This is a genomic window from Bacillus sp. JJ664 (assembly GCF_036962205.1).
In the GTDB taxonomy this organism is placed as follows: Bacteria; Bacillota; Bacilli; order Bacillales; family Bacillaceae_G; genus Gottfriedia.
In genome coordinates, this window is sequence record NZ_JBALMS010000019.1 from 1 (window position 1) to 57,671 (window position 57,671).

A 57,671-nucleotide genomic window follows, 5' to 3' on the forward strand; every position below is an offset into this window, starting at 1 on the left:
CATTATTTATTTCTATATTACCTTCATACAGTCATAGTAAAATTGGACATTCTGAAGTAATGAATTTATACCATTATCAAAAAAATACTTTTTATGAAGAGCTATATGTATTTGTGGATATGTTGGGAAGTGAGTTAGGTTTTACATTACATATGAATAATGAATTTATTATTTCATTACAAAAGCAATTTAAGGATTTTACACTACTTATAAACTCTATAGAAGTGAATAAACCTTCTAACACGATCATCCAATATGTTGAAACTAATTATCGGGATTTATATCAAACTGTTAAACTAGTAATGAACAATTGGACTAGAAAATATTCCTATTTTGAAGCGACTAATGATGTTGTCGCAAAGGTTACATTAACGATTCAAGCGTCTGTACTTAGGCAAAATCTCAACAAGAATAGAGTATTACTATTAACAAGTGAGGGATATGGTTTACAACAATACCTAATGTCTAGACTTGAACAAGCATTCAGTAACAAAATTCAATTTGTAGAACTTAGACAAGGAGGATTTACACAAGAAAATCTAATTTCTTTGAATTTAGATTTAATCATATCTGATTTTCAACTTAATCTTGAAGGGTTTCCAATCGCATATATTCAATCAACATTGACCCAAAGAAATATTAGTCAAATTTCCAAGTTCATAAAATGATAATCACTTGATTCATCCAACTATATAATAATGATCACCTATTTATTAATGACAAATATTGTTATTCCTTGATTAAACTAGACCTTTCGATTGAAAACATGTTATAGTTTCATTAAATTCATAATCAATTCACTCGTATAATCGTGAGGATATGGCTCACAAGTTTCTACCGGTTAACCGTAAATATACCGACTATGAGTGGTAACACAGCTGGTAGTTTATTATTTCATGTGACTTTTTAAAACTCAAAATGTGTTACTTCACTCATTCTAAACAGTGGAGTAATATGTTTTGAGTTTTTTTGTATAGGTCTAAATATTTAATCGGAAGCTTTGTAAAAATAAGGGGGATAAATAAATGAAGTTATTAATAGATAAAATTGAAAAAGAAGGAACTGTTCTAGCAAATGATGTATTAAAGGTTGATGCATTTTTAAATCATCAAATGGATCCTTTTTTAATGAAAGAGATTGGAGAAGAATTTGCGCGCTTATTTTCTTCTGAAAATATTACGAAGGTAGTTACAATTGAATCTTCTGGAATTGGTCCTGGATTAATGACAGCTTTGGCATTACAAGTTCCACTTGTATTTGCACGTAAGAAAAAATCAATTACAATGCAGCAAGACGTTTACACAGCTAAAGTATATTCATTTACGAAAAGAGAAGAAAATGAAATTTCAATTTCACATAAATGGTTAGAGGCAGGAGACAGAGTTCTCATTATTGATGACTTTTTAGCAAATGGTCAGGCTGCACTTGGCTTGCTTTCAATCGTAGAAGAAGCTAAAGCCGAAGCAGTTGGTTTCGGAATTGTAATTGAAAAATCATTCCAAGAAGGCGGTAATCTTCTGCGCGAACGAGGATATCGCGTTGAATCATTAGCAAGAATTCAATCATTAAAAGACAATAAAGTGACTTTTGTCGAAGAGACATTGCATATTTAAATTTTAGACTCTATTAAGTATTAATAAATAGCCATTAAAAAAGAGGCATTGCTTGTAACATAAAACAATGTCTCTTTTGGGAAATGGATCATCTTTTTAAACATATTACCACCAGTTACTACTGTGTGGTTTTTTCGTGTTAATATTTGCATATTTGCAACATCGGAACTCCTATTCATATGTGTCTCATGCTTTATTATCGAACTAGCAGTATCCGGAACATCACATCTATCAACTTTCAATCTACTACCAGCTACCTGAAACTCGGCTAGACTCATCATTCGATTGATCAGAATCAGTTTCAGAAATGCACCTCTTCGATGATCATGACCTATTAACCAGTCTTACAACCTGAAAGTTTCTTATTTTACACTTTATATGAAAAAACTGTAAAAATGATTGTATACTTGTCCTATTTTCATATTTAGCATTAAAAAAACTAACACTTTGTTTACGATCATCTAACACAAGCTTTCTTCGCCTGCCTACCTGTGTGCTCATTTTTAATTAAGATAACGCTTCTGTCGTTTGACTTTTTGTCTCAATAGACAAGAGCTTTCAATCATTCCAAAGACTTTCCACTTACTTCTACACAAAAAAACCATGAACTTTTTTGTTCATGGTTAATGTGATTATGATTTTTTTAAGATTAAATAAACAAAATAAGGTCCACCAATTAATGCAACGACGATCCCAGCAGGAATACCTTCTGGTTCAACTAAATTACGGCCAACTGTGTCCGCTACTAATAGCAATAGTCCACCTATTAAGATTGCAATTGGAAGAAATAGTTGATTCCTTGGACCAATTAAACTTTTAGCCATGTGTGGAGCCATTAAGCCAATAAATGCAATACCACCAGTTATCGAAACTGCTGATGCTGCTAAAGCTACTGCAGATAAGAGTAATATTACACGTTCCTTTTCTAGTGATATCCCTACTCCGATCGCAACCGGCTCATTTAAGCTAAGTATATTTAGTGTATTCGCTTTATATAAAGTAAATGGAATTAGGATAATTAGCCATGGAAGGAAAGCCCATATAAACGGCCAATCAGTACCCCAAATACTTCCTGCTAACCATTTTGCAATGAAATCAACTTTTACACGTTCTGCAGATGAAATCAGTACAATCATAATACCAGATAATGCCATAGAGAATCCGATCCCAACTAGTACTAATCGTACCGGTTGAAGACCAGTATTTTTTTTATATGAAAATAAATAAATAATTCCTGCTGTTAATAATGCACCAAAGAACCCTACAATTGGAATGACATAAACGAATGATCCCGCTTCTATTGGCATGTATAAAAAGAATATTGTAATGGCTACACCTGCTCCAGCATTGAAGCCTAAAATCCCTGGCTCAGCCATATCATTTCGTGTGATTCCTTGTAAAATTGCACCAGATAAAGCTAGTGCCATTCCAGCTAGAAAAGTGATAATCATTCGTGGCAATCTTATAGAAAATATAATAAATTCTTCTTTAAATGTACCATCACCTAAAAATGTTGGTAGTAATCTACTATATGGAATTGCAGAATAACCCATTCCCATTCCAATGACCATTGTAATGAATATCAGTAGAGCAAGTGCGATCAAAATGATTCGTTGTTTTCGAATAACTGCAGGTTGGATCATGAGAATTCCTTACCTCCTTTATGAACAATGATTAGGAAGAAAGGTAGACCGATCATCGCAACGATTGCAGCTACCGGTGTTTCATATGGTATATTGATCGTTCTTCCAAGCGTATCCGCGAAAAGTAAAAATGTAGCTCCAAAAATAGCTGACATAGGCAAAATAAATCGATAATCTGTACCAACGAATGCACGTACAATATGTGGTACCATTAATCCAAGAAATGCCATATTTCCAACTAAGGCAACTGAAGCACCTGCAAGTAAAATAATAATGACGAACAGTAGTGCTTTGATTTTATTAATGTTTTGACCTAAACCAATAGCTACTTCTTCATTTAGGCTAAGGATTGTCAATTGTCTAGATAGGAATAGTGAAACGATAATTCCTATGACAATAAATGGAACGACGATCTTAATCTGTCCCCATGATGTACCGATTAATCCTCCAGACGTCCACATTGAGATGTTCTGAGAGATTTTAAAATAGATTCCTATTCCGTCTGAAATCGCATATAAAAACCCTGAAACAGCCGCCCCAGCTAGAACGATACGAAAAGGTGAAAAACCTCCCTTTTTCATCGAACCAATACCAAAAACGATTAGCGAACCAACTGCGGCTCCTATAAAACAAGCAATCATAATGCCAAAATAATTAAGCGTTGGGAAAAAGGCAATTGTAATGGCAAGTGCTGCGTTGGCACCTGCAGTTAATCCAAGTAAACCTGGATCAGCCAGAGGATTTCTCGTCATCCCTTGCATGATTGCACCAGCAACAGCCAATGCCGCTCCAACAAAAATCGCTGCAACCTCACGTGGTAAACGAATTTCTTGAATGATTGATATTTGCTGACTTTTTGCATTCGTAAAAATAGCTTTCCATACATCACTTACAGTTGTATCTGCAGCCCCGTATATAATCGATATTACAAACATACTTAAAAAAATTAGTAATCCTAAAATGAGTTTAAAAAAGAATGGAATTGAACCTTTATTTTTTTTTGTCATTAATCTCTCATCTTTTCTCTAATAGAATGAAAGAGTAGGAATTCTTTAAATTAGAATCCCTACTCTTTTTAGTTAGTTAGCTAGAAATTTCTCTTTAAAGAAATCTAATTGCATATCTAGAGTAAGTGGATCATTGAAGTAGAATTCACTTCCATTTACTTCATATACATGTTGATTTTTTACAGCTGGAATATTCTTATAAGTTTCCGTAGTTTCTACTGAAGTATCTGTTTGATCAAATTTACTAAAGATTACATAATCTCCCATAAATTCGGGAAGTACTTCTAATGAAATCGCAAAATATCCTGGTTTTAAAGCATTTTCTTCAACCTTTTTAGGCATTTTTAATTTCATTTCTTGATAAAGAATTTCTGTACCGCGTCCCCAGTTATTTCCATAAACATAAAGTTGCTTATCGAATTTTTCAATTACAGAAACAGTTGTGTCAGCACCAATTTTTGCTTTGATGTCTTCACCAGCTTGTGCAGCACGTTCTTTAAAATCATCTACCCATGCTTGAGCTTCTTTTTCTTTATTTAATAGTTTGCCAATTTCAATATGTTGAGTTAAGTAATCTACTTTTCCATAAGTATAAACGACTGTAGGAGCAATTTCTTTTAATTTATCAATGTTTTTAACATTATCTAATCCAATAATTAAATCTGGATTTAATTCGATAATTTTTTCTAAACTTTCGTCTGTTACTTCTTCCGCACCTTTTAATTTATCAGTCCAGCGTGGATTAGCTTTTGACCAAGCATCAACACCCACAATATTTACATCTAATGCCATTACATTACCTGCAAATGATGAAAGTACAACTACACGCTTTGGATCAGCTGGTACTTTAACTGGACCATTCTGAGATTCATATGTAATTGTTCCAGATTTTTTCTCTTTTTTATCTTTGTCTGTTGAACCATTACTACAAGCACTAATAATCAGTACGAAAACTAGTAGAAATGGTACCAAAAATTTCTTCATCAATCTATCTCCTTATAATAAATTATATGTTATACACATAGGTTTGTTTGTCCTAGGATCTCTTCCTATTTCTGTATCGATTTGGAATACTTCTTTCAGTACTTCATGATTTATGACTTCTTCACAATTTCCTGCTTTTACGATTTCACCGTCTTTTAAAGCGATAATATAATCAGCAAAACGAGCAGCTTGATTTAAATCATGTAACACCATTACAATAGTACGTTCTTGTTCTCGGTTTAATCTTTGTAGTAGTTCTAGAATCTCAAGTTGATGAGCCATATCTAAATATGTAGTCGGTTCATCAAGGAAAATAATTTCCGTTTCTTGAGCAAGTGCCATTGCAATCCAGACACGTTGACGTTGACCTCCAGAAAGAGAATCAACCGGTTGATATTTATAGTCTTGTGTACCAGTCACTTCAAGTGCCCAGTCAATCACTTCAATATCCTTTTTTGTTAAACGTCCGAAACCACTTTGGTATGGGAAACGGCCATATGATACTAATTCACCAACTGTTAATCCACTTGCACTCTCAGGTGTTTGAGGCAATATCGCCATTTTCTTAGCTAGTAATTTTGTATTTTCTGATGAAATGTTTTCACCATCTAATATAATAGTTCCAGATTGGTGAGAAATAATACGTGTAATCGCCTTCAAAAGTGTCGATTTCCCACATCCATTTGAACCTATAATAGTTGTTATCTGCTTATCAGGTATTTTTATATTAAGGTCTTTTATAATCAAACGCTCTCCATAGCCAATGGTTAAATCATCAGTATACAGACGTACCATAAATTGACCTCCATTCATTGAATATTATGAATCTGTTGATAATGATTATCAATTTCGTATCACTTTGTAAATATAATCTGATTCTAATCTATTGTCAATATAGTTTGTAAATTAATATTGAAAAAAATGTGAGAATAGTTTATATTTATTGAGAATGATAATCAATAACGGAAACTTACTGGAGTGAAACGGTAATGACAATGGAAGCGCTTTTTGATGTAACAGTAATTGGCGGTGGTCCAGCTGGACTATATTCTGCTTTCTATAGTGGTTTAAGAGAAATGAAAACAAAAATAATTGAGTTCCAACCACAATTAGGTGGTAAGGTTCATGTTTATCCAGAAAAAATGATTTGGGATGTTGGCGGTCAGCCACCTATTCCTGGTGAAAAATTTATAAAGCAAATTGTCCAACAAGGATTAACGTTTGATCCGACTGTTGTTTTAAATGAAAAAGTAGAAACAATTAATAAAAATGAGGATGGCTATTTTGTATTAGAAACGTCTTCAGGACAAAAACACTTTTCAAAAACAGTTATTGTAGCTGTTGGTAGTGGGATTCTAAATCCTCAAAAGCTTGAAATTGAGGGTGCGGAGCGATTTGAAGTTTCAAATTTAAACTACACTGTAAAATCATTAAAACGCTTTAAAGATAAAACAGTTATCATATCTGGCGGAGGAAATACAGCAATTGACTGGGCTAATGAATTAGAGCCGATTGCTAAAAAAGTCTTTTTAACATATCGTAAAGAGGCTTTAAAGGGTCATGAAGCTGGTGTATCCCAATTAATGAATAGTTCGGTTGACTGTCTATTTAATACTTCTATTACTAAATTAATTGCCGGTATGAATAATGAAGAAATTGATCAAGTTGAACTTACTAATAATGAAACAAATGAAATATCACATTTACAAATTGACGAAGTAATCATTAACCATGGTTACGAACAAGATACTTCATTATTAAATAATAGTGAAATTCAAATTGAAATGATTCAGAACTACTACATTAAAGGGAATACTACAAGTGAAACATCCATTGAAGGACTGTTTGCTGCTGGGGATATTTTAATGCATGATGGTAAATTACAATTGATTGCAGGTGCTTTTCAAGATGCTGCAAACGCAGTGAACAAAGCAAAACAATTTATTCAACCTGATGCAAGTAGTGCTGCCATGGTTTCATCACATAATGATGTGTTTAAACAACGTAATCGTGCCTTAATTAAACAAATGATGAGTTAATTACAAACTAAGAATATAGAATAAATAAAATAAACGCATCTTCTTTTTTTGGAGGATGCGTTTTAAGTTTATAGACAAAGTACTAATACTCAGAAATTCAGATTGACTGAAACGAATCCATTTTTATTAGAGGATTCCTTTTTTCTATAAAATGACTTATTTCCATACTGTCTTATACTTTTTTTGATATTTAAGATCTTCTTCCTTTTCAATTAACTCTAATGCAAGATATTTAATCTCGTCAATTCCTACTTCATCATGTAAGTTCTTTAAGCACTGAATGATATCGAAGCGAATTAAAGTACAGTTTTTCTCTTCTTTGCAATTTAGAAATCGGTCTGATAAATGATGAATGACCATCTCTCTTTGTTCAGGACCAGCTAATCCTACTCTCCAAATCGCTTGCAAGGTATGCCTTGCTGTTACGAATTTTGGATCGTAAGTTACTTTCCAAATGTCAGGGAAATCATTTACGATTCTTTTTTTTGGATCACTAATTGCCAGGTTAGAAAGAAACTGTGCTGCTCTGGATCTTTGGTGGTTACCTTTATGCGTTAAATCTGCTTTTAACTTGTCCCACACATCGTACGACCAATCTACCTTTTCTTTAGTAACTGAAATAATATAGTTAAATGCCTCATATTGTAGATTCTTATCAGTAGAATCAAGATTCTCAAAATATGTTTGAATAGTTGAATCCATCGACTTCACCCCATGCGAAACTTTATGATCATGATTTTTGCAACCTCGTAAGAGATCCTGCGTATCTAAGTAGCTATTATCTTACCAAATAGTTAGGTCTGAAGAAAGATTTCACGAATTTTATTTTTCCCATCAGTTGATTTCGTCAATATGCTACCTGAAATTAGTTATTTTCTTATTAAATACTCACCAACAAAAATGTTAATTGAGCATAAAAAAAGACATAAGAATCAAAATGACCCTATGTCTTAAAGTTTTTCCCTATAGATCTAACCCTATAGAAATATATTTAACTTCTAAAAACTCTTCTATTCCAAAATGGCCACCCTCTCTTCCAAGTCCACTTTCTTTATAGCCTCCGAAAGGAACTTGAACAGCTGAAGGCAATGCATCATTTAACCCGATAATTCCGTATTCCAATGCTTCTGTTATTCTAAATGAACGGCTTAGGTTCTCCGTATACACATAAGCAGCAAGCCCGTATACTGAATTATTAGCTCTTTCGATTACTTCTTCTTCAGTTTTAAACGTAGATATTGGTGCAATTGGACCAAATATTTCTTCCTTCATACATGCCATATCATCTGTGATACCTGACAAAATTGTTGGTGCGTAATAAAAGCCTTCTAATTCAGTTGGTTGTTCACCACTAAATACAACTTTACCTCCGTTTTTAGTCGCATCATCAACCAACATTTTTACTTTTTCTAATGCATCGCGATCAATTAATGGTCCGATATCGATACCTTCATCTAATCCATTGCCCACCTTTAACTTTTCTAGCTCTTTTTTAAAAAGCATCGTAAATTCTTCAGCTACTTTTTCATGAACATAAATTCTGTTCGTACAGATGCAAGTTTGACCTGCATTTCGAAATTTTGACTGAACTAGACCTACTGCTGCTTTTTGCAAATTTGCGTCGTCCATGACAATAAAAGGTGCATTTCCACCAAGCTCCAATGAAACTTTTTTAACATTCTCCGCTGCGTTCCTCATGAGCGTTTTACCGACTTCAGTTGATCCAGTAAATGTAATCTTCGTTACTCTAGGATCTTTTAACCATGCTTCACCAATTTCTGAAGATTTACCAGTAACGACATTCAGTACACCTTTTGGGATCCCCGCTTCATGTGCTAATTCAGCTAGCTTTAATGCTGTTAGCGGCGTTTGCGTCGCTGGTTTAATAACTGTTGTACACCCTGCAGCAAGGGCGGGTGCTACTTTTCTTGTAATCATTGCAGCTGGAAAATTCCATGGCGTAATTGCGGCTACAACTCCAACTGGTTCTTTTCTTACCAAGATTCGCTTATTAGGCTGAGAGGCTGGAATCGTTTCACCATAAATTCTCTTTCCTTCCTCTGCATACCAAGATATAAATCCATTAGCATAAGCCATCTCTCCAAGTGCTTCCTTTAAAGGCTTTCCTTGTTCAAGTGTCATTAACTTAGCTAACTCTTCTTTGTTCTCATCAATTAGACGATGCCATTTCATCAGTAAATGAGATCGTTCTTCAGCTGTCTTTTTCGACCAAATTTTAAAAGCTCTATGAGCAGCATCTACTGCTTGTTTTGCTTCAGTCGTACCACCAGTTGGAATTGCACCTATCACCATTCCAGTTGCCGGATTTGTTACTTTTGTAAATGAACCTTTATCATTTCCAACCCAGTTCCCATCTATATACATTGGATAGATTTCATGTTTTTCTTTTATTTGGCTCATAAGTTTACCTCCAATTGTAATTCTGATGATAACACTGCTTCAATTGACTCTCCTAAAATATCAAGACCTTCTTCGAGTTGTTCATCAGTAATCGTTAATGGCATTAATAAACGAATGACATTCCCAAATATTCCAGCACTTAATAGCATTAATCCTCTACTATTTGCTTCCTTTACAATTTTCCCAACAGCTACTTTGTCAGGTGTTTTATCAGTTTTATTTGTAACAATTTCCATTGCACACATTGCACCAATGCCTCTAATATCACCAATTTGATCAAAACGCTTTGCCCATTGATGCATTCTTCTATTTACTTTATCTCCGATGATAACAGCTCGTTCGTTTAAACCTTCATCTTCAATTATATCTAGTACAGCTAATGCAGCCTGACAACCAAGTGGACTGCCTGCGTATGTGCCACCTAATTCCCCGCTTTCAGAAACATCCATTATCTCTTTTCTACCGATTACACCACTAATTGGTACGCCAGCACCCATAGACTTTGAGATGGTAATCAAGTCTGGCTCAATTCCAAAATGTTCGATTGCAAAGTATTTACCTGTTCTTGCGAAGCCCGTTTGTATTTCATCTGCAACAAATAAAATGCCATATTCTGAGCAAATCTCTCTTACTCTTTTCACAAAGTTAAGATCTGGAACAATAAAACCACCTTCGCCTTGGATTGGTTCCATTACTACAGCTGCAATGGTTTCAGGCGCAACTTCAGAAATAAGAAACTGTTCAAATTGTTCAATCATGAATTGACTATATTCCATTTCGTTCAACTGATCTGGACGGCGATAAACGTATGGATAAGGAGCCTTATAAACTTCAGGTGCAAATGGACCAAAACCAAACTTATAAGGTTTGACCTTACTTGTCATCGTCATTGTCATCAACGTTCTTCCATGAAACCCTCTAGTAAATGAAATGATTCCTTGACGTTTTGTATACTTTCTCGCAATCTTCACTGCATTTTCGACAGCTTCTGCTCCACTATTAAAAAAAGCAACTTGTTTTTCAAAACTTCCAGGCGAAACCTTAGCTAGACGTTCAGCTAGTTGAATATACGATTCATACATCATGACATTAAAACCAGTATGAATAAAATTCTCTGCCTGCTTTTGAAGCGCTCTAACTACTCTAGGATGAGAGTGCCCCACATTTAAAGTGCCAATTGCACCAGCAAAATCAATGAATGTATTACCATCAATATCTTCAACAAGCGCACCACTTGCACTCTTTACAAAGGTTTCACAATTATTACTAATCCCTTTTGGCACTGCTTTTTTTCTTCTCTCAAAGAGATCCATAGATTTTGGTCCAGGAATTGATGTTTGGATTTTAACGAATTTTCTTTTACTCATTCTTACACCATCCTATAATATAGTCGGGGAATCAAAACATATTAGTCATTTATTCTTCTTTTTTTAGTTATTATTTAAGTCACACTCTTTGATCGGAACGATTTTAGTTCTTTTTATCAGTTTGTAACCAATCCAAAGTGCTAGAAAAAGTGGTAACCCGATATATGAAACAAGAACGCCATTCCAGTCGATGGATTCTCCTGTAAATGCAGCATAGTTTTGTCCAAGAATGACAACGCCACATAGCGCAAATGCAAACAATGGTCCAAACGGATACCATTTAGCCTTATACGGTAATTCGTTTAAGTCTCTCCCTTGCGCTAAAAATGCTTTTCTAAATCGATAGTGACAGATTGCAATCCCGATCCACGCAATAAATCCAGACATTCCAGATGCATTTAATAGCCAAACATATACGACACCGTCACCATATAAAGAAGCTAAAAATGCAATTGTTCCGACTGCAGAAGTTGCAATCAAAGCATTTACTGGAATCCCGCGCTTGTTTAATTTACCAAGAAATTTTGGTGCTTTATCTTGTCGAGCAAGGTCCCATAGCATTCTTGCCGAAGCATACATACCTGAGTTTCCTGCCGACAATACAGCAGTTAAGATAACAGCATTCATAATTGATGCTGCAAAAGCAATTCCAGCTTTATCAAATACTAAAGTGAAAGGACTAACTGCAACATCACCACTTGCTAGATTTTCATTTGTATAGGGAATTAATAGTCCAATTACAATAATCGATAAAACATAAAATAAAAGAATGCGCCAAAATATTTGTCGTGCTGCACGAGGTATATTCTTATTTGGTTCTTCACTTTCACCTGCTGCAACACCTAATAGTTCTGTTCCTTGAAATGAAAAACCTGCTGCCATAAAAATTCCAAGTGTTGTCATAAATCCACCATGAAAAGGTGCATCACCAATCGTAAAATTTTTGAATCCGACTGCTTCTCCACCAATGATTCCAAAAATCATTAAGAAGCCCGCAATTAAAAAAATAATGACTGTTACAACCTTTATTAATGAAAACCAGTATTCTGATTCGCCAAATCCTTTAACAGAGAGATAGTTTAGTAGAAATATGATTGCTAAAAACAATGCACTCCATAGAATTGAAGACGTTTCTGGGAGCCAAAATTTCATAATCATTGTTACTGCCGCTAATTCGGCAGCGATTGTAATTGCCCAGTTATACCAATAATTCCAACCAAGAGCAAAGCCTAGTGCAGGGTCTACAAATTTAGTTGCATAAGTGCTAAACGATCCTGCGACTGGCATATATGTAGCCATTTCTGCAAGGCTTGTCATTAAAAAATACACCATTATTCCAATTGCGATATAAGATACGAGAACACCGCCGGGTCCAGCATTGTGAATGGCACCACCACTTGCTAAAAACAAACCAGTTCCGATTGTTCCACCGAGTGAAATCATTGTTAAATGTCGAGGCTTTAATCCTCGTTTTAACTCACCTGTCACCGATGATAATTGATTCTTAGATTCAAGGACTGTTAATGTACTAACTGAATTTTTCATTACAATACCCCTTTTTCAGTCAACTTTTGAAACATAAGATTGAAATCGTTTCTTTTCATAACATCAATTATTCGTATATATTAGGATTCTTTTATTCAATGACTTATGAAATCTATTATTTTCATTTATTCACCCGCGTATAAAACGCTTACAATATTTATTCCTAGCGCTCATTGATTATTATTCTATCCAGCTATCATCTGATTAGAGAAAAATCGGAAGCAGTTTGTCGCTTCCGATCCCCTATTTGGAGAAATCAAAATAATTTCTTTTTAATAATCTTGGTTGCTGTAATAATTCTGTAAATCGTAGTGTCTTCTCAAGCAACTTTGTATTAATTAGAAATAGTTGTTCCTCAATTACGTTCACTGTTTCATCTGTTTGATACGTTATATGACATTCGTGACATTCAATACATGGTGTTTCCCTAATCTCAATCGCTTTTGTTCCGTCTGGAAGTTCCCAATATACTGTGTTAGTTGTCTCTTCTATTTTGACAGACTCACACCATTGACACGTCTTCATTCAGCATCACCTTTAGCGTTTGCACTTCCGACTAGTTCTTCTGTACTATGCACCTTTGTTATTTGTGCTTGGAATTTCTTTTCTTTTAATTCATCACGTTTTTCACGTTTATCCTTTAATGAAGCGTGTTCTGGATTCGTTGCATATGTTTTTCGAAGATCCATACGCTGCAGCCCTTCAGGTACCAGATTGAATTTTGTTTCATTCATTAATCCTGCAATTCCCGCATTAGAGCGTTTTTCATCCATGTCAGGATAAATTTCTTTAAAATAAGCATCCGCTCTTCCTGGAACATAATTCTGTGGTTCTGGATACGTTGTGATAACACCTTCAAAGTTACGAAGAACAACCTTATCTGCACTTTGTGAAATCATATAATTTGGCTGTAGAGAAATCTTTCCTCCACCACCAGGTGCATCAACTACGAATGTTGGAACAGCATAACCAGATGTATGGCCACGTAGACCTTCCATAATTTCTAATCCTTTAGAAACAGGAGCACGGAAATGACCAATTCCCTCTGATAAATCGCACTGATAAATATAGTATGGGCGAACACGAATTTTAACTAGATCGTGCATTAGCTTTTTCATGATTGGTACACTATCGTTAATTCCTGCTAAGATAACCGCTTGATTACCTAAAGGAACACCAGCATTTGCAAGCATTTCACATGCACGTTTTGATTCTTCTGTGATTTCAATCGATGTATTAAAGTGCGTATTTAGCCAAACTGGATGATATTTTTTTAAGATATTACAAAGATTTTCTGTAATACGTTGTGGGAACACAACAGGCGCTCTTGTACCGATACGAATGATTTCTACATGTGGGATTTCTCTTAAATTTTTCAAAATATATTCTAAGATATTATCATTAATTAATAAGCCGTCACCACCTGAGATTAATACATCTCGAACTTGTGGCGTCTTACTAATATAATTAATAGCTGCATCAAGCTGCTTTTTTGGTACACCCATTCCGATTTGGCCAGAGAATCGGCGTCTTGTACAATAACGGCAATACATTGAGCATTGGTTTGTTACTAAAAATAACACGCGATCTGGATACCTGTGAGTTAATCCTGGTACAGGAGAATCCTCATCTTCATGTAATGGATCCTCTAAATCAAATCTTGTTTTGTTAATCTCTGAAGAAATAGGTACTGATTGCATACGAACCGGACAACGCGGATCATCTGGATTCATTAGAGAAGCATAGTATGGTGTAATGTTTAACGGAATCGTTTTTGTAGCAATTTTTACGCCATCTTCTTCTTCTGGTGTAATATTGATTACCTTTTTTAAGTCATCTAATGTCTTAATTGTGTTTGTTAGTTGCCAAACCCAATCATTCCACTGTTCTTCTGTTACGTCTTTCCACAAATCGATTTCTTTCCAATGTCTATTTGGAGCGTAAACTGCATTTACCATACGTACATCCCCCTTCGAATATTATATTTTTTATAAAGCAAGAGTCGTGCCAAAGTTTAACAAACTTTACATAAAGAAAATAATAAACCCACGTTAACATTGAAAATTCTAACTATTCAAACGTTTTATTTTTTTTACACATACGCAAATCTGATAGAAACTTTAGTAAATTAATAATTTATATTCAACTAAACATAAAAAACCGCCTAAATTTAGGCGGCTTATTTTATCGTTAAAGTATAAAAAATGATGTTGAGATTGATTGAGGATACCTTCCTTTAGATGTGCAAAACCTGATATAGCATGGCTTTACCACTAATTGTAAGAGCACCGAGAGCAGGTTAAGCAACAAGGAAAGTGACCATTTTTCCAACAGTCTAAACCGCCTACATTTTGGCAGCTTATACAGTTATATTTAGTTTTTGTATCTTATACTGAAGCGTTTGACGCGGTATTTCAAGCAGTGATGCAGCCTGCTGAATATTACCTTTCGTTTGAAGCAATGCTTGTTTAATGAGCGAAGCCTCCATTTCTTGCATCGCCATTCGCAATGCTTGTACTCCCTTTGTGTCAGTACTTTTTTTAATCTGTTGAAGTTGAATTGGTAGATGTTTGACCGTAAGCGTATGGCCTTCTGCCATAATCATCGCGTGCTCAATTGTATGCTTTAATTCGCGTACATTACCTGGCCATTTATATTGATGAAATAACTCAAATACAGTATGTTCCACGTTTCTTATATTTTTTGAGAAGCGTTCATTAAACAACTCGACAAAGTGAGATGTTAATAACTCAATATCAAAATTTCGCTCTCGTAATGGTGGAATGAACAATGAAAAAACATTTAAACGATAATATAAGTCTGGTCGCATTGTTCCATTTTGGACACAATCTAAAGGAGATTCGTTAATCGCAGCAATTACCCGAACATTAACTTTTCGAGTATTTTGATCACCAATTCGTCGAACGACTCCATCCTCTAATACTCTTAATAACTTGGCTTGAAGCTCTAACGGCATAGAATTAAGCTCATCTAAAAATAATGTTCCTTCATCAGCCAACTCAAATAATCCCGCCCGATCTAACGCCCCTGTATAACTACCTTTTGTAGTCCCAAACAGTATACTTTCTAACAATGATTCGGGTAAGGCTGCACAGTTTTGAGCAATAAAAGGATTATGACAACGAATTGAACAATGATGAATCGACTGTACAAATAGTTCTTTTCCAGTTCCAGTTTCGCCAACGACAAGTACTGCTGAATCAGCATTAGCTACTTTCTCAACTTGCATTTTAACCTCTAATAAAGCGGCGTCGTTAGTCAATATATCTGAAATGGTATAAGAATGAGCTTGTTTCGTTTTACCCTGCTTAGTTTGTGATTTCATACGAGCTTGTAAATCTAAAACCTTTTCTCCAAGCTTTTTAATCGTCGAATAGTCTTTTGCAATTTCAACAGCTCCAATGAGATTATCATCTAGCATGATCGGAATCGTTGTATTAATTGTATCAATGAACTTACCTTTTATGTTCTCATATCGCTGTGGCTGTTGTATAATTGGCTGCTTTGTCTCCAAAACCTTAAGTAAGGTACTTGTTTCTTTCGTCAATGAAGGAAAAGCCTCAAGCACATGTTTCCCAAGAACATCTTCAACTGAAACGCCATCATTCTCAGCTGCAACTTGATTATAAAATATAGTCATTCCATTATTGTCGACAGCATGAATCGATTCATCGATACTGTTTAATATAGCACTAATCATTTCATTAGTTGGAATTGTTGAAATCATCATTTTCACCATCCTTTTACTGCCGAAATTCCAGCGATTTCATGCTCAATTTTCGGCAGTTATACATTAAGAGACTATTTCTGAAAGATCTTTGACCCAAATATTCATGTCTTCTAATTTATCGTAAATGTAACAATTATTTGTCATTCTACCAGTATACATATACCCCAACTGATGGAAAGCAGCGTTCATACCATATGATAACGAGCGAGCAATTGTGTAGGAACAATAAATTGATTGACTGACTAAATCCTGTTCTAACTTTTTCATTATTTCTTTCATCAAACCATGTTTTCTATGATCTACTAATGTTGCACAATTTGTAAGCTCTGCATTTCTTTGTGCCAAATCAATTTCAGCAGATGCCGCACTTACAATGCTTCCTTCTTTTTCGTAAACCCAATAAATAGTATCCTCATCCATTGTTTTCTCTACATATGCAGCCTCGTTTAATGGAGTAGGATAAACCTGAAAAACTTGACCATATAAATTCGCGAGTTTCTTTGCATCTTTTTTATCTGCTCTTCTGAGATGATAGCCCTCTGGAATGATTTTCCCTTTCAATTTATCGCTTTTTAGAACTGCCTCTAATATGTCATCACCTTGAGACCAATAAAGACTATTTCTTCTATCTAGACTATTGTACTTTGTAACAAAAAACGCATCGCTTCCCTGAAAATAACCTTTCACTAAAGCTTCAATCATATAGCCCTTCTGTAAAAAGGAATAGAGATGTTCTTTTCTTGTTTTAATGATTAATTTAGTATACTGATATTCTTTCGCTAGCTTTTCAATTCTCTCAATCAGGTTTGATTCATTCCCTAAGTAATAATCAATCCGAATTCTCTCATTGAAATGATCTAAAGCTCCCTCAAAATAAAAGTTCTCATGCTTTATTTTTATGATTTCATAATACTTCTTCGTTTTCATATACTCCCTCGCCTTCATGCTGTTCTTGTACCTCACACCAATCAATTAATGTACAGGCAATAATTTCAGCAGCTAAAAACATTTGGTCTAAATCAATGAATTCATCTGGATAATGGGCTACCTTTGTTTCTCCAGGTCCAAAGACGATCATAGGAATATCTAAAATTTGCGTAAACAGTCCTCCGTCTGTTCCCCACGGCGCTGCTTCAATGATAGGTTTTTGTTCAGTTATGTGATGATAATTATGCAATAAAGTTTTGACCAACTCATTGTCGGCCTCAACAGAACCTGGAACCCATCTTGCTCCAAACCACTCTACCTCTACTGGATGATCTAAAAACCATTCATCAAGGTTTCCGAGATTTTCTATCCATCTCTCAAACTCTTTTTTAGCATCTTCCATTTTTTCATTAGGAGCCACGCCATATCTACCTTCTAATGTGACAAGATCTGATACTGAGGATGGCCAAGTACCACCATTCATTGTACCTATGTTGATCGGAATTGGAATCGGTACGCCATCGTACAATGGGTCATCAATTCGATCATTTCGTAACTGTTCAAGTTTTTGGATTTGCTGAATTACCAGCAAGCTTTTTTCAATGGCACTTACTCCTTCATATCGAGTGCCGCCATGGGCTACTTTACCTTTTACTTTCAATCTAAACCACATGGACCCTTGCTGCTTAATGAAAAACTTCATATTTGTCGGTTCAGGAATGATTACCCCATCTGCTTCATATCCGCGTAGGATTGCAGCCAAGGTTCCTGCACCGCCACTTTCTTCCTCAATCACACTTTGAAAATGAACATCACCTTTTAGTGAAATGCCGCTTTGTTTTATTGCTTCAATTGCTAATATGAGGGCCACATTACCACCTTTCATATCAGTTGCTCCACGTCCATATAATTTATTATCTTTTACAATTGCACCATAGGGTGGATATGTCCACTGTTGAATATTCCCTTCAGGAACAACGTCAATATGTCCATTTAAAATCATAGACTTACCACCACTCGTACCCTTTAGTGTCGCTACAATATTTGGACTTCCATTGAAGTTCTCTCTTGCGGTAATAAAATATGGATGATCCTTTAACTCATCAATTGATGGTTCCCAAATATCTAAATCCAACTCAAGCTCTCTTAACTTTTCAACAACAATTGCCTGTGCTTTACTCTCATTACCAGAAATGCTGTCTTCCTTTACTAACTGTTTTAATAGTTTGATAGTCTTATCTTTATTATTATTTATATAGTCTTGAATACTTTTTTTGTAATCCTTCAATGTACTCACCCTTTTCTACATAAATATTTTTAAATCTTCACTAATCACCAAATCTGTACCGGTATTTTTTATTACATCATCTACAGTATATGGCTGCATTAATTCTTTAAGTACTAACTGCTCGTTTTTAACCTCTATAACAGCCATTTCTGTAATAATTAAGTCTACACAACGTTTAGATGTTAAAGGCAAACTACATTCTTTTACGATTTTCGGATTTCCTGCTTTATCTGTATGATTCATGACAACGATTACTCTCTTCGCCTTTTGTGCCAAGTCCATTGCTCCACCTATTCCTGGAACCCTTTTACCTGGTACAATCCAATTTGCTAAGTCACCTTTTTCACTCACCTGTAGAGCACCTAATACTGTTAAATCCAATAAACCTCTACGAATCATTCCAAATGCAGTCGCACTGTCAAAGTAACTAGCACCGTCCAAAATAGTAATTGGAAAACCACCCGCGTTACAAAGATTCTCGTCTTCAATTCCTTTATCCGGACTTGGCCCTATTCCAACTACGCCATTTTCCGCATGAAACATAACGTGAACTTCTTCTGGTAAATGATCTGGAACAAGTGAAGGGATACCGATTCCTAAATTAACAATCATGCCATTCTGAATTTCCTGTGCAGCTCGTTTTGCAATTTTTTGACGAAAATCTATTTCCACGCCCATTTCCAGTTCACTCCCTCTGATTGAATAATATAGTTTACAAATACACCAGGTGTGATGATTTCTTCTGGGTTTAATGAGCCAAGTGGAACAATTTCTTCAGCTTCCACAATTGTTATTTCTCCTGCCGTAGCCATATGCGGGTTCATATTCCTAGCACTTTTGTCAAAAACTAGATTACCGAATGGATCAGCTTTCTTTGCAAAAATAATACTAACCTCAGCAGTTAAAGCTTCTTCAATCAGAAATTGCTTATCTTTTACAGTTACTTTTTCTTTCCCATTTTCTACAATACTGTCTAGACCAACATCCACTAAAACGCCTCCAAGACCCATTCCTCCTGCTCGAATGCGCTCTGCTAATGTGCCTTGTGGTGAAAATTCAACATCTAACTTACCTTCTGTCATCAACTTTCCGGCAAAAGGATTAGAACCAATATGTGATGTAATGAGTGATTTCACTCTTTCATTACGCACCATTCGTCCGATACCGATATCTGGAAAACCAGCATCGTTGCAAATTACATTAATGTCTTTTACTTCACTTTCTAATAATCCTTGAAGTAAGGATGGAGGTGAGCCTACTCCTCCAAATCCACCAACCATAATTGTCATATCATCATGGAAATATTGAAGGATTTGGTCAATTGTTGTGATCTTTTTATACGTATTTTCTACTAGTTTCATCTTATTCCCCCTTAGCTGCATAGGTTAAACCCGATTGTTTTGCTTCTAATTCATATAAACTCTCGGAAAGAATCTGAAGTAGTTCATCTATTTCTTCATAGGTTATGGTTAATGGTGGAGCAATCATAAAGGCTGAGTCTTCTTTTCCATTTCTTCCTGCAACCGACGGATAAAGAAGTAAACCTTTATTGCTTGCATTTTGAATGAAAGAACTAGATTTCACGTTATCTACCAATTCAACTCCAATTAATAAACCTTTACCTCGTACATCACCGATTATTGATGAATTCGCCTTTAATATTTCAAGCTTCTTTTTAAGATAATCTCCCTTTTCCTCAGCCGCTTTCACTAGATTATGTTTTTCGACATACTCGATGACAGCCAGTGAAACAGCTGCAGACAGTGGGTTTGCACTAAATGTATGCCCACTCATAACCAACTTTGAACCTTTCATAATAGGCTCTATCACTCTATCACTTGCAATTGTGGCAGCCATTGGCGTATATCCTGATGTCATTCCTTTTCCAAGTGTGACGATATCTGGTTGAACGCCCCAATGCTCCATCGCAAACATTTTTCCTGTACGACCGATTCCAGTCATCACTTCGTCAGCAATAAATAAAATATCATTTTTTTCACAAATCTCTTTTACTCTTTGATAATATCCATGTGGTGGAACTATTGCTCCTCCGGCAGCCCCAATAATTGGTTCAGCAATAAAAGCTGCAATATGCTCAGAACCAATCCTATTAATCGCTGTTTCCAACTCAGATGCACAAGCAGTATCACATGAAGGAAAAGCTAAGTTAAGAGGGCAACGATAGCAATATGGTGGTGAAACAGATGGATAATCTTCCAACATAGGAACAAATCTTTGGCGTCGTAAAGGATGCCCTGACATTGATAAAGCTCCAATCGTAATGCCATGATAGCTCATCCAGCGTGAAAGGATTTTGTTTTTCCCCTTTATACCTTTTTCTTGAAAATGTTGAATTGCAAGTTTCATAGCTGTTTCAGTTGCTTCCGTACCGCTGTTCACAAAAAAAGTCCAATTCAAGTCGCCTTGAGTGATATCACTTATTTTTTTAGCAAGCTTCTCAGCAGCTTCACTCGTAAACTGAGATCGGTAAACAAAGGATACTTGTCTTGCTTGCTCAGTCATAACGTCAATGATTTCATCGACACCGTGTCCAATACCTACTGTAATTGCACCAGACGAACCATCGATGTACCGTTTTCCCTCTTTATCAAACAAGTACACGCCCTTCCCATGAGAGATCATAGGATAATGTTGACCAAGTAATGGTTTGATTAAATAATCTCGATTCATCATTCCCCACCCTTTCACTAAATTCCCCAATATAATGAAATAAGCCAAACTAGAAAACCATAAATTTTTAAGAGAGGCTTCTTTTAATATTCTTGTTATCTAAATATCTTCCTCTATATTTTTTAAAACGCTTACAAAATCAGTTCACAAATACATAGCAAATTAATATATCGAAATAAAACTCCCTTAATTGATACGATGTGAAAATGCTATAAAAAAACAGGTAAAGATTTGGGTTCAGTACCACTTCTTTTCCTGTTAAAAATTGAAATAATATATTTTTAATAAAAGCACCTATGTTCATAATCTCAAAGAAGAAAGTATACATTTCTATTAGTCCTATTTCCCACTTTTTCATGAAATGAAAATGATAATATTTACGGATTAATATCCTTGTTATTGTTAATTTTTTTACTACAGTAAATGCTATTTCAATAAAATCATTTTTTTAACGATTATAGATCGTATAAATCTTTTCTCAAGAGTGAACCACAATCTACCTTAGCGTTAATTTTAGAAAGTCAGATTTGGCTCACTAATAAACTCGTGTACGAAGTTGTGCCAAAAAGATGACAAAACCATTAATTAGTAAGTGAACCTTTTAATCGTTTCTTTTAGTTCCTCGGCCAAATACACTAATTCTTCTGCTAAATTGTTAACATCCTGAATAAAACTTGTCTGCTCTTTTGCCGCAGCTGCAACTTCTAATGCGCCAGTTGATGTCTCTTTTGCGATCGCAGTTACTTCTTGTGATTGTCCTACAGTTTGTTCAATATGGTTAAATTGCTGTTCAACAAGTGAAACGATATATGTTACGGCTTGAACAACTTCATCGATGGAATTTGTCATCGTAAGAATCGCTGTATTTGTTTCATTCCCTTTATGAGCTTCTTCGTTTGCTAACGTTACTTGAAGAGAGATCTGTTCAACTACATTCTTTACTTCATGTTGTATATTTAAGATTAAATTTGTAATTCCTTGAACAGCGTCTGCACTTTGATCTGCTAATTTACGAACTTCCTCCGCAACGACTGCAAATCCTCGGCCATGTTCTCCAGCACGGGCAGCTTCTATTGAGGCATTTAATGCTAATAAATTGGTTTGAGCTGCGATTTCACCCACGAAACCAATGATTTTCTCAACTTCCTGCGTATGTTTTTCTAACTTTTTTACAGAGTGAAGTGATTCCTCACTGCTTTTTTCCATCTCACGTACATCACTGACAAGTGAATGTACAATTGCTTTACAATGATTTAATGTATTTACCATTTCAGTAGACAACTTTTCTGATTTGCGAGCTTTTTCCTGCACTTCGTTGGCAATTATCAAAACATCCTCTACAGAATTTGCTGTTGCTTGCATTGCATTGGCAGAGTAATCTGTTCCATTTGAAATATCAGAAATAGTAAGCGTAATATTTCTTGATTGCTCAACCGCTGTATTTGCTCCCTCTGTCATTAGTAGAACCTTTTCCTTCGTGCTTTCAAAATTCATATCGATACTACTTACAATATCTCGTATATTACGTTGCATTTCATTAAATGCTAGACTAAGAGAGCGAATTTCATCATCAGTTTTTGAAACTGGCGCGTCTTCCCCAATCTCTCCATTAGCAGCCTTAGTTACAGCTGACTCTAGTATTTGCAACGGCTTCGTGATAAATCGTGTCGCTGCAAAATAAGCTAATACACCCGACCAAAAAACCCCTAATATCAATGTTAATACCATAAAAATTTGTTCACTGACGAAACTTGAAACATATTCATATAAAAAATAAATGAAAAATCCACTTGTTGTATATGTAATAATTGCGAGAATCGTTGTAAACATAGCTAGCCTTTTATTCAAACTAAATTTGTATTTTTTTCTCTCAACCATGAAAAATCATCCCCTAATTTTAAGAAGTTCAACTACTAATGATATCAATTGAATCTAACTAAAGTTCACTTTGTCGGAAGTCAGCTATTCAAGTGGTATTGAAAAAGAAATCACTGTGCCTTGTTCAGGTGCAGAACAAACTTCGAGATAACCACCTATGCTTCTTGCACGTTCCTCCATACTAAATAAACCAACTCCAGTTCGATCCAAATGTGGTGTAAATCCTTTTCCGAAATCTGTAATACGGCCATGCAATTTTTTCTCATCTTCCCATATTTCTACAATTGCTTCAGATACATTTGCATATTTACCAATATTCGTTAACGCTTCTTGAACAATCCGATAAAGTGCCGTTTCTACACTCGATTTCAATCGTTTACGAAGTTTACACTCAAATTTCACTTGAATATCATAATACTGTTTGAAATTATCTATATATGTTCTGATGGCAGGAATAGCCCCAAAGTCATCAAGTACCGATGGACGTAAATTCCAAGCGAGTCCTCTTACTTCACCAATGATTTCAGTAACTGTATTTCTTAGGTTAATCAGTTCTGTAGGCTTCACCTCACTATTATCTATTAACCGATCTAATTGTATCGTAAGCCCAAATAAACTTTGTCCGATTCCATCGTGAATTTCACTCGAAAACCGCTTCCTTTCTTCCTCTTGAATATACATTAGACGATTTACCATTCGTTTTATCTCTTCTTCAGCTTCCTTTAAAGCTGTAACTTCATTACGAATCGCTAAGTATTGATAAGGTCTTCCATTTTCATCTAAAAAAGGCATGATCGTAGTGTTTACCCAATAAAAGGTATTATCTTTTGCTCTGTTTTTGATGTCACCATGCCAAACCTGTCCTGAGCTAATTGTTTTCCATAGATCCATAAAAAAACTTTTTGAATGATACCCTGAACTAATTAAACGATGATTTTGACCTATCAACTCTTCTCTCTTATATTTCGTAATTTCACATGTTTTTTCATTTACATACTGGATCATTCCACGATGATCAGTTACTACTACAATTGATGATTCATCAAGTGCAATTTTTACATCAGTCAATTGTTTGAGTACTTGTTTTAAAGTATTTCGAAAAGATGGGTCATCGATATAATCGTCAATTAGAGAAAAATTGTTTTTCGTAATCTGTTCAATGATTTTAGAATGATAATGTAAACCAATATTATTCAAAGTCAAGCAGCCCCTTTTGTAAAGCATATCGAACGATATCTGGTCTTGAACGAAGTCCAATTTTATCCATAAGATTGCTTTTATGGGTTTCAACTGTTTTAACGCTGATGACTAGTTGTTCAGCAATGTCTTTATTTGAATACCCTCTAGCGATCCAAACTAATATTTCTTTCTCACGTTCAGATAATATCTCGTAGGAACTTGTGTGGCCCTCTTGCTGCATCTTCACTAAATACTCATTCATTAATCGTTTTGTAGCAGATGGTGTTAAATAAGCGTTTCCTGTATATATTAATTGGATTGCACTCAGCAGTTCTTCATGTGGAGCACTTTTTAATATATATCCAGAGGCTCCTGCCTGTATTGCTCTGAACAGGTATTCATCACTATCATGCATCGTCAAAATGAGTACTTTCGTTTCTGGTAAATATTCTTTTAAAATTCTAGTTGCCGTGATTCCATCTTTTCCTTTTGGCATGCTTAAATCCATTAATACAATATCAGGTGTTAACTCCTTTGCTTTTCGAATGGCCTCATCACCATCTGCAGCAACCCCAACAATTGAGATTCCATTTTTATCATGAAGCAGAAGCTCTAGTCCAGTTCGAACAACAATATGATCATCTACAAGCAACACACGTATCAAAGTGATCCCTCCTTCATTGCATTTCATTTAGTCATAAAATCCTGTATCTTACCCTCTTCACTTCAATACATCAGGCAAATTGATTAAATTTTCAAGATTACTATACTCCTAAAAAAATTGGGAGTCTAGTTGATTATGAAAATTTAGGACTTCTATCTGATTTGGATTTTAACAAATTGGACAAGTATTACTTTTGAATCAATAAGAACACGCTTACTTCTAAGGGTATATCCGATTATTTGTTAGGGATTTTTTCCAATTAACATCAGAGTATCCCCTAATTATTACGCTTTGATATTTACAGTACACTTACATTACAGGCGGAAAATCTTAGTATTAGTAGTCATTTCAACTGTTTTATGATGGGACGAAGAAATGAGACTGAGATTAAGAAATTGATGAATAAACGGGGGAATAAAATTGGGACTTAAACATCAGGAAAAAGAAAAGGATCCGCAATTAAAAGGAACATTAATTAGCGTGTTTGGAATCGGTATATTCATTTTTCTACTTTGGTTTGGATTCTACGCATTTTATTTACAACGTTAATTTGAAAGAGGTGTTAAGATGCATTTACATAAATACGAAAAAATTTGGTTAACCTTTGGCATAGCCTCCTTAGTGTTATTTCTAACAATTATAGCAATAACCGCCTTTGGATTTCATCATCATCCTGCAACAGGTATGGACTTAATTGACCCAAAAAAAGTGAACGAAACGGCTCCTTTTGATCATCCAGGTGTAAATAAACTAAACGATGATACATATGAGGTGGTGTTAATTGGTAAAACATTTGGATATGAACCTACTAAACTACAAGTTCCAGTAGGTAAAAAAATTGTTTTTAAGTTGACGAGTACTGATGTTATTCATAGCTTTTCAATTGTTCATACAAACGTAAATATGATGGTGGTGCCAGGACGTATTAATACAAAAGAATATACGTTTAATAAAACTGGCAATTACTTAGTACTTTGCAATGAATATTGCGGGGCTGGACATCAATTTATGCAAACTACGATTGAGGTGGTAAAAGGTGAATAATAGTATTAACAAAAAAGACTCAAAATTAGCCTTAACAAATATTATAGTCGCCTATATTGCTTTTTTAATAGGTACATTCTGTGGACTATTACAAGTGTTTATAAGAAATAAAGCACTAGAATTACCGTCTTGGCTAGACTACTATCAAGTTTTAACTGCACACGGCGTATTACTCGCTTTAGTATTTACTACTTATTTTATTTTCGGATTCCTCATTACAGGAATGAGTAAAACTTTAGGTGATTTCGGTCCAAAAGTGCGTTTATTCTCCTGGATAGGATTTATTGTTATGTCAGTAGGTACTCTGCTTGCTGTTGTTATGATCTTATCAGGAGAGGCTTCCGTTTTATATACTTTCTACGCTCCATTACAAGCAAGTGGTTGGTTCTATGTAGCATTAGCTCTTTTTGTAATTGGTACATGGATTAACGGATTTTCTTTAATTGGACATTATATTGTTTGGAAGAAGCAACATAAAGGAAGTTTAAGTCCATTATTCGCTTTTATGACGATTGCCACGATTGTTCTTTGGGTGATTGCTAGTTTAGGAGTAGCTGTCACTGTACTTTTCCAATTCATCCCTTGGGCATTTGGTTTGGTTGACACAATTAATGTTGAGTTAAGCCGATCACTTTTTTGGTATTTTGGTCATCCTCTAGTTTATTTCTGGCTTTTACCTGCATACATGGCATGGTATGTCGTTGTTCCAAAAATTATTGGTGGAAAAGTGTTTAGTGATTCACTTGCAAGACTGTCCTTTATTCTATTTTTATTATTTTCAATTCCAGTTGGCTTCCACCATCAATTACAAGAGCCTGGAATCTCAAGTTTTTGGAAATTCTTACAGACCGTCCTAACGTTTATGGTTATTATTCCATCTTTAATGACTGCTTTTTCAATGTTTGCAACATTTGAGACAACAGGAAGAAAAAAAGGTGGCACCGGCTTATTTGGTTGGTTTTTTAAACTACCTTGGAAAGACATTCGTTTTACTTCTATATTTATTGCAATGTTCTTCTTCATTCCTGGTGGTGCCGGCGGAATCATCAATGCAAGCTTCTCATTAAATGAGATCATTCATAATACACTTTGGGTGGTTGGACATTTTCATATTACAGTAGGGACTCCTGTTGCAATGACTTTTTTTGGTTTAACATTTTGGTTAATCCCTTATTTAACGGGAAGAAAACTAACAAAAGTTGTTCAAAAATTAGCATTTATTCAAATCATTACTTGGTCTATTGGTATGATATTGATGTCAACAGCAATGCATATTTTAGGGCTATTAGGAGCTCCTCGACGTACAGCGTATACTGATTATGCAAATCATCCTGCTACACTTGAGTGGTTTAATGGTATTTTATCAAATCATGTAACTGTGGCAGTTGGTGGATCAATTTTATTTCTATCTGCAATGTTACTAATCATCATTGTTTTGCAATCATTATTTACTTTACCAAAAGCAGTGGCAGAAGAAGATTTCGTTGAATTTCCGATTGCCGAAAGTGATGTAGAAAATACACCTAAAATATTAGAAAATTGGTGGCTATGGATTGGAATTGCACTAGTTTTAATAGTCTTCGCCTATTCAATTCCTTTATCAAATATGCTGCAACACCATCATCATACACCAACAGGTTCTGAAGGATTTAAAACTTGGTAGGAGCTGATTTTATGTTCGTATTGACGTTTTCTTTAATATTAGTGGCATCTATTTGCATCACCATATGGATTGAAATTGACATGATTGAAGAATAATTAGAAAAAGGCACGTTCATTGATGAACGATGCCTTTTTTCATTCCGCCGATTTTGTATAATTGATGATTAATTAGCCAAATACATGATCAAAAATCATCTATTAAAAAATCTTGGTAAATATTCTTTGTGTGCCTCAAGCATTTCATCTACAATAGCTACAGCCAACTTATCGTTAGCAACTAATGGGTTAATCGTCAATGCAAGAATCGCTTTTTCACGACTACCCTCTACTGCAGCCTCAATTGCTGTCTGTTCAAACGATTTAATTGTTTGAATCAATCCTCGAACTGGTACTGGGAGTTCTCCAATTGTTAACGGAACTGGACCATCCTTTGTAATGACGCAACTGACTTCAACAGCGCCATCATATGGTAAGCCTGATATTGCCCCTTTGTTTACAGTGTTTAAAGGTTGAATATCTCGAGTATCATTGTAAATTGATGAAATCAAACGGCATGCCGCGTCAGAGTAGTATGCTCCACCGCGTTTTTCTAACTCAGGTGGTTTTATATCTAACGTTTCATCTCTATATTTTTCAAATAACGATTCTTCTATCTTTTGCACTACTTCTGCACGTGTTTCATTTGACTCAAAGTCTTTCAATGCTCTTTCCAGCATCTCAGATGTCTTGTAGTAGTAATGATGGTATGAGCATGGAATAACATTGATTCCTTTTAAGAATTCCGGTGCCCATTCTTCTGCATCAATATTTTTTACAAAACTTGCATTAGCTGGATCCATGATCATTTCAAGTACTTTCTCTTTTACACTGACGCCATCTAGATAAACTTCTAAACCGAAAACCATGTGATTCAGCCCTGCAAAATCAATACGAACACGAGAGTAGTCAACATTTAAAAGCTTTGCAATGCCCATTTCCATTCCAATCGGTATATTACAAAGTCCAATAAATCTCTTAATATTTGAATATCTTAATGCAGCCTCTGTTACCATACCTGCAGGATTTGTAAAGTTGATTACCCACGCATCTGGACAGAGTTCTTCAACTTCCTTACAAATATCCAAAATAACTGGAATCGTACGAAGTGCTTTAAACAAACCACCTGCACCATTTGTTTCTTGACCGATTACACCATGCTTTAATGGGATTCTTTCATCAAGTGCTCGCGCAGCCAATTGTCCAACACGAAGTTGTGTCGTAACGAAATCAGCATCTTTCAAAGCCTCACGACGATCATACGAAAGATGAATCTCCATTGGAACTTCAGCTTTTTTGACCATACGTTTCGCTAGCGCACCAACTGTTTCTAATTTCTCTCGACCTGCTTCGACGTCAACAAGCCAAAGTTCTGTAACTGGTATTTTGTCATAACGCTTTATGATACCTTCAACCAATTCCGGCGTATAACTTGAGCCCCCACCTATTGTCACGATTTTAAATTTCTTTGACATTATTTTAGGCCCCTCTCATACAAGTCAACGAACTCTTTTGCTAAGTCTTTTACGGTCATCGCATTCATCAAGTGATCTTGCGCGTGAATCATTAAAAGTGAAATCTCTGTTGGATTTCCGCCAATCTCTGATTGAATCAGTGTTGTTTGAATATGATGTGCCTCATTTAAAGAATCGTTTGCTTCCTTTAATTTCTTACGAGCTAAATCCATATCCTGTCTTTTAGCTGCTTGAATGGCTTCCATTGCCGCACTTCGACCATTTCCACCATGTAAAATCAATGTGAAAATTTCTGTTTCATTCTTTACCATAAACGGACCTCCTTTCTCTTTCATGATCAATTCTGTCAGGAAATATCCTTATGGCCGTAAATTTTTCATGTTTATAATCTTTTCGGTATTCAATGTTATTTATTTTTTAGTGACTAGAGTAAGAAGAGAAACTTCCCAATATTTCATACTACTTATTATCTAATAATTTGATGGCTTGCTCGAGAATCGCTTCACCATCGCACATTCCGTAACTAAACATATCAATAACTTCAATTGGAATATTTTTCTCACCACAGACACTTTCCATTTCTTCCAAAAGAAAACGTACTTGTGGCCCTAACAATAACACATCTGCCTCTATGAATTCTGTTCTAACAACTGATTCAGAAACTGTCCAAATGTTTGCTGAAATCCCTCTAGACTCTGCAACTTTTTCCATTTTAGAAACAATTAAACTTGTTGACATGCCAGCAGAACAACAAAGTAAAATATTCATGTTGATTTCCTCTTTCTTTAGTAAGCTTTTAAACGCTATTTTTATCTGCAACTACTAAACGAGCAATTCGATCGTAAGCAGCTAACGACTTTGGATTAGCAAATATGCTGATAACTGATAGTAAGAATGGAATGCCTTGAAAAAGAAACATCGACAAAAATTTAAAGAAACTTCTAACAATGACTAATATGCCATAAGCAAGCTTACCTTTTTTGTGATTGACGTGTGTTAGTTTCAATCGAAAGATTCTCTTTCCGATTGTAGATCCCCTAAATAAGAGGGTAGTTAACACTTCATAACAAAACCAGATAATAAGCGATTGAAGAAAGGCTTCATTAAAGAGAGACATTACTCTTACAGTCGCATCTTGAGTTCCTGTTTCACCCATTGTTCTATTTATTTCAATCATCTTTGTTAAGACGCCAGGAAAGTTTGCAAATCCTGTTAGTCGATAAACGATCGAAAGGAGGATTGAAACGATCACCGCATCGATAAGAAAAGCAACTATTCTTTTTAACCGTAACTGAGTAATTATTTTCTTTTTGTTATTCATCTTATGTTTTCGCATTTCATAATCAAGTGTTCCAATTCGTACGATCAGATTTAGCAATGAAAAGGATAGTTATTAGCCTTGAATCGTTTGACTACCCGAAGAAGACACTCCTTGATTATTACTTGCATTCTCCATTTCTAAGTTTTTCTTATCCCACATCTTAATGAATGGGAACCAAATTGCAAAGGCAACTGCAAAAGCAACTAATTGCATTACAACCCCCATGATCTTACCACCCGTCATAAGATAACCACTGATAAAGTATGGCGTTGTCCAAGGAATAATTGTACCAGTCGTATGCGGGAAAATGTCCATTGCCGTACCAAAATAAGTAACTGTCAATACTGCTATTGGTGCAAGCATGAACGGAATCATTAAGAATGGGTTTAAAACAATCGGAACACCAAACATAATTGGTTCGTTAACGTTAAAAATCGAAGGTCCGATTGCCAAGCGTCCAACTTTCTTAAGAAGTTTCGACTTTGCTAAAAACATCATATAGATTGCGACTGGTAACGTAGCACCAGATCCACCCATCCAGATACCATTTTCATAGAATGTGTACGTAATGATATGAGGTAGTGCTTTCCCCTCTTTTACTGCTGCTAAGTTCGCATCCGCATTCGTAATCCAAATTGGCTCCATTACAGACGTGATGATTGATGAACCATGAATACCAAAACTCCATAACGTGTGTTCTAATAAACTAGCAATCAGTGTACCGATATAAGTTGAACCTAAAATCGTAAATGGTTTTGTGACAACCTCTTGGATAAAAGTTGCAAACGTTTCCCAACCAGTGTATGAAAACGCATATCGAAGAAGTAAGAAGAACGTAATAATCACAAATCCAGGTATAAGAGCTGTAAACGAACGCGAAACTGTTGGTGGCACAGTATCTGGTAACGTGATAATTAATTTCTTTTGTAAGAAGAAACGATAAATTTCAGCAGTTATAATTGCAACAATTAGACCAAGGAATAAGTACTGAGCACCAAATAAATCAGGCGACCAAGCGGAAACGCTTTCCTTATCAACCGTAAATGTGCTCATGATATTCACAATTAAATATCCTGCCAATGCTAAAACACCAGCGGGAACACCATCAATATTCTTTTTATCGACCTTGTAGCTACTAGCAAGTGAATATGCCACTCCAAACACAGCTATTAAAGTGATGATCCCCATTGTACCGTTATAAACGATGTCACCAAAAGCATTCCAATTCTCTCCAAATACTTTAGACATAAAGTTTTGATACCATTCAGCTTCTAACCAAGCTACGATAATGAAGAAAGAACCAATGATCATTAAAGGCATCGCAAACATAATACCATCACGTAATGCAAGTAAATGTCTTTGATTACCTATTTTCGAAGCGATCGGTAAAAATTTCTTTTCAAAAAATTTATTTTTCATCGAATTATCACTCCTCTATAAATCTTGGTATAAGGAGCTCTCCATATACCAAGATTTTTAATATATTTAGTTTTTATAACCTTACCAACTACAAGTTTTCAAATCCTTACAATTTAAAGTTTGTATTTTACAACTGTTGTATAGTTACTGTATACCTTAACATTTCCAACAACAGTGTAAGCACGAACCTTAAAGTAGTAAGTTTTACCTTTAACTAGTCCTGTAGCAGTTAATGTTGCTTTTGTAGTTGTATTTGTCACTTTGCCTGTAAAATTGCTCGCTGTTGCGCGACTAATTTCATAACCAGAAACACCACTTACTCCAGTCCAAGTTAACTTAATTGAAGTCGAACTTGCTTTTGTAGCTTTTAGACTTGTTGGTGCATTAACCATCCATTTTGCGTACAGTGTTGTATTTACAGTTACTTTATCAGTTGTAAAGTTCCAAGCTGATTTCAACGCTGCATCTTTGTACCAACCAACAAAGACAAATCCTTTTCTCGTTGGATTAGATGGTTTTGTAATGACTGTATTATATTTTGCTATTTTAGTAGTTACAGTAGATCCACCGTTACTGTTAAATGCCACTTTATAACTATTGATTGTCCAGTGAGCTGTTAACGTAACATTTCCAGTTACAGCTGTATTGAAGTTATATGATGTTGTTGTTGACACTGCATCATTGTACCAGCCAGCAAACGTGTAACCCACTCTTGTTGGTTTTGCTGGTTCAGAAATCTTAGTATTTTCATCCACTGTTGTACTTGTCACAGCAGATCCACCATTACTGTTAAATGTAATTGTGTATTTGTTAATAGTATTGTTATTTTCAAGATTCCACTTAGCATAAAGAGTAGTTGAAGCTGTTACTTTATCAGTTGCAAAGTTCCAAGCTTGCGTACCAGCTTGATCCTTAAACCAACCAAGGAATGTATAGCCATCTCTTTTTGGTGTTGCTGGAGATGTAATTGTTGCATTGTAAGCTGCAGTTGTTGAAGCTACTGCAGAACCACCTTGTGAGTTAAATGTAACTGTACTTGTTGCGTTTTTAGCTACAGTACGTTCATACGTCATTACGTGGCTATCTGTTTCAAACCTTGGCGCTCCATCAATTGTCATAGCTGAGTAAGTAACTACAGCAGTGATTGTAGCTGGATTGTCCGTAAGATAAGTAACATCTCCATTCGCTGCAACTGTTACATCGCTAGGTGATGATGATTCATAAACTACATCTACATTCTTGTGCCCATCTTCGTTTAACCCTGTCTCAGCCATTGCATTTTTTAACCAAGTTGGATAAGCAAAAGTATCCTTGTCCAGTTTAGCCGGGGCAATAGCCTCTAATGATTTGTTTGGATCAACAACTTTAATCGTGTATGTTATTTTAGCCGGTGTTCTAAAGAATCCATCAATAACTGTTGCCGTAACCGTACTAGTTCCTGGTTTTAAACCAGTTGCGTAAGCACCATAGTACTCGCCATTTACACTTAAATCAGTTGGACTTACGTTTCCTTCATCACCGTAAGTTGCTAAATTTCGTAAATCTAAAACACCCGCTATATTTGAATCAGGATTGATTTGTGTAGGTAATCCATTGCTATATCCAGCTTGATCCCAAGCATTCGTTGACCAAGATACATTCCTAACATATCCCGTTGTTTTAGCATCAAGCTTAACCGAGTCACCAACGTTAATCGTAAAAGTATGTGTGTCTGCATTATATTTCGCATTTGGATTCATAGATGTTAAATTAGTTGGGTAATTAAGGCTTTCTGTACCATTATTTACTGGTGCAGTAATTTTTGATCCTAAATCCTCTACATAAGCAGCATCCTCAGGGTTTTGAGTGATCCAGTAAGGCATTGAGATTACAGTTGAAGATTCATTTGTTCTGCTGCTACCAGAGTCAATTGTTCTTCTATCCATGGTACCAAAGATGTTTGTGTTGTATTTAGACATCATAACTTCATCACGAGGAATTAATTGGTCAGCCATAAGATTTGGTGCCACATGTGTTACGTCATTTCTATTTGCAGAAAGAACATCCCAGTTAATGAAATTATTAGGAATACGTGTCATTTGCCATGTTGAACCTGCAAGGTCAACTTGAGCATTTCCGATATCAATCCCTTTAGCTTTCAATGCACCTAGAGAAGCTGCATAGAAAGTTGTCATGAATGGATTTTTCTCTCTCTTTTCATTTGTCCACCATTGGTTCATGCCTTCTAAAATTTCGTCACCGTTAAACGAATCTGCATGATGAGATAATGTGTAGTAAGCTAGTGCTTCTTCTTCTTCATCAGAATAGTTCATGTAAGATTCGTGAGTTACACCGCTTACACCGATATCATCGCCGTTATGAGCTGCAATACCAAAGTATCTTGAAAGATATTGCAATGTCATATCAAGCATCGATGTTGAGTTATACGTTTTTGGATATCTTACTTCAAAATCATTGTGTTCATTAACCGTTGTTGACGCTTTTTTGCCATTCATTACATTGTACTCGTTTGCAAAATCAAGAGGTTCAACTACATCAATGCCTTGATTTACCAGGCTTACTTTTTCTTCAGCAGTATATCCACCAAAATCTTTTGCAACCGCTAGTGCTTGTAATAGTAATTGTGCATTTAATGGACCGTCTTCATAGTCAGCGTCTCTTCCCCATGCATCCTTATTACCATCAAGGTATTCAGGGTTTAAATTTGCCCATCTAGTTGGAGCATTTGGTACGTTTAATCCATTTCCACGAATAGTTCCCTGATCAAAACGAGATTCAGCTGGGTTCTCACCATTAACAGTCAATTGGAAATAGTTATTTAGAACTAATGCATTTGTATGGTTAATCATATTATTTTTGATTAGCGCTGCTAGTTCCGGATCCTCATCTTTGAACGCTTTATATGCTAGATCAAGTGTAAAATAATGACCTACTAATTCATCTGTAGATGTTGTTGCTTTGTAAACAACTTTATTTGAGTCTAAAGCTTTTGTATCAGCATCAAAACCTTCGTTTTGGTTTGCAAATATTTCTGTTAAGCGTGGAGGGACTGCAACTGTGTCATAAGCTTTAAGAGCAGGATTCGTTCCATTTTTGAAAGTTCCTGGGACATTATAGTAAACTGTATTTCCATTTATATCTGTAGCTTGTCCTGCTTTCTTTTTAATCCATGCATTATCCCAAGTTTCAGCTTCTGGAACTGTAGCACCATTGTTACTTGTGTTAACTTTGTACGATCTAGCAAAGAAACCAGATGCAGCAGGTTTTTTTGTGTGATCTAATGTATATTTACCATTTTCATCAACGTAAACTGGCTTTCCTTCGTTCTCTGCAAGCCATGTTTTTGCTTCTTCGATCGTTGATACGTTTCCTCCATAAGAGTTAACAACATATACATAGTCATTTACATTGTTTTTAGATGTAACTTTTAATTGTGTACCAGATACATAACCAAGAGTTACGATTGATTCAACAGCACGAATAGCAGATGCTTTTGCATCTTTTGTTCTTTCATCAGATTCTCCGAAGTTTTCTTTCATGTAGTTGTATCTCCAGATTTCACCAGAAGCATACATTGTCGTCCAAAGACCATCATTGTCTGTATCACCTGTTGCTCTAGCAGCGTCTTTATCACCTGTCATAAGGGCTTTAATCATATCCGCTGTAGAAGAGAAAGACGTATTACCTGATTGGAATCCAAATCTATCATTATAATTTCTAGAAATTTCTGTTTGAAGTAAAGATTTACCCATTAAGGACATTTGCTTTCTTACAATATGTGTCGCATTTCCATTTTCACCTAAGATCCAAAGTCCATTATTACCATCAGGCATAATGTTCGTTATCACTTCTTTGGAGTTATACGTAGCAGCAGCACCACTATTATTCGTACCAGAACCTGAAGATTGACCAGTTTGAGGTATATATCTTCCACCTTGTAAATATTGAATTTGATCAGCCGAAGGTAAATTAGGATCATAGAGTGTAATAGCATCTGATACAATTCCAGTAATTACGCCATGAGGCCTTTCATCACCCAAAAGAATTTTATCATTTGACTTAATTAATTTATCTTTTGAGATCAACCATTTTACGCCATTTTCTCCATCTACATAGCCAACATAGTTTTTAGAAGGAAATTTCTTCCCTGATGGAGCAGTCGGAATATTGTTTATTTGCCAATTTGTTGTAGCAAGAGCTGCTGGAATATTCGGATCTCCAGCATTGTAATAGTAAACGACCTTCTCAAGATTTGTATCTTGCTTTGATTCAACGACCGTAACCGTAATATTAACAGTTGCAGCATTACCACTCGCATCTACTCCAGTACCAGTGATTTTTGCAGAACCACCAGACACCCCTAAAATCTTTCCGCTGTAATCACCCTTTTTGTTACCAACTAAATCAACATAAGCCACATATGGGTCAGAAGTTGTCCATTTTACTGGCTTTGTTGTATCTAAACCAGCTGGCATTGCACGAGTGATTTGTGTCGTATTCATATAAATGCTAGTACCAGTTGAAACAGGAGCTACCGTAAACGATTGAGTTGAAACTGTAGGAGCTGCTTTTGCAACGATCCCACTATAGCTACTAGCAAACATTGAAGCTGCAAGTACTGAAGCTGGAAGTGCTCTACCAAAACGCCATTTACTATTTTTCATTATTTTCCTCCAAAGTAGAATTTTCGAATCAATTTTTAACTTAAGGTCATTTTTAAGACAAGTAGACAATATCAATTAAAACTTGCGTACTTCTAAAAAAATTAATTGTTTCCTTCTACCTCCTCTATACTTAGTAAAAGCCTTTACAAGAAAAATGTTGGCACTGCTGAGTTTCCAAAAACATATGCTCAATTATCCCTTTCTTCCAATTCGTAATCGCTTACAAATTTGACATAAAAGAAACAAATGATATCTTGTTCCACTTAACCAACATCCAATTAAACCCAAATGTTGGTAATCTATTTTTTTATTTCGTGTACATCTATCGATTACGAACCGTATTGAAACAAAATTTTCGAAATTTCATACTGAAAATCGTTGAAATTAGTCGATTTTAAAACTTTCTGTTTCGCTTCGGGATGATCCATTAAATGTAAAAATAATCGACTTAGCTCCTTGTGTAAAAACAAGTCACCAGCACGTAAATTAATTAAAAACAGGATTTGTACGACTCTCCCATCAATCGTCGGCGGATTCTTAAAAATCACTACACTAATTGAATCTTGAATTGCAACCATCTTTAATGCATGTGGCGCAGCAATTCCATTTTGCAGAATCGTCGATATTTTTTCTTCACGATCAACTACTAAAGCAGGATAGTCAGGTGTTGCAAAACCTAGCTCCACAACACTATTTGCTTTTTCTTTAATGAAAGCTTTATAGTCAATAGACTCTCTGCTTTCTTCTATATAGAACAATTCTCGATGAAACAGAGATAACAGTGTTGGTTCATTTTCCTTCACTCTACTCGCGGGGTACTTTGTCAGTGTCCGACGAATTCTCTGAACATCTGTTTCCGTTAAGATAGGTGCAACTTGAATATACGGAATTGAAAGATTGTCAAACTGAATGGAAATCGATGAAACTAGTAAATCGTATGAGTCTAGATTAATAGATTGCAGTTCGGTATACACAACGACATCAATTGTTGCATCTTGAAAAAGGGTTTCAAGTTTCATTTTTAATAAGTCAGCCGATCCTGCTCCTAATCCGTAGGATAATAGAATTTTTTTATAAGAACTTAATTGCTTTTGCTTCTCTCTTTCCATATGAGCTGCTAAGTGCATTGTAAGGTAACCCATCTCATCACTGGAAAGTTCAAATCCCCATATTTCCTTGATCATTTCAGAAAAATTTAAAGCAATCATAAAGACATCGGAATATCTACTGTATACATCATCTATCAATGGATTTGTAAGCTTTAAATTGAAATATAACCTTCTTAACAAAGGATACATATGCATGATCAGCGTATTCATAAGTTGCTGGTCACCTGAAAACTGTGTCAAAAATGTTTGATCTAATTTTTCTAAACACTTCTTTAGTTTTTGTTGTAAATCATTCTTTTCTGCTTCCTCAATATCATCCACACTCGATTTACCACTTATATGTGCGGCTAGATAGATAATCTCACTCTCTGGTAAAACCACATGATATAATTCAGAAAGAATTTCACAAATTCTTTTTGATATATTCATAAATGATTGCTTGATTAGAGAAACATCTAACTTCTTTTCTTGATTAGGCAAGATAAAATTATGTTGTGTTACTCGAAATGCAAGTACTTGAATATGCAATAAAATGTTTTCAAATGCAAAATAACTTAATTTCAATTGATTATTTTGTACTTCTTCGCTCAATACAGTTCTAATTTCAACAAAAGGAAATACTTTTTCAAAATTTAGATAATTCGACTTTTTCAACAACCCTGCTTCTTTTTGACTTAAGAAATATGAAAACGCCCTTCTAAAATTTGTTTCCTCACCTAGTAAACGGACACCGTAACGTGATTTTGTTTCTACTTTTAAATCAAAAATTCGAACTTGCTTTTCAACTTCAATCATGTCGCTAAAAACTGTCGATCTGCTGATCATTAAGCTATCAGCGAACATATCAATGGTTTGAAACTCGGTCGTTTGAATCAGAAGCATAATAATATTATTCACACGAACACGAGGTAAATCTGGGGCTAAAGCTCCCTCAATTTCTTTCATATACGTTTGAAGCTGTTCTTGATTTATTACATAAAGTAAATAGCCTTCTCCACGTTTTTTCTGAATCTCAAAACCGGACTTTTCACCAATTACGTTTAACTCTTTCAATTCATTACGTAAAGTTCGATTTGAAATGGCAAATTCTAATTCCAATTCATGTGACGTAAGTGATTTTCCTTTTTGATACAAATACTGTAAAATTAGATCTCTTCGCATACATTACCTCACCACTCTAGATGCCGCTCTAGTATCTTTAGTTTACTTTCCACTAAATTTATTTAACAGTTTGATTTTTTCCAATATAGTTCGCAAATTCAAACAAACATGATTAAAACTTAAATTTGAACCAACGTACAAACTCCCATTGTCATAATACATCTTTAGTCCTATCAAAAATACAGGAACATTTTACTAATACCAATCTCTGAAAACATACGCATCTAATCACTCTTTTAAAAACTTGAATTATCAGTACTTTATGACCTTTTGTGATTAGCATTACTTCACAGCTTGTTCACGATTCCTAAAGAGAGGTTCATCTTTTCAAATCTTTCTAAAACAAAAAAAAGCGCCCCCATAAGATAGGGACGCTCTATTTATTTGGTACACATTCAATCTTCGAATCTGTTATACACCATAATACTTCGCAAACAGTTCTTTATTCCATTCATCACCGCCATCAACATTAGAACTCTTAAACACTGGTGGCTTCAGACCTGCTTGATTATATTTTTTTGCTAATAAAATTGAAATGGTTTGAGCAACAAAAGCTCCCACGATCGTAGAAGTTGCGCCCATGCCTGTGTTTGCTTCTTCTACATAAAAAGCAGCATCCCCGGGTCCAGTACAACTATCAATGACTACATCACTAAAGTCGTAAAGATATTTCCCACTACTATGTCTTGATTTTGAACCTACAGGATGATTTGGATTTGTAAAAGCAATCACCTTTGTACCACATTCCTGTGCCATTTTTGCAAGTTCAACAGTCATTCCATTCCTTCCTGAATTAGAAGCAATCACAAGTATATCCTTTGAGTTAATCTTGTATAATTCAAAAATTACCTTTGCATAGGCTTCTACGCGTTCAATCACAGTACTTTTTAAAGGATGATCGTGTAAAAAAAACTCATTCGGCAAAATTGGAGACACTTGGGCAAATCCACCCGCTCTTACATAAAATTCTTCTGCGAACATATGTGAATGACCTGAGCCAGTAACTAGGAAGCGACCTCCATTTTGAATGGCATCAAAAATACTTGTTGCCGCTTCTTCCATTTTTTGAATCTGTGTCGTATACAGTTTTTCAAGATTTGCCGTCACATATTGATAATAGTTATCCATTGTACCATACCTTCTTTATTTGATTTTAGTACTTCAGATATTTATGGCGGTATATCTACCATCCATACTTCTTTTCACTCCATTTTTTAATAATCAAATCTTGTTTCACGAAAACTAGACTATTTTTTTCGATATCTTTATCAATAATTGCTCCAGCTCCAAGAACACTATATGTACCAATCTTGCAACCAGGCATAATGATTGTATTCACACCTGTTCTGCAATAGTCCCCAAGATAAGAAGCATTTGAAAAATGTAAAGGTACTTCTTTCCGTCCATTCACAACCTGCTCAGTTTCTCCATCATCAAATCGTAATGTTCCACAAACGGTTGCTGCTCCGATATCCGTATGACTACCAATTGCACCATAAAACTCGCCATAATGGTAAAGATACACCTTATCCATCACCAATCCACCAAGGAATTCAGCACAATGGTCAAAAATACAATGCGAACCAATTGATACACCACTATAAATGATGCAATAATTACGAATGATTGTCTTTTCACCAATCACAGCATTACCATTAAAAATAGCTCCGTTATCAATGACTGTATTGTCTCCAACAATCAGATTACCGTGAATGACAACTCTGTCTCCAATCCTGGAGTTCTTACCTAGTTTTACATGGCCATGAATGGTTGCATTTTTGGAAATCGCTGCCCCCTCTGCAAGTTGATTCTCTTGTAAAGCATTACAAAAAAGATTTACCATAAATTCATTCGCTTCTAACATATGCCAAGGCTTATCAATATCAAAGAAATAGCCAATACATTCGATCGCTTGTAATCTATCTTTCTCAAGTGATTTTAGTAGAGCAGCTTCAATGAATCTCTCTTTTGGAGCACCTACACCTACTTTTACATCTGGAAAATAATCTGGTGTTCTTTTCACTTCTTCTAAAAGTAACTCGTCAAAAAGAAATCCTGCAAATTGATGGGTTATGCTATCCCCACGATAGTGTGCACCAATGGACTTAACGTAACCATTTTCTGTACTTGCACCAATCCAGTTTCTTGCTGATTCTTTTAACTTTTTCAACAAAACGGCAGGTTTTTTCGTTTTCAATAACTTCTCGAGATCTATTTGTTCAATGATGGTATCCCCATAAAGAACAATAAATTCCTTTGTATCAGAGAGTAGCTCTGCCCCTATTACCAGGCTTTCTGCACTTCCTAAATTTGTTTGGTCAGTCACAAATTTTATATTTTCTATATCATATAAAAGATTTTCTAAGTCTCTACGATGTTCTTCATTCACTACAACAACGGTTTCTTCTACTCCCATTGCCACAATGGATTCAATATTATAGCGGATTAATGACTTCCCCGCGATTTTTAATGTAGTTTTGGAGCGAACTTCGCTAAAAGGAAACATTTTACTCCCTTTGCCCGCTGCAAGAATAATTGCTCTTTTTACCATTCTATCACCTCGAATATAAAATTTTTACTTATATTCTACCAATCGAAATTTATTTTTACCTGCCAAAAGATAAGGTAATAACTCTTTTGCAAAGGGATGAACAAATCCAATGACATTATGCTCAACAGATTGCCCTAAATCTTTCAAGGAGATTTGTACTTCACCTTCATATTGTGCACTTCGATTATTTAAAACGGAGATTGTATACTGATTTCTTGGTGCACAATAGCAAGGAGGCACATCTATTCCTCTCGTATCCGTCGCTCGGATTAGATTTGCGGGTTGATCAACTCTTGAAATAAGAATCTGCTCTTGAATTTTCAGTTTTGTTTTTTGAGGAACATACTGATTAAAAATAACAGGAATCTCTAAATAATCCTGTTTGTAACATCTTGCCATTTCAGAAAGCTCCGAAAGATCTGCAAACGAGTCTCCAATTAGCACATCATTAAATCCACTTGCAAATAACTCTAACATGGCAATATGACTAGGCAAGAAGCGATGTTTTTCAATAGTACAAACCCCATGACCTAAGTGGTGTAAATCTTTAGGTGAAAGTTGGGATGCAATAAACCCACCGACCGGTACACCATATGAACCAAACAAATTGTTAATTGGACGAATGTCTTCTAAAGATAATGCTGTATCAGGTAGCGGAAAAAAATTGTGACAAGCTGTTAGTTGTCCAATGTTTCCTTCCTTTTCAACTGTTTCTAAAAATTCGCGACATTCCCATAAAGCGCTTCCATTTTGATTATTAGAAGAAGACATTGAAGCATTTACTTCTATTTGAATCCCTTGCTGATTTTTTGAAAGAATGGCAACTTCCCCGCTCGTAAATCCTCCGTCAATACGGAGTCTTGTAATGCCCATCTTTTGTAAAGCTGAAAGATCATTCAATGTACAACCAAGCTCTTTAAACACTTCATCATTTATATCAGCAGACACAGACATACCAAGTTCTTTACAGTAACTAAGTATTTCATTCCAAGTGTTTGCACTTACATTCTGTGCACCTTCAAAACCATGATTATTTAAGATCAGTGAAACAAATACTTTATTAAAACCTAATGAATTTGCCTTTTCCAAGTAGTTTTGGATTTGATCTAAAGGATAAAAATTGGGATATACACTAATTCCTATTTCACGCATTTTAAGTCCCCATTTCCTTACTATTCTTAATTAGTATTCACTTGTATTTGTGCACCGATAATAATAGCACCAAATACTGGATCAAAAAGTGGTGATGAAATTTCTACTTGCGGTAAAACCACACTTAATTTTTCTTTTAACACACCGAAATACTCGGATGATTTAGTCAACAAACTACCTGCAACAGAGAGACGGAACTTTTCTGTCCCCATTTGTCGACTGATTCCTACAACTAAACGAACTAGCTTCTCTAGTTCTCCTTCAACAATTGTTTGAGCAGTCTTATCCCCTTTTATCCATGCTTCTAGAATAATTGGCGTACATGAAGCTATCTTATCAACAGGAAAAGTATCTTCTAAATATAATAAATCCATAAAATCTTCTGGAGAAGTCAACTGAAAATGAGCAAGTAACTGATCTGTAAATGATGTAGGAGAAATCACTTTGTCATACTCTTGCATTACAGCTGCAATCGCATGTCGACCAATTTGAAAACCGCTTCCTTCATCACTGATTAATCCGCCCCATCCACCTGAGCGAACAATTTTCCCATCTGAATTAATGCCCACAACAATAGAACCTGTCCCAGCAATCATCAAAGCATCTTTTCGCTCTCCGTTCCCACCAACTAGTGCAATTTCCGCATCATTCACAACCTCTAATCTGCAAGTGAATCCACTTTCTTTTAAAGCAGTCAAATAGATTTCAACATCCTTTGGTCGATCGACACCTGCAGAACCTAGTACTAAAATTGCATTTTGCAGTCGATTTCCAAAACACTTTACCAATTCTTCATAAACATCACGAAATACTGGTCTCAGACCTTCTACGCCGATGTTATTATAATTCGACATCCCAAAATTTTGGTCAAAAAGAATTTCTCCATCTAATCGTTCCTTGACCAAAACTCTCGTCTTCGTTCCTCCGCCGTCCATTCCAATAATCAATCTATTATTCATGAGTTGATGCTTCACCCTTTCTTTAATCAATTATTTTTTTCTCAATGGTTGCAATAATTGTATAGTAAACTTTGGTCTTTTTCTAGGTGGATATTTTCTACATAAGAAGGAAAAAAACCACTTATTTAAAAAGTGGTTTTTACTCATTAATTCATAGGTTTATTACACCAAGGCAACATATTCTTTTCGAAAGATTAGAAGTCTTAATTAGTCTTTAGTCCACATCACTGATTCTTGAACACGAATTAAATTATAAAAAAAGGCAGCACCCCTAATGGGCTTGCTGCCTTACTTCTTTAAAATTAATTGAGCTACACACTCAACGTGACTAGTATGTGGAAACATATCCACTGGCTGAATTTCAATTGTCTCATAACCTCCGTCTTCTAGCACGCGTAAATCGCGAGCTAGTGTTGAAGGGTTACATGATACATAAACGACTTTACTTGGTTTCATATCGATAATTGTATTTAAAAGCGCTTCGTCGCAACCTTTTCTAGGAGGATCGACTACTAGAACTTCCGCTTTTATGCCATGCTTGTACCAATTTGGAATGACTTCTTCAGCTTTCCCAACTTCGAATTCAACATTTGTCATCTGGTTAATCGTAGCGTTTCTTTTTGCATCTTCTATGGCTTCTGGAACGATTTCAACTCCGTAGACCTTTTTGGCTTTTTGAGCTAAAAATAATGAAATCGAACCAATACCGCAGTAAGCGTCAATCACTGTTTCATTTCCATTTAAGTTTGCATATTCAAGGGCTTTGTCATAGAGCACCTTCGTTTGAGTTGGATTGACTTGATAAAAAGATCTAGCTGAAATTTCAAACGTTATATCACCGATTTTATCTTTAATTGTTTCACTTCCGAATAAAACAAACGTTTGATTTCCTAGAATGACATTTGTTTTTTCGTTATTTACATTTTGAATGATACTCGTAATGTTAGGATATTTCTCAATAATTTTTGAAACAAGCTCTTCCTTTTTAGGAAAATTAGCTTTATTTGTTACTAGTACTAGCATTGTTTCATTTGTAAAATGACCATAACGAGCCATAATATGACGTAAAATTCCTTTATGAGTCAATTCATCATAAGGCTTAATCTTTAATTCATCACATATGTCTTTTACATCTTGAATCATTTCATCATTTTCTTTTCCTTGAATATAACATTCATTCATCGGAATGATTTCGTGGCTTCTTTTTTGGTAAAATCCTACAACAAGTCCACCTTCAAGTTCTCCGACAGGTACTTGCGCTTTATTACGATAGCTCCAAGGATTCTCCATACCTAGTACCGGATGAATCACGACATCTTCTAGCTTTCCAATACGTTTCATCACTTCTGTTACTTGTTTATATTTTGCATCGAGTTGCCCTTCATAACTCATGTGCTGTGTTTGACAACCGCCACATTGGTTATAAATTGAACAAACAGGCTCAACTCTCACAGGACTTTGGTTATGCAATTCAACTACTTTTCCAAAGCCATATCCTTTACTTGTTTTGATCACTTTGATTGTTGCTTTTTCACCTGGAAGCGCATTAGGCACAAATATTGGATATCCTTCTACCTTTGCTACTCCATGTCCTTCATGAGTTAAATCAATAAATTCAACTTCTAAAAATTGATTCTTTTCTACAGGTAATACTCTTTTCGACAAGTCCCTTACCTACCTTTCAAATACTTATTCAAATAACTATTATACAAAACAAATAACCACGAAACTACCGTGGTTATTTTTTCTAATATTTACTATTTATTGCTTGTTATGGTACGTAAATCTCTAAGTGATTATACAACATATCAACCGTACATGGTGTATCTCCGCCATATTCACCGTCGATATTTAGAAGTAACTTATCATTTGAAGTAAATTTCAAGTGACTAGCTCTAGTATATAGAACATGATCATTGTGTACATGCTCTCCACGTAATAACTGTGCACAAACTCTAATGATTTCAGCTATATTCGATTTCTTTAAGACAAGTAAGTCAAATTGACCATCATTAATACTTGCTTCTGGGGCAATTTTTTCAAAACCACCTACAGAGTTTGTGTTTGATAATAAAAATAAGAATGCCTCTTCATCAAATACTTTTCCATCATACTCAATTCTTAATCGAGTAGGCTTCACTCTTGGTAGCATTTCGATACCTTTTAAATAATAAGCTAGTTGGCCAAGAACCGTCTTTAGCTTACTTGGTACTTCATAAGTTAGTTCTGTTATTTTACCTGCAGCTAGAATGTTAACAAAATATTTTTCATTAACTCTTCCTATGTCTAACGGAACTGTATTACCTTTCGTTATTACATTTGCTGCTTCCATAATTGAAACATTTACACCGATTGCTCTAGCAAAATCATTTGTTGTCCCAACTGGGATTAGTCCTAGCTTTGGTCGATACTCTTGTTCTGCCAAACCACTAATGACTTCATTTAGTGTTCCATCCCCACCACAGGCTACCACTAGATCAAATTTTCGCTCACATGCTTCTCGTGCTGCAATTGTCGCATCCCCTGCGCCTGTTGTTGCGTGGCAAGAAGTTTCATATCCAGCCTGTTCGAATTTTTGTAACACTTCAGGAAGCTTTTTCTTAAAAATTTCACGACCAGAAGTAGGGTTGTAGATAATTCTTGCTCGCTTCATCATTAACCATCCTACTTTTTTATTTAAGTCCTCTACCCTCTATCGTAACCTAAAACGTTTTTGTAGTAAACTTTTTCCATTTCTCTAACTATTTTTACCTTTCTAAACTCTATTCAAACGCAAAAAAAATTGGATTTTTTCAAAGTATTTTTTGTTTTTTCGCATGCTCAAATATAAAAATACAACTGTTTGGAAGCACCGAATAAAGTTATTCATTTTCATTGATATATTTTATATGTTTTTGAACAACTTAATACTAACATGTGTAATTTTTAATTTTGTAAAACACATTAATGTAAAAAGGAACGGTATGGATAAATGGAAAATCGCTCATTAGAACAGGTTGAATCTTTAGCAGCCAAAAAATTAACTGTATATAGAAATAGTGTGATCAGATATCTGATGAGAGCTAGTATGGCAAGCATGTTTATTGGATTTGGTGTAATAGTAGCCTTTAAATCCGGTAACTTTTTTTATGTTGTTCATTCCCCTTTCACATATCCCATGGCAGCATTTACATTTGGTGTTGCAATTCTTTTAATAGCGTATGGTGGTGGAGACCTTTTTACTGGTAATACTTTTTATTTTACATATTCTGCTATTAGAAAAAAGATGAAGTGGTCTGAAGTATTTATATTATGGTTGCTCTCTTATTTAGGTAATATTATCGGAGCCGCTTGCTTTGCATTATTAATTTATCTTACCGGGCTATTTAATGATGCTAGCGTTAACAGTTATTTGCTAAGTGTAGTAGAAAAAAAGATGCACGTCCCAACTGGCCAACTTTTTTTTAGAGGGATCTTGTGTAATTGGTTAGTTTGTTTAGCATTTTTTATTCCAATGACCTTAAAAGAAGACATTTCAAAAATAATGACGATGCTACTTCTTGTATTTTGTTTTTTCATTTCTGGTTATGAGCATAGTATCGCAAATATGTGTACGTTTGCGATTGCTCTAGTAATTGATCATCCAGAAACAATTTCATTTAATGGTGTCATTCATAATCTCATACCAGTAACATTAGGTAATATTATTGGTGGAAGTATTTTAATGGGAGCCTTTTATTTCTATATAAATAAACCCTTTTTAGATCAAAATGAACGAAATTCAAAATAAAAACTACGAGTATTCGCTCGTAGTTTTTGTTTTTAGAAGACTTCAAATTAACGTTTTTGAATTTCTTCCATTAAAATTTTATTTAATAATGGTGGATTTGCTTGTCCTTTAGTCGCTTTCATCATTTGACCAACAAGGAAACCAATCGCACGGTCTTTACCATTTTTAAAGTCTTCAATTGATTGAGGATTTGCATCTAATGTTTCGATTACGATTGTACGAAGTGCGCCTTCATCAGAAAGCTGTACTAAGCCTTGTGATTTTACGATTTCGTTAGGGTCGCCACCTTTTTCAATTAACTCAGTGAATACTTTTTTCGCTATTTTTGATGAGATTGTTCCATCAGAAATTAATTTCACTAAGCTAGATAGGTTTTCAGGTGTTAATGCAACATCACGTAATTCTTTTTGTGATTTGTTTAGGTATGCCGATACTTCACCCATTAACCAGTTAGAAGCTAATTTTGCATCTGCCCCATTCGTAACAGTTGCATCGAAGAAATCAGACATTTCTTTTGTTAAAGTTAAAACCATTGCATCATATGCAGGTAATCCTAATTGCTCAACATAACGTTTTTGACGAGCATCTGGAAGTTCAGGAATGCTATTTCTCACTCTTTCTTTCCACTCATCATCAATGAAAAGTTCAACAAGATCTGGCTCAGGGAAATAACGATAATCGTCAGAACCTTCCTTTACACGCATTAAGATTGTCGTTTTTGTCGCTTCATCATAACGGCGTGTTTCTTGTTGAATAATTCCTCCTGATAGAAGAACCTTCTCTTGACGGATTTGCTCATGCTCAAGTCCTTTTTGAACGAAAGCAAATGAGTTTAAGTTCTTTAACTCAGCCTTTGTACCAAACTTTTCTTGACCGAAAGGACGTAACGAAATATTTGCATCACAACGAAGTGATCCTTCTTCCATTTTTACGTCAGAAACACCTGTGAATTGAATGATTGCTTTCAATTTCTCTAAATAAGCATAAGCTTCTTCAGGCGTACGGATATCTGGTTCAGATACGATTTCAATTAAAGGCGTACCTTGACGGTTAAAGTCTACTAAAGAGTAACCTTCATCAGTATGGTTTAATTTACCCGCATCTTCTTCTAAATGAACACGAGTGATGCCAATACGTTTCTTCTTGCCACCAACTTCAATTTCAATCCATCCATTTTCACCGATTGGCTTATCAAACTGAGAAATTTGGTAAGCTTTCGGGTTATCAGGATAGAAATAGTTTTTACGGTCAAATTTTGTTTCTGTTGCTATTTCACAATTTAAAGCCATTGCAGCTTTCATGCCATAGTTTACAGCTTCTTCATTTAACACAGGTAATACGCCTGGATATCCTAGGTCAATTACACCAGTGTTTGTATTTGGATCTGCACCAAACGCATTAGGGCTTGGTGAGAAGATTTTTGATTTTGTTTTTAATTCTACGTGTACTTCTAAACCAATTATCGTTTCAAAATTCATCTTTCCCGCGCCTCCTTACAGTTGTGGTCTTTGCTTTGTAAAATCAGTTGCTTGCTCGTATGCATGTGCAACTCTGTAAATCGTAGACTCATCAAAATGCTTACCAATAATTTGTAACCCTAATGGTAGACCTTCATGGAAACCACAAGGAATCGAAATGGCAGGAACACCAGCTAAGTTAATTGGAATTGTTAAAATATCATTTGCGTACATAGTCATAGGGTCGCTTACTTTTTCGCCAACTTTAAAAGCAGGAGTTGGTGTTGTAGGACCAATAATGACATCATAATTTTCAAATACTTTTTCAAAATCTTCTTTGATTAAAGTACGAACTTGTTGAGCTTTTTTATAATATGCATCATAGTAGCCAGAGCTTAATGCATATGTTCCAAGCATAATACGACGTTTTACTTCATCTCCAAAGCCCTCTGCTCTAGTTTTCTTGTAAAGGTCGATTAAATTCTCTACATCATCAGCACGGTGACCATAGCGAATTCCATCAAAACGTGCTAGGTTAGCAGATGCTTCAGAAGAAGATAATAAGTAATAAGTTGCTAAAGCATATTTAGAATGAGGTAAAGAAACCTCTTCCCACGTAGCTCCTAGGCTTTCTAGTAAGTTTAATGCTGCCATAACAGATGCACGAGCTTCCTCGCCTACACCTTCACCTAGGTATTCCTTTGGAACAGCAATACGAAGACCTTTTACATCTCCAGTAAGTGAACTTAAGAATGAAGGAACTTCAACATTTGCAGAAGTTGAATCACTTGCATCTAATCCAGAGATTGCTTGTAATAATAGTGCGTTATCCTCTACATTTCTAGTAATTGGACCAATTTGGTCTAATGACGAAGCAAATGCTACTAAACCAGAACGAGATACACGACCATATGTAGGTTTTAATCCAACTACACCACAGAAAGATGCTGGCTGACGAATTGAACCACCTGTATCAGAACCTAATGAGAATAAAACTTCACCTGCAGCAACAGAAGCAGCAGAACCACCGCTACTACCACCTGGTACATACTCGATGTTCCAAGGGTTACGTGTTCCACCAAATGCAGAGTTTTCATTAGATGAACCCATTGCAAATTCATCCATATTTAATTTACCAATTGTGATTGCTTCAGCCTGCGCTAATTTCGTCACAACAGTAGCATCATAGATTGGATTAAAGTTTTCTAGAATCTTACTCGCACAAGTTGTACGAAGACCTTTTGTTACAATATTATCTTTTACACCAATTGGCATACCAGAAAGAATACCACGAGACTCGTCCCATGCTTTTTCATCAAGAGCTTTTGCTTGTAAACGTGCTTGCTCTTCGTTTAATGTTAAAAATGATTTAACATCTTTATCAACAGCAGAAATTCTTTCGTATGACTCATTCACTAACTCTTCTACTTTAATCTCTTTTGACTTTAACTTCTTATGTAATTCCGAAACTGTATATTCAAATAAAGACATTTACTGTTCCCCCCTTAATCTAATATTGACGGTACTTTAACTTGTCCATCTTGGTGATCTGGTGCATTTTTAAGCACTTCTTCAATTGCTAAACCTTTTGCAGGCTCATCCTTACGCATCACATTACGCATTGTTAATACATGTGTAGTAGGTTTTACATTTGACGTATCAAGTTCACCTAATTGCTCAGCAAAATCTAAAATCGCGCCAAGTTGCTTTGAAAATTTCTCTGCTTCTTCTTCAGTTACCGCTAAACGTGCTAAATGAGCAACGTGCTTTACTTGTTCCATTGTAATTTTTGACATTATTTTTGCACCTCCATAAATTTCGCACAACATACAATATACTGATAATACCAAATTTCCCATGTCTCGGGCAACATTCCACTTAAATCCAAGTAAAAATATATTTGGAAACTAAAATGAAAACATTTACATTACATTTCTATTAATCAAACGTTTGTTTAAAATGGTTAAAATAATTCTATTTAGCTACTTCTATTCTAGTTAATTCAATTCCATATTGATTAAAATATTCTATTGAATACTCATCAGGATAACCTTCATGATATACAACTCTAGTAACCCCTGCTCCATTAATCATTTTGGCACAAGCTCTACATGGAGCTGTAGTGCAGTATATCGTCCACTCATCACTTTTCGTTTTTTGAATACCCGATTGTACAAGCTGATAAATTGCATTTTCCTCAGCGTGAAAAGCATCACATGGATAATCAACTGAATATTTTCCACTTTCCAGAATGCCCTTTTCACGAGCAGCAAAACGTGGACAACCACCATCAATACAATGCTTAGCTCCTTTTGGATAGCCATTATAGCCAGAGGCAATGATTCGATTATCACATACAATAACCGCTCCTACCCTTCTACTACCACATGTTGAACGAAGAGAAGTGATAAATGCTTGACCTAAAAAATATGAATCCCAATCATCACGAGTTCCTAAAGGAATCGAGTCAGCTAGTTGAATAATTTTCTGTAAAATTTGCATAATTCCCCTTCTCTCTGTTCATTTTAGTCTAAATAAAATTATATCATACGTTAGAGTTAAGGGATAAGGGCTATAGCTAGATAAGAATCCGTTAGTTGATTACAATTCCACGACGCTCCCTTTCCATGAGGCTTAGCTCGGAGTCCTCTTGGTCCGCAATAGGTTTCAAATCAAAATCAATTTTTCAGATAAGTACCAAACAAAAAAAGGCATGACCTTCTTGGATTGATTCCAAGACGATCATGCCTTTAGATTTCGGAATTAAAGCATTTCTGAAGTTGTTTTACCTTGCATGTGAAGTACTAAGTAGTCAGGTCCACCAGCTTTTGAATCTGTTCCTGACATGTTGAATCCACCAAATGGTTGGTATCCAACGATTGCACCAGTACATCCACGGTTGAAGTAAAGGTTACCAGCATGGAAATCTTCACGAGCTTTTTCGATGTTTGCACGGTTGTTTGAAATAACAGCACCTGTTAAACCATACTCAGTGTTGTTTGCAATTTCTAAAGCATGATCAAAGTCTTTAGCTTTACAGAATGCAACAACTGGTCCAAAGATTTCTTCTTTCATTAAACGAGCATCTTCAGCAACGTCAGCAACGATTGTTGGTTTAATGAACCAACCAGTAGAATCGTCCCCTTCTCCACCAGTTACTACTCGTCCTTCTTCACGTCCGATTTGAACATAGCTCATTACTTTGTTGAATGCAGCTTGGTCATTAACAGGACCCATGTAAGTTGTACGGTCTTCTGGGTTACCAACTGTTAATTCGTTTGTTAATTCGATCGCACGAGCAAGTACTTGGTCATACACATCTTGGTGAATAACAGCACGAGAACATGCAGAACATTTTTGACCAGAGAAACCAAACGCAGATGATACGATTGATTTTGCAGCTAATTCTAAATCAGCTTCTTTATCAATTACCATTGTGTCTTTACCGCCCATTTCAGCGATAACACGTTTTAACCAGATTTGACCTGGGTTAACTTTAGCAGCACGTTCGTAAATACGAATTCCTACTTCTTTAGAACCTGTGAAGCTGATGAAACGAGTACGTGGGTGATCAACTAAGTAATCTCCTACTTCAGCTCCACTACCTGGTACGAAGTTTACAACTCCAGCAGGTAATCCAGCTTCTTCTAATACTTCAAGGAACTTGTAAGCTACAACTGGAGTCGTACTTGCAGGTTTTAATAGAACTGTGTTACCAGTTACTACTGCAGCTACTGTTGTACCAGCCATGATAGCGAACGGGAAGTTCCAAGGAGAAATAACAACACCTACTCCTAATGGAATGTAGTTGAAACGGTTATATTCACCTGGACGGCTTTCTACTGGAATACCATCTTTTAATTGAAGCATTTGACGAGCATAGAATTCTAAGAAATCAATCGCTTCAGCTGTATCAGCATCTGCTTCATTCCAAGGTTTACCAGCTTCTTTTGTTAATAAAGCTGAGAATTCGTGTTTACGACGACGGATGATAGCTGCCGCACGGAATAAAATGTCAGCACGAACTTCAGGTTTTACTTTTTTCCATGTATTAAAAGTTGTATCAGCAATTTGCATTGCTTTTTCAGCTAATTCACGGTTAGCTTTTGATACAGAACCAATTACTTCTTTATGATTTGAAGGATTTACAGAAACGATTTGTTCTTCTGTAAAGATACGCTCTCCACCAATGATCAGTGGATATTTTTCACCTAAATAAGATGAAACTTTTGCTAATCCTTGATTGTATTGTTCTTGATTTTCCTCTAAGCCAAAGTTTGTAAATGGCTCATGTTTGTAAGGTATAACCATTGAATAAATCCCCCTTTAATTTAAATAGCATACAATTCGAAAAATACTATATTGAACTATTTTTCAAAATTAAATGCCAAAATTAACTTCTAAAAAAGCTCACAATAACATAATACATTATTCCTATATATACTTCAAATAGGAAACGCTTACAGATTATTCGCTAAAAATAAAAAAAAGGAAGAGTCGAAATCTTCCTTTTAATTATAAATATGCACACTAGGTTCTTTCGCGTCTACCTCTTTTACGATCAATGCTTCTTGTCCATTTGCAGAGAACACATTGGTCTCAACCTTTAGATATGAAGGGAAATGATCCATCATTAGTCCAGCTACATATTGGGTAAAAGCAATCACTTCTGCCTTACTATAGAATTGCATAGGTATATCAATTTTTAGTTGTATTAATTCATTATCTTTATAAAATCCTGTGCCAACAACACCAGTATAATTAGGAAAATAATTTTCTATATCCGATTTAAAATTCACCATTTTCATCGCGTCATCTCGGTGATCTGCAGTTGCTGCAGATGATGGGAATAAATAATATTTTTCATTTATATTATCCCAACCACTAATCGCACTTTCATTTCCTGAAACTGATGCCTTCGCAACAAATGATCCAGGTACTACTGAAGATTGACTTTGTTGACGGAATATCGCAAATGTAATAGGAATATCTTTAAACTCATCCATTTTACGTAATCTGGTTAAGATTTCTTGCGCCATTGCACGTCCTTGTTTTAACATGACATCCTTTTTAATTTCCATCTCTCTAGGATAACCATGCTCTTCCTGGTAGTAATAATAAGAATTCATCGCAAGTCCAATTGCTATGCCTTCGATTTTGACTTCTTTACCACTTTTTTTCAAGTAATCTTGTTCTAAAATATGATTTAAATAGATAGGAGCAGCTTTAGCTTTCGCATCTTCAGATTTTGCATTACTTTCAATTGGGTTCAGTCCATCGTTAACGACAGTAGCATTAACATTAATTTTCCTAGCTGACTTCTCTGCCTCTTTTAATTGGCCAGATGTATATTTTCTTTTTAACCATGATTCAACCGTTTTTTTCTCCAGTAATTGGCCTTCTTGATATAAATAATCATCTGTAGAATACTGATCTTGTACAATTCGCATTAATCCCATTTCAAACTCATTTATATCAAGGCGGTTCTCAACATTGGATACAACTGCACCTCTAGTTTTGCTAGGCTTAAACGGTAGGATCGTTTTATAATAATCATTTGAAATTGAATAACGGGGTATAATTGCGTCTTCCCCTTTTTTATTATTGCTGCTCTCTTGTACAACCTTATCTTCATTCTTTAATGATAACGAACATCCAGATAAGATGAGAGAAATACAACATAGGAGTAGCCCTATTCGTGTTTTCATTTACTCACACCTCTTATTTATTAAGTGAACAACTGTTTATTAAAATGATAATAAGAAGTGTTGTCCTCTAGTTGCTAAAAGAGTATTACTGTGGTTGAAGCTCCTTAATCATTCGCTCTTCATCCCAAACTTCAATATTTAGCTTACGTGCTGCATCAAGCTTTGAACCTGCTGCTTCACCTGCAATTACTAAATCAGTACTCTTACTAACACTACCAGCTACTTTAGCGCCAAGTGCTTCTAACTGCTTTTTAGCTTCACTTCTAGTCATCTGTTCTAGCTTACCAGTTAATACGACTGTTTTACCAGCAAAAAGAGAATTTGTATCTATATTTTCAATTAATATCCCTTTATATTCAGTATTTACCCCAAGCGTTTTAAATGTATCTATTAACTCTTTAACTTCATCTTTAGAAAAATACTCATTAATCGATTGGGCCATCTTATCACCAATCTCATTAATCGTTCTAATTTCATCTACAGAAGCTGCCATTAAATGATCAATTGATTGGAAATGCTGTGCTAATGTTTTTGCCGCTTTCGCACCAACATGTCGAATTCCTAAACCAAATAATAATTTTTCTAAAGAATTTTCTTTCGAAGCCTGAATTGCCGATACTAATTTTTCCGCTGACTTTTCACCAAAACGTTCTAATGATAATAATTGCTCTTTTGTTAATTTATAAAGATCTGTAAAAGTAGTAATCAGTTTCGCTGCAAATAATTGCGCTACAACTCTTTCGCCTAATCCATCAATATTCATTGCATCACGGGATGCAAAATGAATTAATCCTTCTCTGATTTGCGAAGGGCAAAATGGGTTTACACAACGAAGTGCTACTTCACCTGCTATTCTCACTAGTTCATGCTCACATGAAGGGCAATGAGTTGGCATAGAGAAAGGCTGTTCTTCGCCTGTGCGACGATCTAATAATACATTGACGACTTCAGGAATAATATCTCCCGCTTTGCGAATAACAACTGCATCTCCAATACGTATATCTTTCTCTTTAATTAAATCTTCGTTGTGCAATGAAGCACGTTTTACAACTGTACCTGCTACTCTAACAGGCTCCAAGATAGCAGTAGGAGTTACCACACCAGTTCTTCCGACACTCAATTCAATATCAACTAGCTTAGTAATCACTTCTTCAGCTGGAAATTTAAATGCAATCGCCCATCTTGGTACTTTAGCAGTTGTCCCAAGTTTTTTTTGAGTCGAATATTCATCAACCTTGATAACAATTCCGTCTATTTCATATGGTAATGTTGGACGTTTGTCTTTCCAGTTTTCAATGTATTCAATTACTTCATCAATTGAATTGCATGTTTTTCGAAATGTATTTGTTTTAAAACCAAGTTTTTGTAGATAGTCTAAAGCCTCACTATGCTTTTGAATTGAAAATTCTTCAGCATTTGGAATACCGTAAACAAAGAAAGATAAATCTCGTTTCGCCACTATTTTAGGATCTAATTGTCTTAAAGATCCCGCTGCTGCATTACGCGGATTAGCAAACAATTCTTCCCCATTTTTCTCACGCTGTTCATTTACTTTTTCAAAGCTTGCTTTTGGCATGAACGCTTCTCCACGTACTTCCAACGTTAATGGCTCAGAAAGCTTTAAAGGAATAGCTTTGATTGTTTTTAAATTGTGAGTAATATCCTCACCCACACTTCCATCTCCGCGAGTTGCTCCTTTAATGAACATACCATTTTCATAATGAAGTGAAACCGCTAATCCATCTATTTTTAATTCACAAACATAGGAAATTTGATCAACGTCCTGTTTTACGCGTTGGTCAAAATCTTTTAAGTCACCTTCATTAAAAGCATTTCCTAAACTTAACATTGGATAAGTATGAACTACTTTCTCAAACAAGTCGATTGCCTGCCCACCAATACGTTGAGTTGGAGAATCGGCAGTAACAAGTTCTGGATATTGCTCCTCTAAGCGAATTAATTCATGTAATAGCATGTCATATTCTGTATCTGGTACAGACGGATTATCTAATACATGATATTCATAGTTGTATTGACTTAATTCACTTCTTAGCTTCTCAATTTTATCAATAATGCTTTGATCCACGAGTTACCACTCCTTCTATGCTTTCGTAATTGGAGCAAATTTTGCTAATAAACGTTTTATACCGATTGGACTTGGAAATGCGATATCCAGTTCCATCGCTTCGCCTTCACCTTTTACACTTACTACTGTACCAGTGCCCCATTTGCCATGAGAAGCCTTATCGCCTACACGCCATCCTAATGATTCCCCACCTGTTGTTTTCATGACAGGTTTAGAAATCGTGCGTCGTTCTGTTGCAACCTTTTTGTTCGCACGATCTAATAATTCTTCAGGAATTTCATTAATAAATCGTGATTCTTGGTTCACACTTGTACGCCCATAAAGTGTACGTGTTTGAGCATTTGTTATATATAACTGCTTTTCAGCACGCGTAATTCCTACATAAGCAAGTCTTCGTTCTTCTTCCATCTCTTCTTCATCCATTAGAGATCGACTATGAGGGAAAATACCTTCTTCCAAACCAATTAAAAAAACTACTGGAAATTCTAACCCTTTTGCAGAATGTAAGGTCATTAAAATAACTTCATCAGTCTCTTCTTCTTCCTTATCAGCTTGATCAATATCAGACACCAATGCTAAATCAGTTAAAAATGAAACAAGACTTTTGTCTTCACTGCTCTCTTCAAATGCATTTGTTACGGTTAAGAACTCTTCTATATTCTCAATTCTTGAAGCGGATTCAATCGTATTTTCATCTTTTAACATTTGAATATAGCCAGTTTTTTCAAGTACCTCTTCAACAAGCTCTGTAACTGATAAATACTCCTGCATTTGCTGCCAATTTTTCGTCATTTTATGGAACTCACCGATGGCCTTTGTGATTTTCGCACTTAAACCAACAAAATCAATTTGCTCCAATGTATCAGATAGTGATAGATCGTTTGCAATACTATAATTAATAACCTTATCTACAGATGCTGCACCTACACCACGTTTGGGCACATTAATAATTCTTGAAAAACTAATTTCATCATTTGGGTTTGCGATAAAACGTAAATAAGCTAAAACATCTTTAATCTCTTTACGATCATAGAACTTTACCCCGCCAACCATACGATATGGAATGTTTGATTTGACTAAAACTTCCTCCATTGCACGAGA

The 57,671-nt window shown here is 35.4% G+C and carries 48 protein-coding genes, 1 pseudogene and 1 riboswitch (1 of these 50 running past the window's edge); of the genes and pseudogenes, 7 read left to right on the forward strand and 42 right to left on the reverse strand.

What is annotated here, in order from left to right:
* Both V7056_RS02730 and V7056_RS02735 read left to right on the forward strand, forming a co-directional pair.
* Positions 1–668, forward strand: a 668-nt coding sequence (locus V7056_RS02730) for a PTS sugar transporter subunit IIB (RefSeq protein ID WP_499699054.1), incomplete at its 5' end; no start/stop codon positions are given.
* Between the two features lie 113 nt (positions 669–781).
* Positions 782–883: riboswitch (purine riboswitch) on the forward strand.
* A 142-nt stretch (positions 884–1,025) separates the two neighbouring features.
* Entirely contained in the window at positions 1,026–1,613 is a 588-nt protein-coding gene (locus V7056_RS02735; protein WP_499699056.1) for a xanthine phosphoribosyltransferase, read from the forward strand.
* A gap of 20 nt (positions 1,614–1,633) precedes the next feature.
* Here the strand turns inward: V7056_RS02735 and V7056_RS02740 are convergent, their stop codons facing one another.
* From V7056_RS02740 to V7056_RS02760, 5 genes are all read right to left on the reverse strand, one after another.
* Positions 1,634–1,855 (reverse strand): hypothetical protein, encoded by a 222-nt coding sequence (locus V7056_RS02740; protein ID WP_499699058.1) that lies wholly within the window; start codon positions 1,853–1,855, stop codon positions 1,634–1,636.
* A gap of 390 nt (positions 1,856–2,245) precedes the next feature.
* The gene (locus tag V7056_RS02745; protein WP_499699060.1) at positions 2,246–3,256 is read right to left on the reverse strand and encodes a FecCD family ABC transporter permease; all 1,011 of its coding nucleotides are present in this window, start codon (positions 3,254–3,256) and stop codon (positions 2,246–2,248) included.
* Entirely contained in the window at positions 3,253–4,263 is a 1,011-nt protein-coding gene (locus V7056_RS02750) for a FecCD family ABC transporter permease (RefSeq protein ID WP_499699062.1), read from the reverse strand. The genes V7056_RS02745 and V7056_RS02750 overlap by 4 nt, the downstream gene beginning before the upstream one ends.
* A 72-nt stretch (positions 4,264–4,335) precedes the next feature.
* Positions 4,336–5,247, reverse strand: a complete 912-nt coding sequence (locus V7056_RS02755; RefSeq protein WP_499699064.1) for an iron-hydroxamate ABC transporter substrate-binding protein — start codon at positions 5,245–5,247, stop codon at positions 4,336–4,338.
* 12 nt (positions 5,248–5,259) lie between these two features.
* Positions 5,260–6,042, reverse strand: coding sequence for an ABC transporter ATP-binding protein (locus V7056_RS02760; protein ID WP_499699066.1), 783 nt, complete (start codon positions 6,040–6,042; stop codon positions 5,260–5,262).
* Positions 6,043–6,236: 194 nt separating this feature from the next.
* Here V7056_RS02760 and V7056_RS02765 point away from each other — a divergent pair, with 194 nt between their 5' ends.
* Positions 6,237–7,286 carry an NAD(P)/FAD-dependent oxidoreductase gene (locus V7056_RS02765; protein ID WP_499699068.1) on the forward strand — a complete coding sequence of 350 codons (1,050 nt, stop codon included), beginning with the start codon at positions 6,237–6,239 and terminating at the stop codon, positions 7,284–7,286.
* Positions 7,287–7,442: 156 nt separating this feature from the next.
* Here V7056_RS02765 and V7056_RS02770 read toward each other — a convergent pair whose 3' ends face one another.
* From V7056_RS02770 to V7056_RS02845, 16 genes and pseudogenes are all read right to left on the reverse strand, one after another.
* Entirely contained in the window at positions 7,443–7,988 is a 546-nt protein-coding gene (locus tag V7056_RS02770; RefSeq protein WP_499699069.1) for a hypothetical protein, read from the reverse strand.
* A gap of 261 nt (positions 7,989–8,249) precedes the next feature.
* Entirely contained in the window at positions 8,250–9,671 is a 1,422-nt protein-coding gene (locus V7056_RS02775; RefSeq protein ID WP_499699161.1) for an NAD-dependent succinate-semialdehyde dehydrogenase, read from the reverse strand.
* 32 nt (positions 9,672–9,703) lie between these two features.
* Positions 9,704–11,074 (reverse strand): 4-aminobutyrate--2-oxoglutarate transaminase, encoded by a 1,371-nt coding sequence (gabT, locus tag V7056_RS02780; protein WP_499699071.1) that lies wholly within the window; start codon positions 11,072–11,074, stop codon positions 9,704–9,706.
* Positions 11,075–11,137: 63 nt separating this feature from the next.
* Entirely contained in the window at positions 11,138–12,619 is a 1,482-nt protein-coding gene (locus tag V7056_RS02785; RefSeq protein ID WP_499699073.1) for an amino acid permease, read from the reverse strand.
* Positions 12,620–12,862: 243 nt separating this feature from the next.
* Positions 12,863–13,144: a YokU family protein gene (locus V7056_RS02790; RefSeq protein WP_499699075.1), complete on the reverse strand. Its 282-nt coding sequence runs from the start codon at positions 13,142–13,144 to the stop codon at positions 12,863–12,865.
* Positions 13,141–14,577: a lysine 2,3-aminomutase gene (kamA, locus tag V7056_RS02795; RefSeq protein ID WP_499699077.1), complete on the reverse strand. Its 1,437-nt coding sequence runs from the start codon at positions 14,575–14,577 to the stop codon at positions 13,141–13,143. The genes V7056_RS02790 and kamA overlap by 4 nt, the downstream gene beginning before the upstream one ends.
* 401 nt (positions 14,578–14,978) lie before the next feature.
* Positions 14,979–16,364 (reverse strand): sigma-54 interaction domain-containing protein, encoded by a 1,386-nt coding sequence (locus tag V7056_RS02800; protein ID WP_499699163.1) that lies wholly within the window; start codon positions 16,362–16,364, stop codon positions 14,979–14,981.
* A 69-nt stretch (positions 16,365–16,433) separates the two neighbouring features.
* Positions 16,434–17,297: a putative beta-lysine N-acetyltransferase gene (gene ablB, locus V7056_RS02805; RefSeq protein WP_499699079.1), complete on the reverse strand. Its 864-nt coding sequence runs from the start codon at positions 17,295–17,297 to the stop codon at positions 16,434–16,436.
* On the reverse strand, positions 17,275–18,585 hold the full coding sequence (locus tag V7056_RS02810; RefSeq protein WP_499699081.1) for a peptidase: 1,311 nt from the start codon (positions 18,583–18,585) through the stop codon (positions 17,275–17,277). Before V7056_RS02810 ends, ablB begins: the two co-directional genes overlap by 23 nt.
* 15 nt (positions 18,586–18,600) lie before the next feature.
* The gene (locus V7056_RS02815) at positions 18,601–19,263 is read right to left on the reverse strand and encodes a 3-oxoacid CoA-transferase subunit B (protein ID WP_499699082.1); all 663 of its coding nucleotides are present in this window, start codon (positions 19,261–19,263) and stop codon (positions 18,601–18,603) included.
* Positions 19,248–19,946 carry a CoA transferase subunit A gene (locus V7056_RS02820; protein ID WP_499699084.1) on the reverse strand — a complete coding sequence of 233 codons (699 nt, stop codon included), beginning with the start codon at positions 19,944–19,946 and terminating at the stop codon, positions 19,248–19,250. The genes V7056_RS02815 and V7056_RS02820 overlap by 16 nt, the downstream gene beginning before the upstream one ends.
* A gap of 1 nt (position 19,947) precedes the next feature.
* A complete protein-coding gene (locus tag V7056_RS02825; RefSeq protein WP_499699086.1) occupies positions 19,948–21,276 on the reverse strand; it encodes an aspartate aminotransferase family protein in 1,329 nt (442 codons plus the stop codon).
* Positions 21,277–21,861: 585 nt separating this feature from the next.
* A complete protein-coding gene (locus tag V7056_RS02830; protein WP_499699165.1) occupies positions 21,862–22,809 on the reverse strand; it encodes a methyl-accepting chemotaxis protein in 948 nt (315 codons plus the stop codon).
* A pseudogene (locus V7056_RS02835) lies at positions 22,801–23,154 on the reverse strand (HAMP domain-containing protein); the annotation flags it as partial. The pseudogene V7056_RS02835 and the gene V7056_RS02830, both read right to left, overlap by 9 nt.
* An 84-nt stretch (positions 23,155–23,238) precedes the next feature.
* On the reverse strand, positions 23,239–24,342 hold the full coding sequence (locus V7056_RS02840; protein ID WP_499699167.1) for a PAS domain-containing sensor histidine kinase: 1,104 nt from the start codon (positions 24,340–24,342) through the stop codon (positions 23,239–23,241).
* 1 nt (position 24,343) lies between these two features.
* Positions 24,344–24,997, reverse strand: a complete 654-nt coding sequence (locus V7056_RS02845) for a response regulator (RefSeq protein ID WP_499699088.1) — start codon at positions 24,995–24,997, stop codon at positions 24,344–24,346.
* Between the two features lie 420 nt (positions 24,998–25,417).
* Between V7056_RS02845 and V7056_RS02850 the strand changes: the two genes are divergently transcribed.
* The 3 genes from V7056_RS02850 to V7056_RS02860 are packed head-to-tail and all read left to right on the forward strand — an operon-like array spanning position 25,418 to position 27,704.
* Positions 25,418–25,546 (forward strand): cytochrome C oxidase subunit II, encoded by a 129-nt coding sequence (locus V7056_RS02850; RefSeq protein WP_499699089.1) that lies wholly within the window; start codon positions 25,418–25,420, stop codon positions 25,544–25,546.
* Between the two features lie 18 nt (positions 25,547–25,564).
* Entirely contained in the window at positions 25,565–26,041 is a 477-nt protein-coding gene (locus tag V7056_RS02855; protein ID WP_499699091.1) for a cytochrome c oxidase subunit II, read from the forward strand.
* A complete protein-coding gene (locus V7056_RS02860; protein ID WP_499699093.1) occupies positions 26,034–27,704 on the forward strand; it encodes a b(o/a)3-type cytochrome-c oxidase subunit 1 in 1,671 nt (556 codons plus the stop codon). Before V7056_RS02855 ends, V7056_RS02860 begins: the two co-directional genes overlap by 8 nt.
* Before the next feature lie 190 nt (positions 27,705–27,894).
* On the opposite strand, the gene V7056_RS02865 is transcribed toward V7056_RS02860, so the two are convergent.
* From V7056_RS02865 to V7056_RS02925, 13 genes are all read right to left on the reverse strand, one after another.
* Positions 27,895–29,214, reverse strand: coding sequence for a 6-phospho-beta-glucosidase (locus tag V7056_RS02865; RefSeq protein ID WP_499699095.1), 1,320 nt, complete (start codon positions 29,212–29,214; stop codon positions 27,895–27,897).
* Positions 29,214–29,525, reverse strand: a complete 312-nt coding sequence (locus V7056_RS02870; protein ID WP_192603742.1) for a PTS lactose/cellobiose transporter subunit IIA — start codon at positions 29,523–29,525, stop codon at positions 29,214–29,216. Before V7056_RS02870 ends, V7056_RS02865 begins: the two co-directional genes overlap by 1 nt.
* 148 nt (positions 29,526–29,673) lie before the next feature.
* Positions 29,674–29,982: a PTS sugar transporter subunit IIB gene (locus V7056_RS02875; RefSeq protein WP_499699097.1), complete on the reverse strand. Its 309-nt coding sequence runs from the start codon at positions 29,980–29,982 to the stop codon at positions 29,674–29,676.
* Positions 29,983–30,010: 28 nt separating this feature from the next.
* On the reverse strand, positions 30,011–30,535 hold the full coding sequence (locus V7056_RS02880) for an RDD family protein (RefSeq protein ID WP_499699099.1): 525 nt from the start codon (positions 30,533–30,535) through the stop codon (positions 30,011–30,013).
* Positions 30,536–30,607: 72 nt separating this feature from the next.
* Entirely contained in the window at positions 30,608–31,954 is a 1,347-nt protein-coding gene (gene celB, locus V7056_RS02885) for a PTS cellobiose transporter subunit IIC (RefSeq protein ID WP_499699101.1), read from the reverse strand.
* 113 nt (positions 31,955–32,067) lie between these two features.
* The gene (locus tag V7056_RS02890; protein WP_499699103.1) at positions 32,068–36,618 is read right to left on the reverse strand and encodes an InlB B-repeat-containing protein; all 4,551 of its coding nucleotides are present in this window, start codon (positions 36,616–36,618) and stop codon (positions 32,068–32,070) included.
* 329 nt (positions 36,619–36,947) lie between these two features.
* Positions 36,948–38,888, reverse strand: a complete 1,941-nt coding sequence (locus V7056_RS02895) for a BglG family transcription antiterminator (RefSeq protein WP_499699105.1) — start codon at positions 38,886–38,888, stop codon at positions 36,948–36,950.
* A 411-nt stretch (positions 38,889–39,299) separates the two neighbouring features.
* A complete protein-coding gene (locus tag V7056_RS02900) occupies positions 39,300–40,016 on the reverse strand; it encodes an SIS domain-containing protein (RefSeq protein WP_499699107.1) in 717 nt (238 codons plus the stop codon).
* Between the two features lie 55 nt (positions 40,017–40,071).
* Positions 40,072–41,439, reverse strand: a complete 1,368-nt coding sequence (locus tag V7056_RS02905; RefSeq protein WP_499699109.1) for a nucleotidyltransferase family protein — start codon at positions 41,437–41,439, stop codon at positions 40,072–40,074.
* A gap of 24 nt (positions 41,440–41,463) precedes the next feature.
* Entirely contained in the window at positions 41,464–42,591 is a 1,128-nt protein-coding gene (locus V7056_RS02910) for a MupG family TIM beta-alpha barrel fold protein (protein ID WP_499699111.1), read from the reverse strand.
* A 26-nt stretch (positions 42,592–42,617) separates the two neighbouring features.
* Complete coding sequence (locus V7056_RS02915) at positions 42,618–43,550, reverse strand: N-acetylglucosamine kinase (RefSeq protein ID WP_499699113.1); 933 nt, start codon at positions 43,548–43,550, stop codon at positions 42,618–42,620.
* Positions 43,551–43,838: 288 nt separating this feature from the next.
* On the reverse strand, positions 43,839–45,215 hold the full coding sequence (gene rlmD / locus V7056_RS02920; protein ID WP_499699115.1) for a 23S rRNA (uracil(1939)-C(5))-methyltransferase RlmD: 1,377 nt from the start codon (positions 45,213–45,215) through the stop codon (positions 43,839–43,841).
* A gap of 106 nt (positions 45,216–45,321) precedes the next feature.
* Complete coding sequence (locus V7056_RS02925) at positions 45,322–46,206, reverse strand: diacylglycerol kinase (protein WP_499699117.1); 885 nt, start codon at positions 46,204–46,206, stop codon at positions 45,322–45,324.
* Positions 46,207–46,521: 315 nt separating this feature from the next.
* On the opposite strand from V7056_RS02925, the gene V7056_RS02930 reads away from it, so the two are divergent.
* Positions 46,522–47,319 carry a formate/nitrite transporter family protein gene (locus V7056_RS02930; RefSeq protein ID WP_499699119.1) on the forward strand — a complete coding sequence of 266 codons (798 nt, stop codon included), beginning with the start codon at positions 46,522–46,524 and terminating at the stop codon, positions 47,317–47,319.
* Positions 47,320–47,366: 47 nt separating this feature from the next.
* Here the strand turns inward: V7056_RS02930 and gatB are convergent, their stop codons facing one another.
* The 8 genes from gatB to pcrA form a co-directional block, all read right to left on the reverse strand.
* Positions 47,367–48,797 carry an Asp-tRNA(Asn)/Glu-tRNA(Gln) amidotransferase subunit GatB gene (gene gatB / locus V7056_RS02935; RefSeq protein WP_499699122.1) on the reverse strand — a complete coding sequence of 477 codons (1,431 nt, stop codon included), beginning with the start codon at positions 48,795–48,797 and terminating at the stop codon, positions 47,367–47,369.
* Positions 48,798–48,812: 15 nt separating this feature from the next.
* Positions 48,813–50,267 carry an Asp-tRNA(Asn)/Glu-tRNA(Gln) amidotransferase subunit GatA gene (gene gatA / locus V7056_RS02940; protein WP_499699123.1) on the reverse strand — a complete coding sequence of 485 codons (1,455 nt, stop codon included), beginning with the start codon at positions 50,265–50,267 and terminating at the stop codon, positions 48,813–48,815.
* 14 nt (positions 50,268–50,281) lie between these two features.
* Positions 50,282–50,572, reverse strand: coding sequence for an Asp-tRNA(Asn)/Glu-tRNA(Gln) amidotransferase subunit GatC (gene gatC / locus V7056_RS02945; protein ID WP_088001805.1), 291 nt, complete (start codon positions 50,570–50,572; stop codon positions 50,282–50,284).
* A gap of 178 nt (positions 50,573–50,750) precedes the next feature.
* Positions 50,751–51,278, reverse strand: a complete 528-nt coding sequence (locus V7056_RS02950; protein WP_499699125.1) for a deoxycytidylate deaminase — start codon at positions 51,276–51,278, stop codon at positions 50,751–50,753.
* Positions 51,279–51,539: 261 nt separating this feature from the next.
* Positions 51,540–53,087 carry an L-glutamate gamma-semialdehyde dehydrogenase gene (gene pruA, locus V7056_RS02955; protein ID WP_499699127.1) on the reverse strand — a complete coding sequence of 516 codons (1,548 nt, stop codon included), beginning with the start codon at positions 53,085–53,087 and terminating at the stop codon, positions 51,540–51,542.
* Positions 53,088–53,287: 200 nt separating this feature from the next.
* Positions 53,288–54,484: a CamS family sex pheromone protein gene (locus V7056_RS02960; protein WP_499699129.1), complete on the reverse strand. Its 1,197-nt coding sequence runs from the start codon at positions 54,482–54,484 to the stop codon at positions 53,288–53,290.
* A gap of 85 nt (positions 54,485–54,569) precedes the next feature.
* A complete protein-coding gene (gene ligA, locus V7056_RS02965) occupies positions 54,570–56,570 on the reverse strand; it encodes an NAD-dependent DNA ligase LigA (RefSeq protein ID WP_499699131.1) in 2,001 nt (666 codons plus the stop codon).
* 15 nt (positions 56,571–56,585) lie between these two features.
* Positions 56,586–57,671: the 3' portion of a DNA helicase PcrA gene (gene pcrA, locus V7056_RS02970; RefSeq protein WP_499699133.1), read on the reverse strand. 1,086 nt of this gene lie beyond the right edge of the window; 1,086 of the gene's 2,172 nt are visible here — the last part of the coding sequence; its start codon lies off the right edge, out of view; it ends in the stop codon at positions 56,586–56,588.

Coding starts and splice junctions, on each gene's coding strand:
- V7056_RS02770 (WP_499699069.1), bottom strand. CDS start 7,988: ATGGATTCAACTATTCAAACATATTTTGAGAATCTTGATTCTACTGAT.
- V7056_RS02785 (WP_499699073.1), bottom strand. CDS start 12,619: ATGAAAAATTCAGTTAGTACATTAACAGTCCTTGAATCTAAGAATCAA.
- V7056_RS02910 (WP_499699111.1), bottom strand. CDS start 42,591: ATGCGTGAAATAGGAATTAGTGTATATCCCAATTTTTATCCTTTAGAT.
- kamA (WP_499699077.1), bottom strand. CDS start 14,577: ATGGTAAATGCAGTTTACGCTCCAAATAGACATTGGAAAGAAATCGAT.
- V7056_RS02735 (WP_499699056.1), top strand. CDS start 1,026: ATGAAGTTATTAATAGATAAAATTGAAAAAGAAGGAACTGTTCTAGCA.
- V7056_RS02915 (WP_499699113.1), bottom strand. CDS start 43,550: ATGAATAATAGATTGATTATTGGAATGGACGGCGGAGGAACGAAGACG.
- gatB (WP_499699122.1), bottom strand. CDS start 48,797: ATGAATTTTGAAACGATAATTGGTTTAGAAGTACACGTAGAATTAAAA.
- celB (WP_499699101.1), bottom strand. CDS start 31,954: ATGAAAAATAAATTTTTTGAAAAGAAATTTTTACCGATCGCTTCGAAA.
- V7056_RS02950 (WP_499699125.1), bottom strand. CDS start 51,278: ATGCAAATTTTACAGAAAATTATTCAACTAGCTGACTCGATTCCTTTA.
- V7056_RS02765 (WP_499699068.1), top strand. CDS start 6,237: ATGACAATGGAAGCGCTTTTTGATGTAACAGTAATTGGCGGTGGTCCA.
- gatA (WP_499699123.1), bottom strand. CDS start 50,267: ATGTCTTTATTTGAATATACAGTTTCGGAATTACATAAGAAGTTAAAG.
- V7056_RS02815 (WP_499699082.1), bottom strand. CDS start 19,263: ATGGGCGTGGAAATAGATTTTCGTCAAAAAATTGCAAAACGAGCTGCA.
- gatC (WP_088001805.1), bottom strand. CDS start 50,572: ATGTCAAAAATTACAATGGAACAAGTAAAGCACGTTGCTCATTTAGCA.
- V7056_RS02870 (WP_192603742.1), bottom strand. CDS start 29,525: ATGGTAAAGAATGAAACAGAAATTTTCACATTGATTTTACATGGTGGA.
- V7056_RS02925 (WP_499699117.1), bottom strand. CDS start 46,206: ATGATGAAGCGAGCAAGAATTATCTACAACCCTACTTCTGGTCGTGAA.
- V7056_RS02905 (WP_499699109.1), bottom strand. CDS start 41,439: ATGGTAAAAAGAGCAATTATTCTTGCAGCGGGCAAAGGGAGTAAAATG.
- gabT (WP_499699071.1), bottom strand. CDS start 11,074: ATGAGTAAAAGAAAATTCGTTAAAATCCAAACATCAATTCCTGGACCA.
- V7056_RS02865 (WP_499699095.1), bottom strand. CDS start 29,214: ATGTCAAAGAAATTTAAAATCGTGACAATAGGTGGGGGCTCAAGTTAT.
- V7056_RS02750 (WP_499699062.1), bottom strand. CDS start 4,263: ATGACAAAAAAAAATAAAGGTTCAATTCCATTCTTTTTTAAACTCATT.
- V7056_RS02755 (WP_499699064.1), bottom strand. CDS start 5,247: ATGAAGAAATTTTTGGTACCATTTCTACTAGTTTTCGTACTGATTATT.
- V7056_RS02900 (WP_499699107.1), bottom strand. CDS start 40,016: ATGGATAACTATTATCAATATGTGACGGCAAATCTTGAAAAACTGTAT.
- ablB (WP_499699079.1), bottom strand. CDS start 17,297: ATGAAAACGAAGAAGTATTATGAAATCATAAAAATAAAGCATGAGAAC.
- V7056_RS02890 (WP_499699103.1), bottom strand. CDS start 36,618: ATGAAAAATAGTAAATGGCGTTTTGGTAGAGCACTTCCAGCTTCAGTA.
- V7056_RS02790 (WP_499699075.1), bottom strand. CDS start 13,144: ATGAAGACGTGTCAATGGTGTGAGTCTGTCAAAATAGAAGAGACAACT.
- V7056_RS02855 (WP_499699091.1), top strand. CDS start 25,565: ATGCATTTACATAAATACGAAAAAATTTGGTTAACCTTTGGCATAGCC.
- pruA (WP_499699127.1), bottom strand. CDS start 53,087: ATGGTTATACCTTACAAACATGAGCCATTTACAAACTTTGGCTTAGAG.
- V7056_RS02760 (WP_499699066.1), bottom strand. CDS start 6,042: ATGGTACGTCTGTATACTGATGATTTAACCATTGGCTATGGAGAGCGT.
- V7056_RS02960 (WP_499699129.1), bottom strand. CDS start 54,484: ATGAAAACACGAATAGGGCTACTCCTATGTTGTATTTCTCTCATCTTA.
- V7056_RS02880 (WP_499699099.1), bottom strand. CDS start 30,535: ATGAATAACAAAAAGAAAATAATTACTCAGTTACGGTTAAAAAGAATA.
- V7056_RS02875 (WP_499699097.1), bottom strand. CDS start 29,982: ATGAATATTTTACTTTGTTGTTCTGCTGGCATGTCAACAAGTTTAATT.
- V7056_RS02775 (WP_499699161.1), bottom strand. CDS start 9,671: ATGTATATAGATGGGAACTGGGTTGGAAATGATAAAGGTTCATTTACA.
- V7056_RS02830 (WP_499699165.1), bottom strand. CDS start 22,809: ATGCAACGTAATATACGAGATATTGTAAGTAGTATCGATATGAATTTT.
- V7056_RS02820 (WP_499699084.1), bottom strand. CDS start 19,946: ATGAAACTAGTAGAAAATACGTATAAAAAGATCACAACAATTGACCAA.
- V7056_RS02895 (WP_499699105.1), bottom strand. CDS start 38,888: ATGCGAAGAGATCTAATTTTACAGTATTTGTATCAAAAAGGAAAATCA.
- V7056_RS02825 (WP_499699086.1), bottom strand. CDS start 21,276: ATGAATCGAGATTATTTAATCAAACCATTACTTGGTCAACATTATCCT.
- V7056_RS02745 (WP_499699060.1), bottom strand. CDS start 3,256: ATGATCCAACCTGCAGTTATTCGAAAACAACGAATCATTTTGATCGCA.
- V7056_RS02930 (WP_499699119.1), top strand. CDS start 46,522: ATGGAAAATCGCTCATTAGAACAGGTTGAATCTTTAGCAGCCAAAAAA.